Here is a 57,671-nt window from a genome sequence, read left to right as displayed (position 1 = left end):
CGGGTATTCTGAAGTAATAAAACTTCGCCATCCTTTAATTCGGCAGCAACCTTCTGTGTCTCCGGTCCTGTTACCTTCGGATCATCCACGAATTTTACTTCTACGCCAAGTCTCTCGCTCAGTGCCGGAGCTACCGGAGCTAAGGACAGCTCTGGAAGCGGCTCTCCCTTCGGCTTTCCTAAATGAGAGCAAAGGATCACTTTTGCACCCTGATCGAGTAATTTCTTAATGGTTGGAATCGCACCGTCGATACGGTTGTAGTTCTGAATCACACCTTCCTTTAACGGAACGTTAAAGTCACATCTTACGAGCACTTTCTTTCCCTGTAATCCGGTTAAATCATCAACTGTTTTCTTGTTAAGCATATTTTCATGCTCCTTTCCATATTTTCGCTACTTGATGCTGTATTCATAACGAAATGGTTATGGATACAGAATACGAACCTGTTTTATAAGAGAAAGGACACGCCGGAGCGCCCCTTCCTTTGAACGATAAAAGGGTCCGGTCCAAACGACCGGACCCTCCATGGATCTTTAATAATTAGCCTAATTCAGCGAAGTACTTAATTGTACGAACCATCTGGCTTGTATAGGAGTTCTCGTTGTCATACCAGGAAACAACCTGTACCTGATATAAGTCATCACCAAGGCTGGAAACCATGGTCTGAGTAGCATCAAACAGAGAACCGAATCTCATGCCGATAACGTCAGAAGAAACGATCGGATCTTCTTCGTAGCCGAAGGACTCGGAAGCTGCTGCCTTCATAGCTGCGTTGATACCTTCTTTTGTAACGTCTTTGCCCTTAACTACAGCAACTAAGATTGTTGTGGAACCTGTCGGAACCGGAACACGCTGAGCGGAACCGATTAACTTGCCGTTTAATTCCGGAATAACAAGGCCGATTGCTTTTGCAGCGCCTGTGGAGTTCGGAACGATGTTGGCAGCGCCAGCTCTTGCTCTTCTTAAATCGCCTTTTCTGTGCGGTCCGTCAAGGATCATCTGATCGCCTGTGTAAGCGTGGATTGTGCTCATGATACCGGACTGGATTGGAGCGTAATCGTTCAGAGCCTTAGCCATAGGAGCTAAGCAGTTTGTTGTACAGGAAGCTGCGGAGATGATGGTGTCATCTGCAGTTAATTCCTTCTCGTTTACGCTGTAAACGATGGTTGGCAGATCGCTGCCTGCTGGTGCGGAGATAACAACTTTCTTAGCGCCTGCATTGATGTGTGCCTGAGATTTATCTTTAGAGCAGTAGAAGCCTGTACACTCTAATACTACATCTACGCCAATTTCTCCCCAAGGAAGATTAGCAGCATCTTTTTCTGCGTAAATCTTGATGGTCTTGCCGTCTACAGTAATGGAGTCCTCTCCAGCTTCTACTGTGTGAAGGCCTTCACCGATACGTCCTGTGTATCCACCCTGAGCGGTGTCATATTTTAATAAATGAGCTAACATCTTCGGATCTGTTAAATCGTTGATAGCTACTACATCATAACCTTCTGCACCAAACATCTGTCTGAATGCAAGACGACCGATACGACCAAAACCGTTAATCGCTACTTTTACTGCCATAATTCAATTCCTCCTAAGAATAAAATTAATTTGATTGTACCTTTTAATTCACATATCCACCATCTGTAATGAAGAGTGGATTTCTTGTGATTTTGTTAAAATAAAATCAACTACCCATTATTTTACCTAATAATCCATTAAATAGCAAGTCCTTTTTTTCATTTTTGGGATTTTGTTACTTTTTTAACATTTTCTACATCTCGTCCTTCACGTAACCGGCAAGATTGTATGCGTGATCAGAAATACGTTCCAGATTGCTGATAAGATCCAGGAATACCACCCCTGCCGAAGGGTCACATTTACCGGCAGACAGCCGCTCGATGTGCTTCTCCCTCAGCTCTTCCTCCAGCGTATCCACCTCATCCTCGTACTGGCTTACCTTTCTGACGTCGTCCATGTCCCCCTTCTGCCGGGCGTTGATGGAGTGCTTGAACGAGTTAAAAGCGGTCTCACAAATAACATGAAGGTCCGACTCTCCTGTTTCTGAAAAACTGATATTATGCTGAACCATGTATTCCGCCTGCTCGGCCAGGTTTTCTGCGTGGTCTCCCACACGCTCAATGTCATTGATGCTGTAGAACAAGTCATTCACAACCAGCTTCTGTCTTTCCGTCAGCGACAGGTTGTTGACCTTGACGAGATATTCGGTCAGCATCTTCTCCATATTATTGATGGTCTGCTCCGTTTTATACACGTCTTCGACTTCATTTGCATTCTTAGTCAGAACTGCGTCCATGGCCCGTCTGACATTCTCCATGGTGATCTGTCCCATATGAACCACTTCCATGGCCGCCGTCTCCACGGCAAATGCAGGAGATTCGAATATTCTCTCATCCAGATGCTTCATCGTCTCGGACTCTTCGTCAGTGACGGCCGGTTCCTTCTTATCCTCCGGAACGAAGACTCCGGAGAGTTTCACCAGCTGATTGGCAAACGGAAACAGAAGCGCCGTGTTCGTCAGGTTAAAGATCGTATGGAAAATCGATATCTGCACAGATGTAATGTTATGGGCCGCAAGGACCGGATGAAGGGAAAACAGGATAAACGAAATCACTCCGAATATCACAGCGCCCATCACATTAAATGTCAGGTGGATGACGGCCGCTCTCTTTGCGGTTCTGGACCCGCCGATACTGGATATCATGGCGGTCACACAGGAACCGATATTCTGGCCCAGCGTGATGAAAATCGCCGCGTTCGTCGTTACCACACCGTTCATCGCCAGAGTCTGTAAGATACCGACTGAGGCGGAGGAGCTCTGAAGAAGAGCCGTAACCAGAGCACCGATGATCATTCCCAGCAATGGATTGCTTCCCAGCAGGCGGAATGCCTCAGAGAAAACAGGCGCGTCGGTGTATGGCGATATGGAACTCGACATAAAATCAAGACCAATGAACAGAAGACCAAGGCCGACCAGAATCTCTCCCGCCGTTTTCATCCTCTGTTTTTTACCAAATAACATGAAAATCGCTCCGATCCCGATCAACAGCGGAGCAAAAAATGCCGGCTGGAATACGGCAAACGCATCTCCCAGCTGGTTCATAGATACAATCCAGGCCGTAATCGTCGTACCGATATTGGCACCCATGATCACGCCTACCGCCTGTGTCAGATTCAGGACCCCGGCACTTACAAAACCGACTACCATAACCGTCGTAGCACCGCTGCTCTGAATAATTGCCGTGATCAGCGCACCCAAAAGGACCGCCATCAGACGATTGTTCGTTAACATTCCCAAAAACTGGCTCATCTTACTTCCGGCGGTCTTCTGCATACCGTCGGCCATGATGTTCATGCCATACAGGAACATCCCCAGTCCACCGATAAAACTGAACAGACTTGATATGTCATTGACAGACATAGTTACCTCCTTGTAACCCCTTTTTCAACTGCATTCATTTTCTTTTTTAAGCGCCGGCTTCATACCCGCATGGATTCCCTCCGCCGCGCGCATCTCTAATGATATCATAGACCGGAATGTCTTTTCAACGCTTTTTATGAATTCTGTAAACTTTTGGTAAAAAGTGTGTAAAGCTGACGAATCCTGCGTTGCTTTTCCCAACGATATTGATTATAATGGTTCTAGTACTGCGTTGCGTAATTAACTGTGATAAAACACCCGCTATCTACGCCAGAACCGCGCCTACAAAGCTAGTCGTAGGGTCCACTACGCCGTCGCTTTGCAGACACGCCTCTGACGTAGATATCAGGCATTTTATTCACAATTAATTACGCAATGCAGTACTAGCTTTCATTCAGAGAGAGAGGAGACAGTCATGCTGCCAGATTACCATCTGCACACGGATTTTTCCGGCGATTCCACGACGCCCCCCAGGGCGCAGATCGAGCGTGCCATACAACTGGGAATGGATTCGCTGTGCATCACGGACCACCACGACTATGACGTGGAATCCATCATCGACTTCAACCTGGATTTGGACCCCTACATGAGTTCTCTCACCAGGCTTCAGGAAGAATATAAAGACCGGATCGATGTGAGGATCGGCATTGAACTGGGACTGCAGGTCCATTTAAAGGAGTATTTTAAGGAACTGACCCGCAGATATCCCTTTGATTTCGTCATCGGTTCCACCCATTTCATAGACAGAAAAGATCCCGCCTACCCGGAGTTTTTCGAGGAGAGGGGGGAGGCCAATGCCTACCTCCAGTATTTTGAGACTACGCTGGATAATGTCAGCCATTTGGACGATTACGACGTGGCGGGCCACATCGACTACATCGTCCGATACGGTCCCAACAAGGCCGCCTTCTACAGCTATGAGGCGTACAGGGACATCCTCGACAGGATTCTTAAGGCTGTCATCGAACACGGCAAGGGGATTGAATGCAACACGGCCGGACTGCGGAAGGGCATCAGCCAGCCCAACCCGGCAGCAGATGTGCTGAAACGCTACCGGGAGCTAGGCGGAGAAATCCTGACGATTGGCTCGGACGCCCATATACCTGAAGATTTAGGGGCTGATTTCGAGCGGACAAGAGAACTGCTGAAGGAATGCGGGTTCTCGTATTATACGGTGTTCCGCCAGCGGAAAGCGCAGTTTCTTCCGTTGTAGTGAATTCCATACACTGTAGTAAAGTCCATACACTGAAGAGTAAAGGGTGCGGAGCACCTTCCTACTACACAAAACAGCCATCGACTGGAAGGGCCAGGCCCGCCTCCAATCGATGGCTGTTCAGCGGTTATACCGTATCCCGCCGTCAGTCTTTGATATACCGGTTGATGGTCGCTTTCTGCTCCTCATTCGCCCGGTAGTAAATCCTTAAATTTCCGACTTCATCCAGTTCAAATCTGGATTCCTCCAGGAGACCGTTGGCCTCGTCCGTCATCAGGGTCTCGATCACAGACTTAAGGGTCAATCCCCTGAACTTACCGTAATCTCCCTTTAAGGCGTCGATTACATCTTCCGCACAGGCCTCGGGGACCTCCGTAAAGTGTTTGATAATCGCGTAACTCAGTGGTTTCATCTGCCTAGTCCTCCTTTTTCTTAAATAAATCCAGCGGATTCATGGCGATCATAAGGATACCGAATATCATCAGAATCGCTGCTGCCCAGACGATTGGCGGAAGTGACCAGCCGTCGATCCCGCAGATGACACCGAGGATAATCCAGCAGAAGAACGGTCCCCAGAAGGAAAACGCTCCGTTACACGCCATACCGAGAGCCGCGCCGCACATGCTGTTTCCTTTATACCACAGACTGTATGCAAACAGGGCGAAGAATCCGCTTATCACGAAAAAGATCATGGCCGGACCGCTGGTAAATGCCTGAACCGTTAAATGAGGAGCAATGCCGATGTTGCCGGCAATAATGCCAAAAATCGGAACCAGAATAAACAGGTTGGAAAGTCCGGAGGTACACTGGCGAATGGTAATACCGATCTCATAGTCGATCAGGGTCGTACCATAACCGGCTACGCATCCTTCTATCCCCCAGCCCAGAGCCGCGATAAACGCGATACAGATTCCCAGGAGACGACCTTCCGGAGCATCGCCGCCCAGGCTGGTGCTTCCGATCATAAAGCTGGAAAGAACGCAGATACCGATACCGGCAACCATGCGCTTATTCAGTTCCTGCTTGTAGAGCACTCTTCCTAAGATTGCACCGATTGCAGGGCAGAGAGCCGAAATCGGAATAACGATGGAACCAGCCATCTGAAGTCCAACCACATAGGCCGCACTGGAGATGGGGCCGCCCACCAGAGCGGCAGCGATCATGATCCAGCCTGGTTTCGTCTTTAAACAGCGGAAAAAGTCGCCCAGCTTTCCCTTTGCTCCGGCAATCAGCAGAGCCCATACCGCACTGCACGTATCGTTGATCGCACTTCCCAGTGAGCCTAGCAGATACGTAATGACAAAAGCAGACAAAGCCGCCGTATTAGGACCATACCAGTCCGCCCATATCCCCTTTGTCATTCCCAGTGTCATAAACGCGGAATACAGCCCGTAACAGATACCGGACATGATTGCAACAAATACACCCTTCTTAAAAAACTGGGCAGATAATTTTTTCTTCGCAGCAACAGCTGCTGCGCCTGCACCTTCATTCATTCTTATAAGCCCTCCTTATTGGTTAAGGAGCACTCTCCGAAACGAGAGCACTCCCTGACTGATTACTCTTCTCTTGCAGCTGCCGGAAGAATGGTCTCCACCTCTGCGTGAGGACGCGGAATCACATGAACGGATACAAGCTCGCCTACTCTCTGAGCTGCTGCCGCGCCGGCGTCAGTCGCTGCCTTTACTGCACCGACATCGCCTCTTACCATGACGGTAACGAGACCGCCGCCTACGAATTCCTTGCCGATTAATGTAACATTTGCAGCCTTAACCATGGCATCTGCTGCCTCGATAGATCCAACTAAACCTTTTGTCTCAATCATTCCTAATGCATCGTATTTCATTGTGAAATCCTCCTGAATTTTATTTTAATTTTAAATGCTATACTTTTTATAAACAGACTTTTTACTTTACCAGAGTGACAGCCGCGGAACAACCGATTCCCATGGCGTTGGCTTCCTCTGTATCCACATGACACTCCAGTGCGGATTCCGGCGTTACACGGATTAACACATTGCGGTAAACGCCTCCGCGTAATCCATCTGTCTCAATAGAAACAGACTGGCCGTCATGAACGCCAAACCTGGCCGCATCATCCGGATGCATATGGATATGGCGCTGCGCCACCATCAGACCTTCTTTCGTCTGTACGGATCCCTTCGGTCCCACAAGAGTGATTCCCGGCGTACCGTCCAGATCACCGGACAGCCTCGGTTCCGCCTTGGCGCCCAGTTTAAAGCAGTCACCGGCGAGAATCTCCACCTGTGTCCGGCTCCTTACAGGTCCCAGAATTCTAACCTTTTCAATGGCCCCCTTCGGTCCGCAGACCGTTACGGTCTCTTTGCACGCAAACTGGCCCGGCTGGGATAAGTCTTTCGTCTTCGTCAATTCGTACCCGCGGCCGAACAGGGTATCTAAATCGGCCTGGGATAAATGTACGTGCCGGTTGGATACGCCGACCGGCACCGCATTTGCCGGGGTGTTCGCGGAAGCGTTATCCGCCGCTGTGCCGTCCTCATTTTTTACTGCTTCCAAAAGAAGCTTGATCATTGCCTCATACTGATCCATGGGTTTCCTCCTTCTGCCGCTTTACTGGTTCTTCATGGCGATAACCAGTTCTCTTACGAGTGCCGCCAGCTTATCACTGCCGCAGTCTGCGGAAACCGCAGTGTCAGCCTTCGCCGTACCGGAGGCAGAGTGTTTTTCCTCAAAGGAGGCAACGAAATCAGCCGGGCTGGAAGCCGTACCGCAGGTTCCCTGACAGCAGGACTGTGAAGCCAGTTCCGGATGACGGAATGATTTATCTTCCTGCACCAGTGTAGCACAATTTTTCACACCGAACGCAACTTTTTTAATATTAATTAAATGCTTCGGGCTTACATTTTCAGAAACAGAGCTTCCGCCGCACGTTCCGCAGCCTAAGGTAAAGGAGGTTGCCAATCCCGTGCTGATTCCGGTACCGCCCATGCTTCCTCCGGTGTTGACCAGAATACGGGAAGCCGGCTTCGCCGCAAATCTTCTCACCATCTCCCTGTCTTCCGTGTGGATGCTCATGGTGTGGCCGATACCGTTCTGCAGCAGGCGGATGCTGAGTTCACAGGCTTCCTGCCAGTCCCTTACCGTATAGAAGGCAAGCACGGTTGTCAGTTTTTCATAGGATAACGGGTATCCCTCACCAACGCCGCCCTGCTCTCCGATCAGAACTCTCGTTCCTGCCGGAATGGTTATCTTCGCCGCTTCCGCAATGACCTGCGGGCTTCTTCCTACGAATTTGGCATTCATGTTATGGCTTCCGCTCTTGAAAAGCAGGGCACACACCTTCTCGGTCTCCTCTGGAGTCATAAAATAGGCTCCCTGTCTCTTTAACTCTGCGACAACCGCGTCCTTATTGCATTCTTCCACAACGATCGACTGCTCGGAAGCGCAGATCGTTCCGTAATCGAAGGTCTTGCTGGCCATGATGTTGCTTACGGCCTGTTTGATATCGGCGGTCCGCTCTATGTATGCCGGGGAGTTGCCCGCGCCTACGCCCAGAGCCGGTTTTCCGGCGCTGTACGCTGCTTTCACCATGCCGGGGCCTCCGGTAGCGATAATTAAGTTTACCTCTTTGCATTTCATCAGTTCATTGGTGGCTCCCATGGTCGGCATGGTGACACAGCCGATAATGTCCTCCGGCGCCCCCGCCTCCACCGCTGCATCCCGCATCAGTTCTGCTGCTTTCAGTGTACATTTCGCCGCAGATGGATGGGGGGAAAAGACGATGGCATTTCCTGATTTCACCGCAATAATGGATTTAAAGATTGTGGTGGAAGTCGGGTTGGTAGATGGAACGATTCCCATAACCAGGCCGACAGGCGCCGCCACATCCATCGTATGTTTTACCGGGTCCTCGTCGATGATTCCCACGGTCTTCATATCTTTTATCTCTTCATATAACAGAGTGGACGCTGCGTGATTCTTATAGGCTTTATCCTCCGCCTTACCGAACCCGGTTTCCTCTGCTGCCATTTTACCCAGGCAGACCGCGTGTTCCTCTGCTGCTCTTACCATATTCTGTAATATAACCTCTATCTGCTCCTGGGAGTAGGTAGCCATCTTTTTCGCCGCGATTTCTCCTTTTCTGGCTAAATCTCTGGCTTCCTGGATGGAACGTAAATCAAAATCAAAGTTTTCCATTGTCAGGATCTCCTTTTCTATTATTTTGTTCCCGCGAAAAACCGCGTCAATCATTTCGAGCTTCGTAATAGCTCTTTAATTCCTCCAGCAGCAGTTGTTTATTGGCTTTGGACACTTCCCTGCCGGAAATCTTCAATTCTCCGTATTCGCGGGCCAGTGTCCTTAACGCTGTTACTTTCAGTCCGTCCGCCATCGCCATACCTTCGGCAATGCCGTATTTTTCAATGATGGAATCTAAGGTCTGCCGGTCCAGCTTCTCCGGGAGGGCAGGGTGGGGGGATTCTTTCGCTTTTGTTTCTGGCTGAATCGCTTCTGGCTGATTCATTTCTGATTCTTCAGCGTTTGAATTTATGGCAGCTTTTATAGTTTTCGGCTCTTCAGCTACTAACTCTTCCGCGTCCGTCTTCCCGCCAGGCCCCTTCGGTGTAAACAGGATTTCCAGTTCCTCATGAGGCCGTGGAATGACCAGTTTTGCCGCCAGGCTGGAGGCCGCGATCCGTTCCACTGCTGCCACACCGGCGTCCACAGCCGCCTGTACCGCGGCCACATCACCGGTCACCGTGATGGTCACCAGGCCGCCGCCGACTCGTGTTTTCTCAACCAGTGTGACATCCGCGGCTTTTACCATGGCATCTGCGGCTTCCACCGCCGCCAGAGTGCCCTTTGTCTCTATCAGTCCAAGTGCCTTCATGGCTTACCTCCTTACAGCAAATCTGCCCAGTTGGCCGGATAAGTGGCATAGAACACTCTCGCCCTGTCTGGAGATCCCCATACGACTTTGGAATTCGATGGTACGAACAGCACGTCTCCGGCGTGAGCGGTATACGTCTTTCCGTCGATGGTGATCGTCAGTGTGCCTTCGATGACGTAATCGATCTCTTCATAGGTCAGTTCCCAGTCAAATTTCGAGTTTTCAATAATCAGAAACCCGGCGCTGATATGGGATTCATCCTTGCTTACCAGTTCCTGGAAATACGCCGTCGCATCCGGGTTTCCGGTGTCAAACACATCCATTTTCACCGTTCTGCCCCGAACTACCTTTAAGCCATTTCCATGGCGCTCCTCTTCATAAGGCTTAGACGGCGCCTGTAAACCCCCCTGCTCCAGTATGGTCTTTAACAGCTGGCAGAGTCCGGCCGCATCCATCTTATCCATTCCCGCAAACGCATTGGCACACACCGCTTCCGGCTGGCTTATACGATCCGTAAACCGGATCCCGCACGCCTCGGCCGCGTCCTTTGCGGAAGGTGTGATAATTGTATCGCCGTCCACGCAGTACTCGGTCTTTCCCTGTTTGCTGCACTCTTCAATATCCCTGGCGCAAACTAACTTTTTCATGAAACCACATCCCTTCTTCTCTGCGAATCTATCCATTTGGAAACACAAGTGCCGGGCGGCACTGGTGCAGCGCTGCACCGGTTTCTTCTATATAAATTCACAATCTTCATCAATAATTCCTACTACCACGGCGTCCACCGGAATCCCGTCGTCACCCAGCATGCGGCGCGCGGAAGAACCGGTCGTGACGATCACCCGGTCACCGATTCCGGCGCTGATTGTGTCCACCACGATCATTCGTTCCCCCGTCCTCGTCCCGCTGATGATCTCCGCCATCATAAACTTAAATCCGTTTAAGGATTCCGCTTTTCTGGTCGCCCAGACATTGCCGATCAGCTTTGCAGTTACCATTCCGGTGTCCCCTCTTTCTCTTTCCGCTTAATTTCCTCAAGGGCCGCTTCCACGGAGGCGGTATCCCCGAAAATAGCCAGCAGCACCATATTCTGAGGACAGTTGCCCCGAATGTCTTCCACGGTGACGCCGACAGCCTTTTCCGCCACATCGGCGGCGCACACCATCTCAATCATCCGGCCCTGAACCAGCCCGACCGCATCCACCGACTCGATGGGTGTCGATGCTCCCGATCCCTTTCTTCTTAACAGGATATCGAGGGTGCCGTGCGCCGGTGATTTTATGATTCTGATTTCCATGTCACATTACCTCATCTCATTCACTGGCTTCCTGGGTACAGCTTCGTGCAATCCCCAGTGGGGTTACAAACATGGGATTATCCGGTTTATACGTCGGAATTCCCGTCCTCTTTTCAATAATATCCTCAATCCCTGCCAGGCAGCAGGTTCCGCCCACCAGGTAGATGCCTTCCACCTGATGGCCTTCTAAATGGCGGTTGATGATAGAAGATATCTTTTCCACCACCGGCTTTAAGACCGGCAGCAGCTCCTTATGGTGTGAGGGGTCCCGCTTATAGCGTTCCGCCTCCCCGAAGGGAAGCCCATACGCCCCGGAAATAACGAGTGAAAAATGCGTTCCGCCGGTAGCCTCATCCGCCACATAAACCACCTTTCCGTCTTTTAAGATGGAGATTCCAGTGGTTCCGCCTCCGATATCCACGACCGCGCCGTTCTTAATCTTTAACACGGCGTTGGCTGCGGTTGGCTCATCGAGAAGAGCCGTGATCTCAAAGCCCGCGCCCTGAACCACATTTTTAATGGCTCCCGAATCCAGCTCGTCGGTCCCGGGAGGAATGGCGGCGGCCGCATATAAAAGCTCACAGCCCAGCTTTTCCTCCAGTTCCTCCTTCATCTCCCGGACGATCCGGATGGCACCGATATAATCCACTACCATACCGTCCCGCACCACGTCGGCATACCGGTAAGCGCCGGCAGCAGGCTTAAAGTTTTCATCCAGAACCGCCACTACGACACAGGCCGTTCCCAAATCCACTCCGGTGTAATAGACGGAAGAACCGTTTGTTACCGGGTTTTTAACGACTCGCTCAAACTCCTTTACCAGGCTGTCGCATTCCTCAAATGTTATTCCTTCTTTTGACATGTATTTCCTCCAAATAACTGGCATATTAACTGGGATAAACCATTAATCACCTGATGAAGCTCCCGGCTTTTGCCTGCTCCCAGCTCCTGCTCCACAGAAAGGCCCAGCTCCCGCAGAAGGCAGCGCAGCCGGTGAAGCCGGATTAAGTCCATTCCCCGGTCTGACTGGACGTGGAAGGAGGTAATCTCGAAGCAGTCCTCCATATCCTCGGAAAAATTATCCGGGCAGATTCCAGTACACGCCTGGCACGGCAGCAGGCACATTTCCTCCTCTGCGGCCAGCCCCGCAAGGCAGCGCTCCATGACGAAGATTCGCTGGGCCAGAAGCACGTCGTGCTCCTTAAACTGAAGCCCCGTTTCCAAAAATAAGGCCTGCGCCGATTTCAGGCGGTTTAAGAGCGCCATTTTTTCCGGAGTGATATTCAAATCCTCCGGACATCGCTCCTCACCTTCCAGGCTGTCCGTCGCTGCTGCGTTTTCTTCTGCATCTGCACCAATACGGTCCGTATCATGCCCCGCCTTATTTTCCTCCTGTCTCCAGAAGTACAGCGGCTTCTTTCCTCCGGTTCCACTGTCCCCGAACCGCTTTGCGGAAGGTATCTCATCCGGAACCCTGATTCCGCGGTCCCCCAGGAACTGCCTCGCTCCCGGCGTCAGCCGTGTCCCCGGTTCCGTTTCATACGTTGTAAAAGGGGTGGTGCGGTATAAATTTCTCAAATCCGCTTCGGTTATGTATTTCATCAATATCCCCCTTTGCACAGACACCGGTATAGGTTCTCCAGCTCTTCTTTCGACGGCTTCCTGGGATTCGTCACCGTGCAGTTGTCATCCAAAGCAAGCTGTGCCATACCGTCTGCGGCCTCCAGGAATTCCTCCCTGTCCACACCGCATTCCGTTATATACTGGGGAATATGGATCTGGTTCATCAGAATCCTGATCTGACGGATCAGTCCGTGTACGGTCGCCTTGTCGGTTCCTGCCGAGATTCCCAGCATATTGGCCACTTCCACGTACCGCTTCAGGGCCGCCGTCTCACCCGGAGTATCCAGTCCCGCGTTGTAAGCGATCACATGGCAGAGCAGCATCGCATTGCTTCTTCCATGCGGAATATGAAATCTTCCGCCAAGCGCGTGAGCCAGGCTGTGACAGATTCCCAGGGATGCCCCGTTAAATGCCACGCCGGCCAGGCACGACGCATTATGCATCTTCTCCCTGGCTTCCATGCTGCTTCCGTCTTCCACCGCAGTTTTTAAGTAGCGCCATACCAGCCGGATCGCCTTCTCCGCACAGGCATCCGTAAAGTCACCGGCGTCGGTGGAAACGTACGCTTCCAGCGCATGTGTCAGCACATCCATGCCGGTATCCGCCGTAATATGGGGTGGTACCGAAACGGTAAAACGCGGGTCCAACAGCGCCGTATCCGGCACCATGGAATCGTCCACCAGGGGATATTTCGCCTGTTTTTCCGGGTCCGAGATCACAGCAAAGGAGGTAACCTCGCTTCCCGTTCCGCTCGTGGTCGGAATTGCGATCAGTTCCGGACGCTCCGACTGGCTCATGCCGGAATAAAGCAGGCCTGCCGCCTTTGCCGTATCGATGGCTGAGCCGCCGCCCAGCGCAATCACGGCGTCCGGCCTGCATACCAGCATCTGCTCGATGGCCTTAGTCACCACCGCAATGGTGGGATCCGGTACAACCTCAGCAAAAACAGAAAATTCCGCTCCCGCTTCCTCCAGCAGATCCGTCACCATATCCACTTTATGAGAACTCTTCATAAACGGATCGCAGATCACGAACGCCTTTTTTATCCCCATATCCCGAAGAGTTTCCAGAGAAGCTTCCCCGAGATACACTTTTGTTTTCATAATAAACTGTTCCATTTTATTTCCGCCTCCTTTCTCCTGAATTTTAGTCATTGCTCAGCCGTTTTTCCAGTTCACGTAGCCCCTCCCCGGAAGGAAATACCACCCGGTAAAACGGAGGCTGAACCCCGGCCTTTATAAGCTCCTTTTCACACCGGGCCAGCTGCTCCCGGCTCTTTCCTTCCTTCGTTATGACTCCGATGACCGGAGCACGGAAGGCCAGGGCAAAACCGGGGGAATATACCTCCCTCGTCTTTGTCTGATCCACCAGCATCAGAACATGAGACGCATTCTGGGCCTCCGCGATCAGGTGCTGTACCATCCAGGGAGATTCTAAGTAGGCGGCGGGAGCATCGATCGTCCGTGCTCCGTAGACCAGACAGGGCGTCCGCTTTACCGGAGAGTGATCCCCATTCAGTGCATGGGCCAGAGTCGTTTTTCCGCTCCCGCCAGCCCCTATTACCATAATTCTCTTTGTTCTCATGTTCTCGTCACCGGTGTCACGGCAAAGCCAAGCACGGTCTCCAGCGTCCTGCAGACGGAGGCAAGAGCCGTCTCCACGCTCTGGACATCTCCGGCTATGACCACCGATCCCGTGAAGCGGTCTAAAAATCCAACCTCCACATCGGCCGCCTTAGCCGCAATATCCGCCGCGATGATGGCCGTCTCAAACGGGGAGAGCGTCAGGATACCGATGGCTCCCGCCGCGTCGATTCCAAGGCACTCGTACACCTCCGGCACCGGTGATGCGATTACATGGGCGATCGTAACCTGTTTGCCGGGTACGGATTCCTCGATCACCCGGCTTACACTGGTAAGTTCCTTTTCCGCCATGGCTCTCCTTTCCTGCTATGTACCGGCCCGGCTAATGTCTTACCACAGTGACAGGGAACTGATACTCCTTCAGCCAGCCCTCGATCCTCGATAAGTCCTCGTCGCTTAAGCTGGGATCTCCGTCGATGGGATAGGGCCGGTCCAGCTGATTGTATTTATTTACCCCCATCTTGTGGTATGGGAGCAGATCAATTCCCTTGAAATTCTTATAATCACGAAACGGCATCAAAAACTGGATTACCCGGTCGATCTCTTCCCTGCTGTCGTTGATCCCCTTTAGCATGGGCATTCTCACCTTGACGTTGTAACGGCGGTGAAGAAGTTCCTTTAAATTTTCCAGGATCAGCTCATTGTTTACACCGACCAGCTCGTTGTGGCGTTCCGGGTCCATATGCTTGATATCGAACAGAAATAAGTCCACATACTCCGCGATTTTTAAAATAGTTTCCGTTTTCGTGAAGCCGCACGTCTCGATCGCCGTGTTATAGCCTTCCTGCTTACAGGCCATCAGAAGGTTTAAGGCTGCCTCCGGCTGCGCGGTCACTTCTCCGCCGCCCAGTGTCACGCCCCCTCCCGACTGTTCGTAGAAGGCCTCATCCTCGGAAATAATCTTTAACAGCTCCGAGATGGTCTTACATTCACCTGAGATCGTCAGCGCTTCCTGGGGACACACCTCCATGCATTTTCTGCATCCGGTGCAGTCTCTGTCTCTTCGGATTTCGTGTTTTCCAGTCTCCGGGGAGATCACGTGAATCCCCGCAGGGCAGGCATTTACACATGCCCCGCAGTCCACGCAGGAACGTTTCTTAAACATGACCTGAAAGCTCCGGTCCATTCCCTCCGGATTGGAACACCATTTGCAGCGCAGCGGACAGCCCTTGAAAAACACAATGGTGCGGATGCCCGGTCCGTCGTACATGTTATATTTCTGAACATTGAATATCAGTGCCTTGCGCTCAATGGAACCTGCATGTGTCTGATTCATCGTTATTCATCTCCAATTTACGGTTCTTTATAAATGGGTCAGCATGGTTCTGCTGATAATCTCATCCTGAACATCCTTGCAAAGTTCTACGAAGAAGGCGCTGTATCCGGCTACACGGACGATTAAGTCGCGGTATTTCTCCGGGTGCTTCTGCGCTTCTAAGAGCGTGTTGTTATCCAGATAGTTAAACTGCATCTCGCCGTTTCCGAAGATACTGGCGGTCCGAAGCAGGGTGATCAGGCTCTCCTCTCCTTCCGGAGTGTCTAAGAGTCCCGCCATGATCTTAAAGTTATGTACCAGGCCGATATTCATGCTGTCATTAGCCATCTTGGACACGGACTTGATGATCGCAGTCGGTCCCTTGTAGTCGGCTCCCTGGGTTGGGCTGATGCCATCGGATAACGGCAGCCAAGCGCCGCGGCCGTTAGCGGAAGCGCCTGTCATCTGTCCGAACGGAGTATTGTTGGAAATGGACAGGGTACCGTGGCTTAAGTTGGAGTACAGAGTCTTATATTTTTTGTGCTCCTTCTCTGTGAAATCAACTAAATCAGCCGCGATATTATCCGCATAATCATCGTCGTTGCCGTACTTCGGTGCGCCCAGGCAGTCGGCCTTGATCTGGTCGTAACCAACGAAATCAGCCTTTAACGCCTCATTTAACTGCTCTAATGTATATTTCTTATCATCGAATACCAGTTTCCTGATCGCTGCCATGGAATCGGCGTAGGTTGCAAGGCCGGACCAGATTACGCCAGGTCCGTAATTGTACATCGCGCCGCCGGAGGAAACGTCTTTTCCCTTTTCCATACAGCCCTCGTACATGATGGACATAAGAGGCTTAGGAGCAAGGTCTCTGTGGACCCTCTGGGAAATAACCGTGGCCACGTCCGTCCATTTTGTCACGTATTTGATCTCTTCCTTTACAGCCGCGTCAAATTCCTCAAAAGTCTTGAACCGGCTCAAATCCCCCATATCCGGGCAGACCTGCTTGCCGTACCAGAGCGGAACGCCATGGTTTAACACCAGCTCAATGCAGACCGGCCACTGAGTATAGGCGGTGGAGGTCCACTGGTAGAGACGGCCTGATTTCTGCGGCTCCACGCAGCCCATCAGACAGTAGTCTCTGGCGTCCTCGATGCTTACGCCCTTTGCCAGCATCATCTTAATGTGGGCGTCGTCGAAGTGGCAGGCCGGGAAGCCCATGCCGGAACGGATCACGTCCACGATCTTTTTCATATATTTCTTAGGAGACTTGTTGTGGATACGGCAGGCCAGGGAAGGCTGGTAAATCTTCACGTGGCGGACAGCATCCATCAGCAGATACGTCAGTTCATTGGTTGCGTCACGGCCGTCTCTCGTCACGCCGCCCACACACATATTGACGAATGGCTGGTAACCGGCGAAGAACTTGGAACCGCCCTCGCTGGTGATCCACATCATCTCCGACATCTTAATCAGCATACAGCCGGCAAGCTCGAAGGCCTGGAAATCATTTAACCGTCCGGATTCGATATCGCCCTTATAGTACGGATACATATACTGGTCCACACGTCCGATGGACATACCGGTCTGGTTCTCTTCCACGACCAGCAGGGACTCGATGGTCCATACCGCCTGGACTGCTTCCCAGAAGGTTTCCGGCTTATGGGCCGGTACACGGGCGTTGACCTCGGAAATCTTTAAGAGCTCTGCTTTCCTCTTCGGATTCGTCTCCTTTGCCGCCAGCTCCGCCGCGTAATCAGACAGACGCTTTGCGTAAATCATAACGCCCTCGGTGGTATCGATGATGGATTTATAGAAATAGATCTTTTCGATATCGTCCGGGTTCTCATAATCCAGATGCTCCAAATGCTCTTTCGCTTCTCTCTGGATATCCAGCATTCCTTTTTTCATCAGGATTACGTCGTATCCGGGGTTGGAATCTCCGCCGCCGTTTAACGCGTGGTAAGAACAGTCTGATACGAAGGACTCGCCTGAGAGCTCCCATACGCCGGCTTCCCGGTACTGGTCTTCGCAGTACTCATCGACAGATTTGCCCTTCCAGAACGGGAACAGCTCCTCTCTCATGATCTTCTTGTCTTCGTCGGAAATGTAGAATGGATCCTGGGCACGCGTCCCGATGGTGTCGATCTCGTCCTCCATCCATCTCCAGGCGATATCCGGTGAAAATGCTCCGGCTCTCGGTGCTCCGCATGGTGCTCCGACGATCAGCTCGTGGTCCTGAATCACCAGTGGCGCCGTCTCACAGCAGTAACGGAAGCATTTTGCACGCAGAAGAATCTTCGGCATGCCCGGATTCTCTTTCGCGATCTTTGTAATGGCTCTTGCACGGTAAGTCGTGATGGAAGGAACCTGCTTTAAATAGTTATCCTTCAGAAGCTGAAGACGCTGGGTGATCCCATCGGGAATCTCTGTGCCCTCGCCGCTGCATACTCCCGTTTTCTCCGGAGCGCCCTTTGGCAGATCGCCGGAAACGGATTCCAGCATCTTCACCAGCGCCTCCCGCTGTTCCGGCGACATGTTTCTGGTCGCATCTGCAAATTTATCTGTAAACTCACGAATATCCAATTTGTATTACCCCTCTTTCCTGCTTATTCTTCTTCGGCCATCCACTCCAGGAGCTTCTTCATGGCCCGCTCCAGCTCGTCATCCAGGCTGTCATCCCTGCCTTCCGGGACCGCCGTCTGTCGGGTTGTGTTTAAAACCGCGGCATCGGCGCGGCCGGTCCTCTGCTCTGCGTCTTCAACCATCCGGTCTTCGATCTCCCGTACTCCGTATCCCACATTTCTGACGTAAATCAGGTTCATGGGGGAAACGCTGTCCGAGGTGATTCCGACCCCGGCGGTAATGCTTCCAAGCGTCATGGCCGGAAACAGATTCGTCGTCACGCCCATACTTCCGAATACAGCCGGGGTGTTCACCAGCATCCTGGCGACCGGTTTCTTCAGTGCGAACTGGCGAATGACCTCTTCATCCTTCGAATGAATCACAAGTGTGTGTCCATGGCTTTCATTTGCCAGCAGTTCGATGCATTTCTCACAGGCGTGAACCCAGTCATTTTCTATGTAATACACCAGAACCGGACACAGCAGCGCCCTGGCGTATGGATTTCTGTCTGAAATATACTTCTGTTCGGAGACCAGTACCTTTACCGTATCCGGAACGGAGAATCCCGCCCTCCTGGCCAGCTCCCGCGCCGGTTTACCCACCAGCTCAGGGTCCTGACTGCCATTTTCGGGACAAAGCAGCCCGATCAGCTGTTTTTCCTCGTCCCGCGACATGAAGTAGGCGCCGTTTCTCTCAAATTCCCGTTTCGCCTCACCGGCGATGCAGCTGTCTGCAACGATATACTGTTCCGCCGCCGGCACGATTCCGTAATCAAAATTCCGGCTGGCCACGATGGCCTTTACCGCCCTCGGTATGTCCGCCGTCCTCTCGATAAACGCGGGGGAACCTACGGTTCCTCCATAGATGAACGGTTTTCCCGCGGCCTTCGCGGCCTCTGTCATCTCCGGAACGCCGGTGCCGATCACCAGCGATACGGCCGGATGGCCGATCAGCTCTTCCGTTCCCTGACGCGTCACGGTGCCTAAGCAGGAGAGCGCGCCATCCGGAAGTCCCGCCTCAGCAGCCGCTTCCATCAGAATATCCAGCGCTCTGCCTGTGGTCTTCGCGGCCCGCTCATGGGGAGCGAAGACGATGGCATTGCCTGATTTCACCGCGATGAGCGCCTGATAGATGGCCGTGGATACCGGATTGGCAGACGGTGTCAGCGCTGCGATAATTCCTAACGGTACGCCGACCTTCATCATTTTCTCTTCCCGGTCCTCCGAGATGATTCCCACAAAACGCATGGTCTTAAGCTTCTCGGGCAGGTATTCGCAGATATACCGGTTTTTCCTGTATTTATCCTGCCAGTTTCCGTATTCCGTCTCCTCGCAGGACATGACCGCCAGCTCCCTGGCGTGTTTTGCCGCCGCCTGCGCCATATGTACCACAATGCGGTCCAGCCTTTCCTGTTCAAAACCAGCCAGCACTTTTCTCGCCTCTCCGGCATTTTCCATCAGGATTCTGGCTTCCTGGACAGAAAGCAAGTCTTTATCAACAAAACGCATTGCCTACGCTTCCTTTCCTTACTCCGCCGGAAGAAGATTCTTTAAGGAGTAACGTGTGATGATCTTCTCCAGATCAGGATGAGGCCTCGGGATTACGACAGAGCTGTAAACCTCGGCTCCCATAGCTTCCACTGCCTTTACTCCGGCATCTACCGCCGTCTTACATGCTCCCACATCACCGCGCACCAGCACGGAAATGTATCCGGAAGCCACATTCTCATATCCAATCAGTTCCACATCGGCCGCCTTGCACATCGCATCCGCGGCTTCCAGAACGAATACCAGGCCAAATGTTTCAATGGAACCAATGGCTTCATATCTTTCCATAAAATTTTTCCTTCCTGCCGTTTATCTGTTCTTACGCATCAACATCGTGTACGGATACAATATCGCCTACTCCCTGAATCGGTCTCGCCATTACATTCTTAGCCGTCAGCTTTCCGATGGCCGCCGCTGCCGCCGCTCCGGCCTCCACAGAGGACCGTACCGCTGCCACATCTCCCTTGACCATGATGGTCACAAGGGTGGAACCTACGTTTTCGTAGGATATGAGTTCCACGTCCGCTGCCTTTAACATCTTATCCGCCGCTTCCAGCGCGGGTGTCAGGCCGATGGTCTCCACCAGGCCCAGTGCCTCTTCTCCGTAATATCTCACCTGCGCGACCTCCTCCTATTCCGGTTTTCTGCAGACCGGAAGTATGCACTCCACTTCTGCATGAGGACGTGGGATTACATGAACGGATACCAGCTCGCCTACGCGCTGTGCTGCTGCCGCTCCTGCATCCGTCGCAGCCTTTACAGCTCCGACATCGCCTCTCACCATAACGGTAACGAGACCGCCGCCTACGTGTTCCTTGCCGATTAAGGTGACATTCGCCGCCTTTACCATGGCGTCCGCCGCTTCGATCGATCCTACCAGTCCTTTTGTTTCAATCATTCCCAATGCATCGTACTTCATGAAATATCCTCCTTCTGGATTTGAAAATTAGATACATTATCTAATTTTTATCTTCAATCCATCTTTTTTATATGCATTTAGTATAGTCCTTCCCCCTATGTGGAATGTCAAGCCTCATTTTTTACGCTATTTTTCTAAAATATTTTTATATTATTCTTACTTTTATTTCATTTTCTAAATATTTTTTAGTATAATACAGGTAAATCTGCATAATGCACCTTCCCCTTAGGGTAATGTTAAAACAATAACAATGCCGTCAAACCATGATACAGCGTAATTTTGCATAAAAAAAGACAACCATCTCCCTGCGAAGCTATGGTTGTCTCCTCCAAACCTTCCCCTTGAGGGGAAGGTTTGGGCATCATATTATTCAATTTACACAAATTATCTGCACTCTTCCATCCGGGTAACCGGCACCAGTATCTCCGTCACAAACTCCGACGGCACCCGCGTCGTCCAGTAATCCACCACATACCGTTCAAACGATTCCTCGCCGCAGACATATCCTTTTCTCGACGCCCATTCCTCAATCTTCCCGTACTCCCGTCCGATTGTATCCAGGGATCCCACGTGATAGACCGAAGCCATCATGGTTCCGCCCAGCGTCTTCAGTTCCGCATCCTTTACCAGCGGGCGGAGCGGCATCTGCATAATCCTGGCCCGCTTACACGTCCCATCCCGCTTCTCACGAAACGATGGGAAATTCAAGATAACCGGCCCTGTGATCTCGTTATGTATGCTTTCCAGATAATTCACCCACGGAATATTGATGATCGATTCCATGTAATTGTATGAAAAATCCTGTTCTTTACTGCAGTACACCGTAGAATTCACATATTTTATCGTCACATCGTGTTCTTTGCGCTGAGAAACAAGCTCAGCCTCACGGACGAGCTCATACCAGTCCTTCACGGCGGTATAGCGGTATAACAGCTCCTGCCGTTCGGTCTGCAGTTCCTCACTCTTGCTTAAAAAGCTTCGCTCCAGGCATTGATACGTACTGCCTTCCACCAGACTCTGCATCTGTTCCAGACTGAACCCCATCTGTTTATAATACTTAACGACCGGAACCAGAAGCAGTGTCTCCTCGCTGTAATAGCGGTAATTGTTCTCTTCGCTTACCATATCCGGAGAGATCACTCCGATCTGGTCGTAAAAGCGAAGTGCCTTTTTCGACACATTGCAGATACGGCTTACTTCACCGATAGAATATAATTTTTTAGCGTTTTGCCTTTCCCCCATAGCAAACCAGACAGCCTCCTCTGATCAGATTTTGTTTACCTTTCCGTATAAATCATCTAATATACTTTAGTATAAACCTTCCCCTATAGAGGAATGCAATAGTTTTTCTGAGGAATTTTCCAGAATATGGATTTTACTTTTCCAGCCTCTCTCTGCACGCTTCTATCACTTTCTTCATCGCATCCTGTCCCGGGGCGCCGATGGTCATACGCTTTTTCACACACGTCTGCATGCTGATGGCGTCGTAAATGTCTTCCTCAAACACGGGGCTGATCGCCTGGAACTCTTCCAGGGACATATCGTCCAGTGCAATTCCCTTCTCAATACAGTATAATACCAGCTGTCCCACGATTCCATGGGCGTCACGGAACGCCACACCGTGGTTCACCAGATAATCCGCGGCATCCGTCGCATTGGTAAAGCCGTTCTTCGCACTCGCTTCCATGGCATCCTTCTTGAAGGTCATGGAGGAAATCATGCCGGTGAAGAGCGCAAGGCAGCCTTTTACCGTATCGATGGCGTCAAAGGTCAGCTCCTTGTCCTCCTGCATGTCCTTGTTATAGGCCAGCGGAATCCCCTTCATGGTCGTCAGAATGGAGACGAGAGCGCCATAGACCCGGCCTGTCTTTCCACGGATCAGCTCCGCGATATCAGGGTTCTTTTTCTGAGGCATGATGCTGCTTCCGGTGCTGTAGGAATCATCGATCTCCACGAACTGATACTCGTTCGTATTCCAGATGATAATCTCCTCGCAGAAGCGGCTCAAATGCATGGCAATCGTCGACAGCGCGCTGAGCAGCTCGATGACGTAATCACGATCCGCCACGGAATCCATGCTGTTTAACGTCGGTCCGTCAAATCCCAGAAGCTCCGCCGTATACTCCCGGTCCAGGGGATAGGTGGTGCCTGCAAGCGCGCCGGATCCCAGCGGACAGTAGTTCATCCGTTTTCTGATATCGGAAAGGCGGGAACGGTCGCGGTCAAACATCTCAAAGTAGGCCCCCATATGGTGAGCCAGCGTGATGGGCTGAGCCTTCTGCAAATGAGTAAAGCCCGGCATATATGTGTCCAGATTCTCCTCCATCAGCTTTAACAGCTCTTCCAGAAGAGATTTGACCAGACCGTCCAGCTCATCGATCTCGTCTCTCGTATACAGCTTCATATCCAGGGCCACCTGGTCGTTGCGGCTTCTGCCTGTGTGAAGGCGTTTTCCAGCCTCACCGATGCGCTCCGTTAAAACTGCTTCCACGAAGGAATGAATATCCTCGTGCTCCGCCGTAAATGTAAGCGCTCCGCTCTCTAAATCCCTGCGGATTCCTTCCAGCCCCTCTATGATCGCATCTCTGTCTTCTGTCGTCAGAATCCCCTGCTTTGCCAGCATTTTTACATGGGCAATGCTGCCTTCGATGTCCTGATGGTAAAACTTCTGGTCAAAGGAAAGGGAAGCATTGAAATTGTGTACCAGTTGGTTCGTCTCTTTTGTGAAGCGTCCGCCCCATAATTTCATATTTCATTTCTCCTTAGCATTTTATTCTTCTGCGCATGACCGGTTTCTTTCTGCGGCCTGCGGTAATTCCTGCAATGAGAAGCAGCATAGCGATGCTGCCCGCCGTGATCATTCCACCCGTCTTTAAGCCCTGCGGCATATAGCGCAGCTCCACGATATGCGTTCCGGCCGTGAGCCGCACACTTAAGAAGGTGTCGAACAGCTTATACGGCTCCGTCTCTTCTCCATCCACCAATATGGACCATCCCTTGTCATAAGGAATGCTCAAATAGAGGAGACCTGCCTTTTCGGCGTCGATTCTTCCGGAGATTTCCGTATCTGTCTTCTTCGTCAGCTCCATGGAATTTCTGTTTAACACATTGTATACCGATTCCAGGCCTTCCGGAATGAACCGATAAGCCATACCAACCAGATCCTGCTCGTTGTCATCGTTGCGGAGCGTCACTTCCTCGCCCGCTGAAATCCATCCCAGCTCCAGCATGTATCCTCGGTTAATGTTGTCGAAGCTCTTCGTATTTTCCCCCATCAGGGCGCTTACCTTTTCCACCTTCTTGTTGCTCACATAGACGTAATAATCGCCCGACACCTCCGGTGTAAAGGTGAAGCTGGTTCCGAGGATCTCGCTCGGCACCTCCTCCAGAACAGGGCTGGCTCCCAGCACCACGGCAAGATCGTTCTGCACATCCGCCGGGTTGGTGATGTCTAACTGCCAGTTGTCCTCAAGATCGTAAGGGACCATGACTCCGAGCGGCAGCGTAAATTCATTGCGGTAGAGATACGTATGGTCCTCCACCTCCATCGGAGTGAGGAGACCGGTGTCGGCCGGTGTCTCTGAATACAGCGCGTATTTTACGGAAAACAGCGAATCCACCAGCGGCGTGCTGCCGGTGATGCTGTAAGCGTTGGTGGAACTCTCGCATCCCAGCTTTTTGAAGAACTTTGATAAGTCCGCGTTGGCTGTGGACGAGAACAGGGATACGGACGGGAAATTCATCCACGCGCCGTCATTTTTCGTCTTCCTGGTGACCTTTTCCACCCGGTAAAAGGAAGGATCGCTGATCCCTTCCGTCAGCCGCACGCTGGCGTCATTATCCTTTACGTAGCTGGTCCGGCTGGTCGTGGTAACGCTCGTCACCGTCGTATTGACCGCCGCTTCCACCGAAACGACTCCCAGCGCCAGCAGGATGACGAGATTCCGGTTGACCCCCTTCTGATACAGACAGATCAGCCCCGCATAGGCGGAAAGGAATAGAATCGCCACATAAAACACAGAAAAATGGTACGCTTCATCCGTGATCAGCTTCTGAGCCATCAGCACAAATACGATCGCTGCAAAGAACGCCAGCACCACATGCTTCCATGGCGTCTCCTTCAAATGACTGTACGCCTGATAACACATCAGAAGCATCAGGAAAATATAGATGAAGGACTGGCGGCACGGAAGGCTGTTGGGATAATGGAACCCGTGCCAGATAAAGTTAAGTACATTGAACGAAAAGCTGGCAAAAAAGAACAGCAGCAGACCGCAGTACACCACTTTTTCCCGCCGTTTGATCTTCCGGTTCACAAGATACAGCAAAAACAGCATAAGGACCGCCACGCCGCAGTAGATATTCGGCCAGTGATCCAGTCCGATCTCCGTCTCCACATCCGGCAAGTGTCTCGCCAGCATATCAAAGATCGGAAAATAGGAGGTCACCGTCTTTGGAAAGTTAAAATCTCCGGACGCGGTCATCTGCAGCGCGTAGATCTCCGGAAGGAGCACTGCCGCGGCCAGACCGCCCGCCAGAAGGGAAAACACCGCAAAGGAACTGATATTTACCATGTAATCCTTCCACGATTTCTTTCCATCCATCACAAGCAGGGCGATGAAGTACAGCACCATAAAAATACATATCATAATGGATATGTAATAGTTTGATAGAATAGATAACCCCAGAGTAATACAATAAAGAAAACATTTCTTTTTCCGTACGAGGCGCTCCAGCCCCAGCATGATCAAAGGGAACAAAAGGATGCAGTCCAGCCACATGATATTCCAGCTGTAAGCCGCCATATAACCGGAAAGCGCATAAAAAATGCCGAAAAATGCGATCCCGAAATCCGAGGTTCTGCAGTGCTTCCGCAGATAGTAGGCGAAGCTTAACCCGCTGAGACCGATCTTGAACACGATCATATAGGTCATGAACTCGATGATATACGCCTTGGGGCAGAGCACCAGAAGCCAGTTTAAGGGGCTGGCCAGATAGTAGGCGTAGAGGGCCGCGAAATTCACGCCCATTCCCACATCCCAGCTGTACAGAAAGCTGCCGCCATGGGTCAGCTTGTGCTGAAATTCGGAGAAGAACGGCGCATACTGGTGGTACATATCCGTTCTTAAGAAGCTCTCCTCCCCAAACGGAAAGATTCCGCGCTGGGCAAAGATAATGATCATAATAATAATCGGCACAAAAAATGCAGCCACAAGTCCATCCGACGGCCGTATCAGGCTGATGCTCTCTCTGCCATCCCGTCTCCGTTTCCGGGTACGGTCACCACGGACCGGATTTTCCTGATCCGGATACAGGCCCTCATCACGGACTGCATACCCGGCGTCTTCCCGATCCGGAAATTCTGCGTCTTCATCGTATTCGTATTCTTCCTCTTCCACGGGTTCCAGAAAAAGCTCCAGAGAATCCTCGTATTCCTCTTCAGCCGCCGTCTGACCGCCCAGCAGGTCAAAGGAATCCAGGCTGTCACCGGGATCCGCGCACAGTTCCGGCGAATCCGTTCTATCTCCCGAATCCGTTCTGTCTCCCGAATCCGTTCTGTCTCCCAAATCTGTCCTGTCTACCGAATCCGTCCCGTCTACCGCACCGGCCTTCACTTCCGCCTCCCCATGTTCAACGGCAGACGCGTCCGCGGCAGAATCCGACGACACCGTATAGCCATCGCCCAGGTCCAGTATAAGTGAAAAATCCTCCAGGGAAGCGGACGGTTCTTTTTCGTCCGCCCCATTCTCCGAAGGTATCAAATTTTTCTTCTCCGTCTCAGTTTCCCCACTGCTCCGTATTTTCTCTGATGTCATTCTTAGTATGTCCTCTAGTTCTTTAGAAATCTTTTCAATCTCGTCATCGCGTTCCATATGCAGTTACCTGGCCGTACTTCGGCCAACCTTTCACAGGGATTTTTCTTCGCTCTTCCTGAATATAAAAAGTTTACTGAATACGTAGTTTACAATTACAACAATCACAGAAACTGCAATCTTGCTGATATACTCGTCCATATGAATCCATGATACCATGACAATCATAAAGACCATCTCCATTACACCCGACACGGCTCTGCACGCCACAAACGACGTGATCTCCTTCATGACAAAGGCCGGGCGCATATTATAGCTCTGAAATACGAAAATCTTATTCACAATAAACGCAAACAAGACAGATACGGCCCATGCCACCGCTGTCGCTATGCGGTAATCGATATGAACCTTTACCATGGCCGCATAGACCACCCAGTTCACCAGTGTGGTCAGTACCCCGAAGATCAGATAAGAAATGACCTCCCGGTTCATAACCTTGTCCCATATTTTTTTAATCATAACACTGCTCCTGTCAAAATTACATTTCTTCTATTGTAGTATAGTGCCGGAAAAATGTAAAGCAAATCCCCATGAATAAAGGAATCCTTAAGATTCTTTATCCAGGAACTGCTTTGCTCCCTCCGAGTATACAATCTCATAGTCATCGGTGATAAACACACCGTAGGCGCCGTCGATGGAATCGAGCAGGTCCTTTCCCTTCTCCAGTCCCATGGAAAAGCAGGTCGTGGAAAGGCCGTCCCCATCCACGGACAGATCGGAGATGATGGTTACCGATATGAGTCCGTTCTGATACGGATACCCGTCTCTGGGATTTAATATATGGTGGTAATTCACCCCATCCTTTTCAAAATGGCGTTCATAGACACCGGATGAAACGACAGACATTCCGTCGATGTTCAGCGTCGCAATCGTCTCATTCCGGTCCGCATAAGGTTTCTGAAGGCCGACCTTAAACGGCGTTCCATCGGGCCTTTTTCCGATACAGAGTACATTGCCGCCCAGATTGATCACGGCGCTCTTCACTCCCTTTTCGACAAGATAGTCCTTCATGCGGTCCGCAATATAGCCCTTGGCTATGGCCCCCAAATCAATGGCCGTATCCGGCGAGTCAAACGTAAGGGTATTCCCAGCCAGCTCCAGATTCTTCCAGTTCACCTTGTCCCTGGCTTCCCTGATCTCGGTATCCGAAGGAACTATATGTTCATCCGACGAAAAATCCCACAGGGAGCTGAGCGGCTCGACAGTAATATCAAAATCCCCCTCCGAGACTTCACTGTAATGAATACCCTTTTCCAGCAGAGCTGCCACATCGTCTGAAACGGTCACGGTCTGCTCATCCGCAGAACGGTGGTTCAGCTTGTAAATCTCGCTTCCCTCGATGGTTCTGCTGAATATATTCTCATAGGAACGGCACAGTTCCAGGCTGCCGTTTAACAGGTCCGGATCATCCGTATCATACAGAGTCACGGTTACAAACGTATTCAGCATAAAACTGGACTTTGTAATTGGTTCGATCTTTCTGGCGCATCCCGACAGCAGCCAGATGGAAGCGGCAGCCGCAAGACAAACCGCGGCAGCCGCCATTCTCTTTCTTTTTTGCATATTACCTGTCCTTTTCCTTATATAACGAATAGTGTCATTCTAGCAAAGCGCTATTTTAAAGTCAAGGACCGCACCGCCATTTTCGCGTGATCTACAAACATTCTGCGGATCCCTTCCAACTCTCCCAGCCCCTTCAGCCGGCACACTACCTCATATCCGTCCGCCTGAAATACGCTCTTCCACGAGTCCTCTTCGTCGCCTGCCATATCGTTGTTGGCATGGTCTCCCGCCACGATCATCAGCGGCTGAAGCACCACCCGGCGCGCACCTGACTGATCCGTCTCGCGCTTCATATCTTCCAGCGAGGGCGTCGCCTCCACAGTCCCGACATGGTACCGGATGTATCCCTGTTTCTTAAATTCCGCGGCAAGGCGCACATAGACCTCATTCGCCGCATGTTCTGTCCCGTGGCCCATGAGAATGATCTCCGTTCCTTCCTGATCAAATTCCTTCGTATCCTCTGCCAGAATGCGGACGAGCCGCTCATAGTCTTCATCTGAAGTGAGCAGCGGGGCGCCTACGGCCACTGCCTCAAAGGAAGCCTCATAGGGACTCATCTCCTCCATCATGGCGTTGAATTCTTCGCCGTTCATGACGTGGGTGGGCTGGATCAGAACCCTTTTTATGCCCTGATTTAAAAGTCTTTCCATCGCTTCCGACACTCCGTCGATCGAAATGGAATCCCGTTTTTTCAAAATATTAATAATCACCCGGCTGGTAAACGCCCGGTGGAACTCGTAACCATGAAAATGTCCGGCGATCGTCTTCTCAATCTCCTCAATGGTCTTCTTACGGCTATCATTATAACTGGTTCCAAAACTGACCACCAGCACTGCATCCTCTTTTTTCATCCGCCAGTCCTGTCCCTTCTTTTTTGGTTCCCTGATACCTTAACACAGATAAAAAGCGCTGTCAAACAGCTTTTTCGGTTTCAGTTCACAGCCCTGTCGATCTCTGCTTCCCGATCTGCCCCGGCTGGCTTATGCGTGGTTTCCAGTGACTTTGCAGGGGATTAGCAATTCTTAACGCGCAGGATTTTTTGTTCAGGGGAAATTCCCACCTGTCTGAGCGCAGCGAGTTTGGGAATTTTCCCTGGTTTTTAGAAAAATTCTGCACGTTTAGAAGTGCTTATCCCCGAAACCGGAACTGGAAACCACGCATAAGCCAGCCGGGGCAGATCGGGAAGCAGAGATCGACAGGGCTGTGAACTGAAGCCTTTTTCACGCACCAGAGGCGCAGGACCATACGATCCTGCGCCCCCGGCACACATTGCATTGCTAAATAAAAGGTTAAAAATCAACTTCTTTATCATAGTAACAACAGGTTAACAGCTTCTCCATTTCGGCCGGTGTAATCGGTCTCGGATTGGACCCGGTGCATGCATCACCGACTGCCAGCTCTGCTACTGACGGTAATTTTTCATTGAATTCTTTCTCGTCGATGATTCCGCCTTCGTACTCTTTGATGCAGGTTGGAATATTCAGCTTCTCATTCATCACGCGGAGTTCTGTGATCAGCGCATCCACAAGCTCCTCATCGGTGGAACCCTTGAGGTCAATGAAACGTGCAATCTCAGCGTAACGCTTTGCCGCTTCCGGTTCTTTTGCGTTAAACCTGATTACTTTAGGAAGATACATGGCATTGGCACATCCATGTACGATGTGGCCGCCCGAATATGCGGCACCCGTCTTATGGGCCATGGAATGAACTATGCCCAGAAGCGCGTTGGAGAATGCCATTCCTGCCAGGCACTGTGCATTATGCATGCGGTCACGGGCAGCCATGTCTCCATTATAGGAATCGATTAAATCGTTATGTATCATCTTGATGGCATGAAGCGCCAGCGGATCGGTATAATCACAGTGGAGCGTGGACACATACGCTTCGATAGCGTGTGTCATGGCATCCATACCGGTAAACGCGGTCAGCTTGGCCGGCATCGTCTCAGCCAGATCCGGATCAACAATCGCAACGTCCGGAGTGATGTTGAAATCAGCCAGCGGATATTTAATACCCTTGTTGTAATCCGTAATTACGCTGAATGCCGTTACCTCGGTAGCAGTACCGGAGGTTGACGGAATCGCACAGAATCTTGCCTTTGTACGGAGTGTCGGGAAGTTAAACGGAATGCACAGATCTTCGAATGTGGTATCCGGATATTCATAGAATGCCCACATCGCCTTGGCCGCATCAATCGGAGAACCTCCGCCGATCGCCACGATCCAGTCCGGACCGAACTCACGCATCATCTCAGCGCCCTTCATAACGGTATCCACGCTGGGATCCGGTTCCACACCTTCAAATAATTTCACTTCCAGGCCTGCTTCTTTTAAATAGTCGATTACTCTATCGAGAAAGCCAAAACGCTTCATAGAGCCGCCGCCTACTACCACGATTGCCTTATTTCCCTTTAAATTCTTAAGCTCTTCAAGGGCTCCTTTTCCATGATACAGATCTCTTGGTAATGTGAATCTTGCCATAGTAAAATCCTCCTCGCCATATTTTTATGCTGATCTTATTGTAGACTCAGGGAGGAAAAAATACAAATGTAAATTCGCATATATCAGTATATAAATATCGATATATAGATACTGATTAAAATTCACCCATCAGGTCTGCCTTTACCTGCTCCAGTTCTTCCAGAAACAGCCGTTCCCATTTCCCCATCTTATAACCATTTCTGTAGACGAGGACATCGCGGTACCGGTGATTTCCGTCTGCACACGGCTTCTCGGTCAGTCCGTGCTGCCTTAAGACAGACGGCGGCATGGGGGATACCCACATATAGGTGTCGCTGTTCTCATGGAGAAGCCCCATCTGGGTTCCCCTCTCGAAGATATAGATCCTGTTGGCCGGCGGGCTGTCCGCGGCCTTCAATTCCCGATGGCCGGAAGTGCTGCCGTCTCCATGGGTGATCTCGATGTAGGGCAGCAGATCGCCTGGCTCTATGTGGCCGGCTAAGGCCAGGGGATGGGCCTGCGACATCAGGAGGCGTTCATCGTATTCCAGCAGAAGCTCCGTCTTCAGCCCGCATTCCGCGGCCTGCTTGGCGTAATATGCCTCTGCGGACGGTTTATAGCGGATGATCCCCAGCTTATACTCCCCACGGTCCACATCACGCAGAGTGTCGGCGGAATTCGTCTCCCGAAGCCACAGATTCATGCCTTCCTTCCGGTCAATCCGCTTCACGAACAGGGAAAATGCATAGCTGATATAGCTGGCCCGGGGCATGGACAGGGCGAACTCCACACCGCCTGCCTTCGCAGGCTTATAAAGCGCCTCCATCTCCTCTAACTGAGCCAGCACATTTCTCGCATATTCCAGAAAGATCCTGCCTCTGGCCGTAGGGACGACCCCCTTGGGCGTCCGCTTGAAAATGGGTGCTCCCAGGCTTTCCTCCAGCGTCTTTATGGCCTTGCTCAAATTCGGCTGGTCCATGTAAAGGTTTCCGGCCGCCTGAGTGATGGAACCGGTCTTTTCAACCTCCACGGCATATTGCAGCAATACGGTATTCAAACACCATTCCCCCTCACTGCATCCTTATCCGTCTCATAGAGATATTTTGACAGCGCCGCCAGAGACACGGCCATATTCTCATTCTGAACCAGTACGTGATCCGGAACGTTCAGATGAATCGGCGCGAAATTCCAGATGGCTCTCACACCTCCGTCCACCAGCCTGTCACACACCTCCTGCGCGGAATCCGCCGGAACTGTGATAATGCCAATATGGATATTCATTCTCCGGCAGAGATTTTCCAGTTTCTCCATGGGAAGAATCATCTTTTCCCCAACCTTCTGCTCCGCCTTTTTGGCGTCTCCGTCAAAAGCCATGACGATCTCCACGCCGTACTGCTCAAACCCGCGGTACGATAAAAGCGCCTTTCCAAGGGAACCTGCGCCCACCAGGACGGCCTGATTCGTATTATGGTACCCCAGAAATTCCTCAATGTCATCGATCAAATCCTTAACTACGTAACCCGTCTTCGGCTTCCCCGCCGAACGCGCCACCATAGCGATATCCTTTCGGACCTGAACCTCATTCAGCTGCAGATCCAGTGCAATCACCGGCGCGGAGATATTGACAAGCCCCTCGGAATCTCTGCGCTCCAGGTAATGATGATACACAGGAAGGCGTTCCAGCGTCTTTCTGGAAATCCCCCCAACCAGATGTTTTTTTTCTTCCATGACTGACCCCTTTGCTAATCCAGCTAACCGCCTGTTCCCTAAAACATCAGACTGCGGCAGCGATTGATACAGGCAAATATCTCCTGACGCCTCGGCATGCATAAATTAACCGGCAGATATCCGTCTTCCGCCAGTGCCGCAAGGCCCTCCGCCGCAACCTTCTTTTCCAGCAGGTCCACGATCTGAATCAGATTCCGCCTGCCATCTATAAAATGCGTTCCCGCATATTTTAACAAATATCCCAGAGCCGCAATCTGCTCCGTATCCGCAATCTGTTCCACAAAACGAAGCTCCACCACATCCCGGTCAAACTGCAGGCTGTCACGGCCCAGAACCTTCATCTTAAACCGTTCGTCCCTGCCTCCGGACTTAAACCTCTTCGGTACCCGTTCAAAGGAAACCGTCGTTAATTTAAGCGACTGGACGCCTTCTCCGAACCCGGCAGCGGCCTCCTTCGCCTCTTTGGTCACTTCCTTCGGCACATAGCAGTCCATCTGTATGACACGGTCCGCCACATGGAAATAGGCGCCCGAGCTTCCGGCTACCAGAATCGTGGAGATTCCCTGCTCGTCATAAAGCGCCCGGACCCGCTCCACAAATGGTGTGATCGGTTCCTGATCCCGGTGCACCACCATCTGCATCAGCTCGTCCCGTATCATGAAATTCGTCGCGCTGGTATCCTCATCCACCAGAAATGTCTTTGCTCCGCTCTCCATCGCTTCCACCACACCGGCCGCCTGCGACGTACTCCCGCTGGCATCCTCGGTGCAGAACCGTTTCGTATCCCTCCGATCCGGAAGATTCTTTATGAACAGGGAGATATCCACATTCTTGACGCTCCGTCCATCCTCTGCGCGCAGCTTCACCGCCGACGCTTCCGTGACGACGTACTCCCTGCCATCTCCGGCGATATGATTGTACACGCCCGACTCGAGGGCTGAGAGAAGCGTGGATTTGCCGTGGTAGCCTCCGCCCACGATCAGAGTTACACCCCTGGGGATGCCCATCCCCTTAATCGCCCCTGCATGAGGAAGCTTCATCACCACTTCCATCGAAGATGGGGACGTAAATGGAACCGCCTTCGCCATCGGCCGGTCCGATACCCCGGATTCCCTCGGCAAAATGGATCCGTTCGCCACAAACGCGGTGAGTCCCATGGCAGAAAGCAGCCTTCTCGCTTCCTCCTGGTCCTCCGCCAGTTCAGAGACTTTTTTCACCTTCTCCCTCTCTGCAGCCGGATAGGTTTTATAAAAACACGTTCCCGCCACGCACTCCGGCAGAAATTCAAACAGAATCTTAATCAGTTCCCCGGAATTAATCGTCCTTCCGTTCGCCGGAAATCCGACTTCCATACGGATCAAAATGTCTCCATCCTCCGGATCTGCAACACACGCGGTTCTCTCCAGAATCTCCTGGCCGCACCGGCTGACTGCGATCAGCCCGCTCTTTCCCGAACCTCTCGCCTTAAAATTGTACCGTTCCACCTTGGCGGCGAATTTACGAAGCAGCAGGTCCTGCAGCGCCACCCTCTTATGACTCAGGTGATAGGACTCTGCCGGAAAACATGCTTTCTTTCCCTCCACCCGGATGCTGACCCTGGACGGCGACGCAAACGGGTCGCCCTGCACATGGTCGATGCTTAAGGTAAAGTCTGGAAACTGGTAAACACCCTTTGCTCCCTTGTAGGCAGGATATCCCTTCCGGTCAACGGAGCGGAGAAATTGTCTCAAATCTTCTGCTGATTTCATTTTTCCGTCCTTTCCCCAGCCTCGTTACCGACCTGATCTCCATCACCGGCCTGATCTCCATCACCGTTCTGCTCTCCAACATCGGGAACCGCTCCCTCGTGAAGATCGGTGATAAACATGGCATCTCCAAAACTAAAGAAACGATAGCGCTCTCTGATGGCTTCCTCATATGCGTTTAACACGTGCTCTCTGCCTGCCAGAGCCGAAACCAGCATGACGAGTGTGGATTCCGGAAGGTGAAAATTGGTTATCAGGCAGTCCAGCGTCTTAAAACGGTATCCCGGATAGATAAAGATCTCTGTCCATCCGCTCCCCGCCTTCAGCACGCCGTCGTCCGTGGAAGCAGACTCGACAGTACGGCAGCTGGTGGTTCCTACGCAGACAATCCGCCCTCCGTTCTTCTTCGTATCGTTCACCTTCTTCGCTTCCGCCTCGTCCACAATATAGAATTCGGAATGCATGTGGTGCTCCTCGATCTCATCCACTTTGACCGGCCGGAATGTGCCGAGCCCTACATGAAGCGTTACATGGGCGATCGCGACTCCCATAGCCTCGATCTCCGCCAGCAGGTCCTTTGTGAAGTGGAGTCCCGCCGTGGGGGCCGCTGCCGATCCCTCATGCTTTGCGTAAACGGTCTGATAGCGGGTCTGGTCCTTAAGCTGGTGAGTGATATACGGCGGAAGCGGCATCTGGCCCAGCCTGTCGAGAATCTCCTCGAAAATCCCCTCGTAGGAAAACTGTATCAGCCGGTTTCCTTCCTCTACAATATCTACCACCGTACCCGTCAGCAGCCCGTCGCCGAAGGTAATCACCGTGCCGATCTTCGCCTTTTTTCCAGGCTTCACCAGCGTCTCCCATATGTCATTCTCCCGTCTTTTTAAGAGCAGGATCTCGATCTTCGCCTCGGTTCCTTCCTTCACGCCGAACAGTCTGGCCGGGATGACTTTCGTGTCGTTGATGACAAGGCAGTCTCCCTTCCTCAAATAAGAGAGGATATCGCGGAACGTCCGGTGTTCAATTTCTCCCGTCTTTTTATCGAGAACCAGAAGCCGGGAAGACGAACGGTCCTCCAGCGGGTCCTGCGCAATCAGCTCCTGCGGCAGTTCAAAATCAAAATCTTTTACATTCATGTCTCTTCTCCTTAATCTCAAAATGCTTCCCTGCACGGTGCCACGCAGAGAAGCATCTGTTGTTATGTATGTTTTGTCATTCGTTTCCGGACGTTTAGTCTCCGTTTACCGTCACTTCATTTCCGGAAGCTTCTACTTCGTCTCCGCCGTCGGTGCCTTCGCTCTGAACGGATTCTCCGGATTCTCCGTTTTCTCCGCTCTCACCGTTTTCCCCGACGCCTTCTGCCCCTTCACCGCTTTCTGCCTCTTCACCGCTCATCAGTGCCTGATAGACAGCCAGAAGGTTGGAATCCGTTTCCAGTGCGGTACGCAGGCCGACATTGACTTCTTCCGCCATACTCTGCACGGCCTCCGACTCGTTTACTTTGGCCATGTACGCCCCTTCCTCCGGAGTGACTTCCGCCATCATATGCCAGCTTCCGTCCGCTCCCCGCTTCACAAAGCAGGCAAACAGGCTCGGAGCCATGGTATCCGACTGACGGAACTTGATCTGAAACCTGGTATAGACCACCAGGGTATTTTCCTCAGGGCCGTTCACGCTGTAGCAGGCAATATCGTTATAACTCTGATAGTATTTTACTTCTTCCTCCATACGAAGGCCTTCTTCTCTCAGTTCCTCCGGTGAAGCGCTGTCTCCGTATACCTCTGCAAGACCATTGATATCGCAGGTCCTTCTCGCCTTAAAATAAGCCTCCATCAGGCTGCGGATCTCTTCCCCTGCCTCTTCCAGATGATATGCGGTGTCCTCTGTGTCCCCTGTCTTCTCTTCTTCTGTCGCTTCCGCCGTTCCGATTTCGATCTGTGAAACAGCTTCCGTCGATTCTCCCTCTTCCCCCTGCGGCCTGTCCGCCATAACGATCACAATAATCAGGATAATCACAACAAGCGGAATCACCATAAACTTTAAATATCGGATGGTTTCTTCATCTGCAAGACGTTTTTTTAAGTTTTCTAACAAGTCCTTCATACGGGCCTTAACCTCCTGGAGATTCAATCTCCGTTTTATTCTAACAAACTATGATATAAAAATCAATAAAAATAGTCTTGCAATTCATAAGAAAATATAGTAGAATATGAAAGATGCATCTGTAGCTCAGTGGATAGAGCAGTGGCCTCCGGAGCTGCGTGCGTAGGTTCGATTCCTATCAGGTGCATTCCTGTTAATTACGGAAAAGCAGGCCAGATACCTTGATTTTACTTGGTATCCGGCCTGTTTTTTTATTCTCTTAGCCAATCTGGTCACTTATTTTCGGTAGGTATCCGCATTCGCTGCATCAACCGCATCCCACATCCTGTCAGGAAAACCATTTCTGAGCCATGGCCACCAGTTATCACGGCCATCCGCTTCCGGCGCGATCCAGTCAGGATAACGGCCATCACTGCCATATTCAAAGTGATACCCCTTGTTCAGTCCATTCCACGTTGCATGCATATCGTCAGCATTTGTCAGCCAGCCGCGCTCTATTCCTTCCACCCATGGCCACATGGAATGTGCAACCCAGTAATCATGGCCGAAATTATAGTCTTTAAATTTCTCGTAAAAATCATCCGTCTGCGGGAATGCATACCCGGCTGCCGGTTTTAATCCATTCGCTCTCGCCTCCGTGGGAGTCATCTGCACACCGCGAAGATCATTGCCGTCCCAGCCAGTTAAAACGATTTTGTTAAAAATAACATTTTCCCCATTAACCGTCTTTGTCTCCGTTCTGTAAGTCATGGATCCGTCTTCATGTTCAATTGCAGATGTCGTATCATAGATAACCGCCTGATTCCAGAGACGGATATTTAAATCCTGTGCGCCTGCTGCGTCATATAAGGCGGCGGCATCTTCCGAATCAACAAGGCTTCCTCCATTTTCCTCCGAATAATACGCCCTGGTTCCATCTTCATGTTCAATATAAAGCGCATACTCAAAGCCATGCATCAGCTGCCTCCAGTCTGTAAGCGTATCTTCCTCAAAGCCGTAAAACTGGTAAACGAGCACCGCTCCGTTGGGATTCAGTCCGCCATGCTGCACCTGGTAGACATATACCGACGCAATGTCATAGCTCTGCGTAAACGCTTCTTCTGCTGCGCCATCTGCGCCGGAAACCGCATCCCGATTCACGGTAATAACCATATTGGTATAAACTGGCGTAAATGCCATCTGAACATAGGGAACCGCGATTTGTGTCTCCGTCCCTTTACTGTAAACATAATAATCCGAGTCTGGCGTCAGCCTTAGTTCATCCCCGTATTGGCTGTACAGCGTCACGGCAGCATCAGAAGCCGTCAGCGCCGACGCATCTACGCCTTCCGGCCATGTAATATAAAAATCGTCCTGCTTCGTATCACATAAGACCGGTTTTCCTTCATAATCGGCTCCGATCCACGTCCATACCGGCCCGTTCTCTGCCCCGGCTTTCCGGCCGGCCTCATTCCCTAAAACGGCGTTTTGCCCCCTTTCATTCAGAGTACGCTTTTCGGCTCCCGTATCTTCATAATCATAAACATTGATATAGTCAGCCAGGGTGATGCGTGCCTTATCGGAAGCGTCTCTTCCGTAAACGTAATAACATACGCGAAATGTGGAATCAGGAACCGGAAGACCACGATAAGTCAGTCCGCTTACGGTCAGATTAAAGTAATACTGCCCGTTTCCATTTCCACCAAATGCAGTCCAGTCGGGGCCGCCCTCGCTGAACACCTCCGATTCGCTGCCTCTTACCTTCGCACGCGAAAACAATTTTTCTACTTCTGCTTCGTCAAAATGGTACTCATACCGTCCCTCCGACCACGCTGCTGCGTCAAGGCTGATGACCGGATCTGTAAATTCATCCACGCAGTAGCCATCTCCGTCTGTCATTGCCAGCTTAGCAGCCTCGGTATTCACATCATCGAGTCTGGTTCCTTCAGGCATTGCAAGGGTAAAATACGCAGCTGCGCCGGTCACTGCAGCCATTCCGGAGGTATTTGCCGCCACCACTCCTTCAGAGGCGTCAAGGGTGATATCCAGTTCCGGAATCGTATAACTCCCCACGTTTACCTTAGCCGTCTGCTCCTCTGGCTGAACATACACAGCAGCCGTACCGCCAGCGGTAAATCCATGAATCGCGGAAGTATCTAATGTAATTTCCATTGATGTCCCATTATCGCTTACGGATTCCGCTGTGGCCACTCCACTGTTCGTAAAGACTGCATTTCCATCCTGTGTGACAAACCAGCCCGTCACATCCTCTCCACTGGCGGCGGCGAACGCACCCTCTGTCGCTTTCAGTGCGACTGTCAATCTCTCATCTCCGCTCGTCAGCTTCACAGAATCCCCCGATAGTTCAAATACCAGTTCAGAGGAGTCCGTCCCACGGTTCCCCGCTGCAGTTTCGGCCGCCGAATCGGTTGATGCCGCTTCCTTCTTCCCATCATCAGAGGAAGCGCCGCACGCCGTCGCTGCCAGGATCAGAGCACCGGCAATAACAGCCATTGTATTCACTCCAAAAATCTTCTTCTCCACTGTATTTTCCGTCCTTTTTATTGTTGTCCGCAGATTGTGTCAATCCATGCGAATAATTCCTGCAAATCATAATCTCCGCTGTGAGGAATTCCCCAGGGCAGGAAAAAATCCACATCATACCCATTATTTTCAAGTAAAAGGGCTAAGATAACCGGAATTGCGAACGATGTATCCCGGTCAAATGATCCGTGACGGATTCGCCAGTGTTTTGCCGTATCCGCATTTCCAATGTACTGCGTGGGATTCAGCATACGAATGAGCTGCGCGGGAGCCATCTCTGCCTCGGTCTCCGTGTGCTCCATGGAAAATTCAGAAAAATGCCTGGCTTCCATTTCCATAGAGCCAAATTCCTCATTTTCAGGACTCTTAAGATCTGTAGCGTCAAAAGCTGGGGCCGGTTTCATCCGGGTAATCGCTTTCATATATGCCTTCCAGTCCAGCCCGACCGCACTTTCTCCCAGAATCGTCAGAGCCGGAAATGTATCCACAGCGCTGCCAGGCGCTGCCAACCTTGATAAATGACTGGCAGCGCCATGAAATGCCAGTTCCCTGCTGGCTGATTTTAGGATCTGTCCCTTTATATATTCCAGAAAACTTCCCTCACCATTATTATCCAGCTTCAGGCTGTTTCCATTTTCATCTTTCAGATTCAGGCTGTTTAAGTATGCCGGAAATCGGTTTTGTAATTCCTGTGACAGCTCCATCTGTCTGTCCGTCATCGTGCCTTCTTCCGGGATCCGGATTATCCCATTTTCAGTCTTCTGATGCCGGGTACGGTAGTAATCACGGATACCTCCAAACTGCCATTCATAAGCCGCGTCGGCATTTTCCAGATTATGAATTGGGCAGTAGCAGTTTGCAGCGAAAACATCGTCACGTTCGTCTGCCGCCCCGATTTCCTTCAGGTAAGGAACGTAATCCTGACTGTTTCCGGCAGCGCCGGCCAGCGCAGACAGCGCACCTCCCGCACTGGTCCCGCTGGTGATGATCCGTTCGGTATCTCCGGGAATCAGACTTCGATTATGGCGTATATACCGGATAACCGCCTTCATATCAACAATCAAAGCCGGCGCTTTGCCCACCATTTTCCCATCATACTGTCCGGTATCATCGGTCTTTCCCCCCTCAAAAAACTCTGAATTTCTCTTTCCCGAGGTTCTTCCACGCACACCACCGGAGACAACTACACAGCCATGCTCCAGTGCCGTAAAGATCGAATTGGGCATTCCGGTTCTTATATTCAGCCCCGGCTCATCCGCCGGCCCCGGCAGATAACCGCCTACCGTATTCGGTATAAAGATTGGAGCGGTATCCTTCGTGTATCCGCAGACCGTTCCCCCCTGGCCGTACGCCTCGGGAACAAATATATTCAGCTTCTGGACAGGGTCGGCCGGCCGTTCACAGTATACAATTCCAAGATAAGCTCTGCAGGTGATTTTTTTACCAGCCGCTTCATACGTTCTGGTCTCACCTCTCTCTGCATCAAATTTTAAGTTGTCATTCATTTTTATTTTCTCTTCATATTCTTTATAGTCCTGCTTCATTACAGAAGCTTCTTCGCCTTGTCGTTATTATAGATCACCAGTTCCGCAGCAAATGCAAAGATACAGCCTGCTGCTACACCGATACAGTACTTGATCAAATCCGTTGTACCGCTCGCTGCGCTTACGAAGTTGGGGAAGGAAAACAGCCCGCTGCCGCCAAACATATAGATCCTGGTTCCCAGCAGCCCCAATACGGCGCCGCCTACGCAGCCTGATAAAATATTTAAGTATAATTCTTTTTTCAGCGGAATTAATACCGAATACATCAAAGGCTCTCCCACTCCGCAAATCTGGGACAGAGTTCCCGGAAGTGCCAGATCCATGACCTTCTGATTCTTATGACGAGCTGCCGCTATACAGATTGCAATTCCCTGTGCCATACCGATCATCGGTCCGATGCTGCCGCATGCCAGCATATAATCAAAGCCCTGAACAGCAATCGTGGAAAGCCCCAGAGAGATAATAACCCAGTGCAGTCCAAACATAACGAGAATACCAAAACCCCCGCCGATCAGCGCGCCTGCAACAATTCCGCCGATCACTGGAATATTGTAAAGGAATGTAACAAACATTGCAATCACACCACAGATCCCCATGGAGACAGGTCCAATTACCAGGTATGTAAACACTACCGTGACCAGAAGAACAATAACCGGAGTCAGGATTCCCCTGATAGCCGCCGGCAGACTCTTTTTCAGCGCCTTCTCAAGCTTTGCCGCCACATATACTGCAATAATGATCGGAATAACGCTGGAGGTGTATCCGCTTCCAGGCATGACGATGGGAATTCCCAGAAATGTGTTATAATAGCTCATTTCAAATGCAGTTCCAGCAAAAACAGTTCCGGAAACCGCCAGATTGGAAGCAATATTGACCATACTGGGATAAACCAGAGTCGCACCGATGGCAGCGCCCAGAATTTCATTCATTTTAAATTTACGCGCCGCCGTAAATCCAAGTATAATTGGCAGGAAGTAGTAGAAACCATCACCGATCGAATACAAAAGCATATACAGACCGCTTGTGTCACTGACCCACCCCAGCGTAAGCGTAAGGGCAATCAGTCCCTTGATTATACCGGCTGCCGCCAACACGTGTAAGGTCGGCGCCAGAACACCGGATATCGTATCCATCAGCCGGTTGATTATTCCTGATTTCTTCTCTGATCCCACAGCTTTATCCTCTGATGTAGCATCTTCAACCATTCCACCGCCTGGACCCCCCGTCTGTTCCATAATGGCTTCATAGACTGACTCGACTTTATTGCCGATAACGACCTGGTACTGGCTTCCTGAATTGATGACTTTCAGAACACCAGCCGTTTTTGAGAGCACGTCGGTATTGGCCTTACTGTAGTCCGCCAGATCAAAGCGCAGTCTCGTCATACAGTGCGTAAGCCCCTTAATGTTTTGTTTTCCCCCAACCAGCCGGACAATATCTCCGGGCAAAGTTTCATAGTTTGCTGCCATTCCATCTTCCTCCTCGTTTTCTGAATATTATATTTATTTTTGTTGCATCTCATAAATATATTATACATCATCGTCCCTATTTTTAAATACCTGTTTTGCATAAATATTTTATTTATTTTTGTGTATATTTACTAAATTATTTATTTATAGTTGTTGTAAAACTTTGGTTTACAGAAGTGATTTTTATTTTATAATATGGTAATATAATTGTATCACTTAAATTAAATGGATGAAAAATGATTTGAACTAACGGAAAGGAATGATAAACTTCATGAATGTCATTCAGATTATGGAACAGAAAAAAACAGAATTTACCCCCAATGACCAGCTCATTTATCAGAAGATCTCCAAAGATCCCGGCAAAATTGTTCAGATGACTACCAGCGCGCTGTCCGACGCCTGTGGTGTCTCCCAGCCCGCGCTCACAAGATTCGTAAAAGGACTTGGTTACACACGGTATCAGGATTTCCGTGCAGATCTTATCGCATGGCTTGCCGAGCAGAGGACACAGCAGATGCCGGACTGTGATCACCTGGAATATTTCTCAGTTATGAACCAGCTTCTGAGAGAAGCGGAAAAAATCCTTACAGATTCTTATATTCGCGACCTTGTCTGCTATATCAATCAATTCAGCAGGGTATTTACCACTGGCGTTTCCAAGAGTTTTCAGCCCGCTTCTCTTCTGGAAACACTCATGATTAAAACAGGACGTTTCTTTCACGCGGTTCCCAATGATAATATCTCTGAGCTTAGCGATTCAATGAATGAAAATGATCTTCTTATCGTCTTCTCCGTGAGTGCCAAGCACTCTCTTCTGAAATCGTTGTCCGGTTCCGCGGGGAAAATCATGCTCGTTACCGTGACCAGTTCCCATCCCTATCAGGAGCTGATTGACCGCCAGGTATTACTGCCGTATATTCCTCCAACACCAGAAGAAAGTGCAGTGTCACCGGTTTTATTCGATATGTTCGTCGAGATACTCTGCAGATATCTGACGCACTGAAAAACGTAAAAAAGCCTTCTAACCCAAAAACGATCCTCAGGTTAGTAAGGCTTTTTCATTTTCTTTTTGCTTCAGGATGCTATTTCTTAAAAAATCCCGTTACCGTATCCCATATCTTCACAAACACATTTACAATTCTCTGCCACAGCCCAACATTCTGCGGAACCGGTTCAATATCAACCGCATTCGTATTCACATCTTCTTCGCTGATCTCCTCTGTGCGCAGAATAATCTGAATGCTGGCCGGAGACGGATTCTTATCCGAGGTGAAGGAAATCATGGACTGAGACGGGTCCATTTCCAGCAGATTCGTGTCATCCTCGATCTTATCCAGCTCATCCTTTACGCTGGCTCTCAAGTCCTCGTTGGCATCCTTTAATTTGTCGCTGGTGCCCTTCGTATCCGCGGCCTTTTCCAGAATATCAATCAGGCCGTCAAGGGTCTGCTTCGTACCATTTTCCACCGCGCTCCGGTTGGTCCTGGCCGTGTTCTGCACACTTCTTAAGAGCGCGATCACCTGGCTTGTGCCGGAACTCATCTGATCGAGGGAGGCGGCCATGTCATCAAGCATCAGGTCAAAACCGGCTTTATCTTCATTGACAGTCCTGTTTAAATCATTGACGTCGCCGATCAAGGTCTCGATCCGGCCCATGATGGAGCTGATCTCCCCGGCCGCGTCCTGGCCGCTCTCAAGGCCGTCATCCAGGCGAATTCCAGACAGTGTGCGCTCCAGATCGCTCACCATGCCCTGAAGACCGTTAACCACAGGGAGAAGTGCCCTGGCCGCTGCCGCCAGCTTCGTAAGGCTGGCCGCATCTCCCAATCCGTTACCGTTAATCGCATCCAGCTGGCTGCGCAGGCGGTCCACGGCATCGGAGCCGACAACGGACTCCATGTCATCCAGAATTCCGTACGTCTCCTCCAGCAAATCGCTTAGCGTCTCCTGCTGCTCCGCCAGATCTTCCTCATCCAGTTCCGCCGGGATACCTCCGGCCGTCTGTATGATATTCTGAAGCACTTCATTGATCTGTTCCAGCTGGTCGTCTACAATCTGCAGATGATCCAGAATCTCGTCCCTGTTGGAATTATTCAAATCATCACGCAAATCCCCCAGAGAGTCCTCCAGATCGCTGAGTTTTCCTGCCAGATCGAAGAAGTCATTGCCTGAGCTTCTCAGAGTCTTCACGATGGCGTTGATTCTCGTGTTGATTTCATCCAGAGACTGCTTATTCGTATTGATATCCGGAGCCAGCTGACTGATTTTTTCATTGACAGCTTCCAGACTGTCCAGGCTGTTATCCGCGTTGGCTATGATTTCGTCCTTCGACGCGTCCAGACCCGATCTCGCCTTCTGCAAATCCTCCAGGCCCGCCTGTGCCACATTCATACCGCCGCTGATCCGGTCCAGGGTATCCAGGATTTCATTCATACCATCCAGCAGCTTATCGGTGGAATCCCCCATTGTGTCCTTTACCTCTTTGATATCGGTGATCTCGCTCATCTGGTCCAGCGTTCCGGGAATCATCATCATGATCAGGCCCATGGACTCGAAATTCGTCGTGCTGATCCCGATGTGAAAGGTCTTCTCCTCCCCTGGGACCGCGGCAAAAATCACAACCTTATACGTTCCTAATGCCTGTGTCTGAGAGCCTGGCGCCTCCACAGCGTTTACATCTTCCATATTAACCATGGTCGCCACCTGAAGAAGCATGTTGTTGCGGTAGTACTCCTTTGCATTTTCATTCGGAATGCAGTGGACATCCATTTCCACCAGTCCATTGGCATGGACCAGGTCTTTTGCTTCCTTTGGAATACCATTGAGTTTATAGGACACGTCAAAATTCCACGGGAGAACCACCTCGTCGTTGTTCAGCTGGCACTCGTAGTAAAACCGCTCCTTTGAGTCCTCCGGCAGCTGCCAGGTAACTCCGTCCCCGCTGATCACCGGTTCCGCGTAATTAGACATATTTGTTACATCTGTATAAGTTCCATAATCCGTAAATGTTCGAAGGCCGTTTAAGGAAACTCCCTTCACCACACTGCTGTCCACCTGATTTCCGTAATAATCCAGGTTTACATACAGCGCCTCATCCGTGGCAACCGCGGGCGGTCCCGCAAGGGCGCTGCCTGCCATGGACATGCCGAGCATCGAGCTGATCAATGCGGCGGCGGTAATTTTATATCTGATTTTTCTTCTATTTCTCATTTTCCTTCACCTCATCCTCAATATTCTTTGACGGCTGCTGCGCTTCCATTTTCTTATCTTGCTTCACCGGCCCCATCTGCTCCGCTTCCATTTTCTTCTTTGGCTGCCCCGGCATCATCTGCACCGTTTTTTGCTTCATCTGTTCCTTTAAATCCCGTTTTTTCTGCTTCATCGCCTGGCGCGTTTCCTCTATCTTAATTTTCTTAGCTTCTTCCTTCATCAGCAGCGGATCCGCCATGGTAAGGAGCACGGGCAGCAGAAACAGTACCATCAGGACGCTGATCAATGCCCCGCGTCCGATCAGATGACCCAGACCGCCAATTGCAGCCACAGAGGAGACGAAATACAGACCGTACCCTGCAATCGTCAGAATCGTTCCCGATGTCAGTATGGAAAGGGCGCTTCGCGATACCGTATGCTTGATTGCCCGTGCCTTTTCGGGATACGTTCTTCTCGCATCCATATAATTATTCGTCATCAGAATCGAGTAATCCACCGTAGCCCCCAGCTGCAGACAGCTGACGATAATATATCCCATATACAGCATGCTTTCTCCCGTAAAGTACGGAACTGCCATGTTGAAGAAGACTGCCACCTCGATAGGAATCAGGACGACAATCGGGATAATCAGTGATTTAAACGATATCAGAACCACCAAACCCACGCCGAGGATTGACAACAGGTTGACGAAATTGTAGTCCGCCGTAATAATTGATTTGATATCCTGTGTGGAAGGGATCACTCCCGTTATATAGGAGTCCTCCGGATAATAGCTCCGTACAATGGACGTGATCTCATTGGTACACTGGAAAGCAAAATCGCTCTCATCCGAGGTCTTTACATAGATCATAATTCGGCTGTAGTTGTCCGTGTGCAGCAGGCTCGTTGCGCTCTTTGGAATGATTTTTTCCGGAATTCCCTCCGGTATGGTGCCCGCCAGGGAAGTCACCGATTTCACGTAATACAGATCGTCCAGCGCATCCGTCAAATCCTTCTCTTTCACCATGCTGGTGTTCGGAACCACGGCCAGAATCAGATTGCTCTTGCCGAAGCGCCCGTTGATCTGCTGTTCATCCTCATATACCTTCGTTCCGGGGCTGGACCCGAGAGCGCTGTTTCCAAACGTAAATGAGTTCATATTCTGGGCTGTAAATGCAGGAACCACAAATAGAAGCACGACTCCCAGAACCACATACCGCACTCTGTAGACCACCTGTCCCAGACCATGGAAGGAAGGCATAAAGGACTTATGCTCCGTCCGTTTAATCCGGTCTCCCCAGCGAAGCAGGAGCGACGGCATAAGAAACAGCACGGTAATCAGACTGACCACGATTCCCTTCGCCAGAACGAAGCCCAGGTCTTTACCGATACTGAAACGCATCAGCATCAGTACGACGAACCCGATAATGGTGGTGGCGCCGCTTGCAAGAATAGAGGGCAGTGACTTATGTATCGCGTTGGTAATTGCGGTAACGGGATCATTTCCTTTGGCCCGCTCCTTTGTAAACATGTCGAGCAGGAACACCGAGTAATCCATGGCGACGGCCAGCTGCAGAATCGAGGCCACGCTGAAGGTCAGAAATGATATGGTCCCCAGAATCAGATTCGTTCCCATATTGATGATAATGGCAATTCCCATGACCATCAAAAACATGACCGGCTCAAACCACGAAGTGGTCGTGAGGCATAAAATAACCGCGATCATCACCACACCGAGAGCCATGGCAATGCTGATTTCCCGCATCAGCGTCTCATTTAAGGACTTATTCTGTACCGCGGAGCCCATGAAATAGCCCTTGTCTCCTGTGAGGGTCTGCATCTCATTGATGGCAGATTTCGTCAAACTGCTGGAATCGCCTTCCTCAAAAATGATATCCATCACCGCATAGCCGTCTTTATAGTAATCCTGGATATCGTCGTAGTTAATAAAGATATTGGCATTGTACACATCTGTCGTCGTATCCGCCCACATAACCATGTCCACGCCGTCAATCTCCGCGATCCGGTCCTTATAGGCCTTGGCTTCATACAGCGTCACCGGCCCCACCATCACCCGGGCGGTTCCCGGATAGCCGAACTCCTCTTCCATCCGGTTTAAGCCTTCCTTGGCAGGCGCCCAGTCAGGCAGGTATTCGCTCAAATCGTAATTCACATGCACAAAACAGGCAGATATCACCGAAAGAATCACCGCAATGGCAAAAATTTTCTCGATCCATCTGCCTTTCTGTACAATCACATCAACCATACTAAAACGCTTTTTCTGTTTTTTCTCTCTTATTTTTCTCGTCTTCACAGCCATCACCCTTTTCAAATCTTTACGACCTTAACAATAATACCATTTTGACTTTTTGTAATTATACAATTTATTTAAGTTGGATGGTTTTTAGACAAAAACAGAAATATGTCTAAAAATAGATAAACCGGTCGTACAAATGCTCAAAAGCCTCTTGACTCTATCACAATGTCATGGTTTAAGATCAGGATAACACGATAAACAGAATCACGAAAAGCGAGGTGTACTATGAAACAAATCATTGAACTGAAACACCACTCCCACGACTATGAGTGCATGTGGAATGGAATCGAAGATCTCTATATAAATGAAACAGGAGAGTCTCTCCCGGATGGATTTTTCTTTCTGCTCTCCGGCTTTGGCTCCTTCTGCTACCGAAAAACAGACAAATCAGACTTGAAACGCATGGTAGCCCTCGGCGACGGCCGGACAAAACACATGTATGCATTTCTGGCACCGATCGCAGGGTTCACCTACGCCCACCATTCCTACAGCACCTTTGAACGGGCGCTGAAAAAGGCGAAAGAGGAAATCGACGCAGGTCATCCCGTCGTATTGGGGGCACTCGATATGTACTATCTCTCCTATTATCCAAAGCTTTACCATAAGGAGCACATTCCCTTTCATTACGTACTGATGACAGGATACGACGACGATCAGCGCCTCATCTGCCTCTATGACTGCGGCCGGACGCAGCTTCTCACCCTGGGATACGACGAACTGAAAAACAGTATGAACTGCAGTTATCCAGGATTAAGCAGTGAAAATACGATCTGTACGGTCAGAATGACGGAAAAAAGGAGCAAGAACCAGATTGCCTCCGAAGCTCTGGCGCTTCAAAAAGATCATTTTCTGAATCCGCCCGCTTCCTTCCTGGGATACAAAGGCCTTGAAAAGATGATCCGCGAGCTTCCCGACTGGAAAAAACAGCTGACAAAAGAAGAGTATGACAAAATCCTGCTGAATATGGTCACATTTTTTGGTACCGTTCCCACAGTTCCCAATGCGCTGAAGGGAATCGCGGAGCCGGATGAAATACGTTACCGGGGAACATTCGACAAAATGGCCCAAATGCTTGTCGAAATCGGAACGGATTGGTTGGTAGAAAACGGTATGGTACAGTCGGAGGGAGGCGGTATGGTGCGGTCGGAGGAAAGCGGTATGGTGCGGTTGAAGGAAGGCGGTATGGTACGGCAGGCAGGCTGGGTTGAAGCAGCGGATTGTTTCCACAGATGTGCCGATTATATTGAGGAGATATCCACCATCATCATCCGTTATCTGAGTGGAAACGGTGATGAAACGGACCATTTTCCGTCCCTTTTCACCTCTCTGCTGGAACAGTTAAAGAAGGGTTACTCGCTGCTTTAATCCGGCTTTTGCCATTTCCTGTTCCTGATTAGATCCTAATTTTTTTCATACCTGTATAGAAAAACGCCCGAACAACCTTACCGTTCGGGCGTTACAAATAATTTTTATTGGAAATTAAAAGAGTAAGCTTCCAATCTGGAACACGATCACCGCGGCTCCCCATGCGGTCAATAGCTGAAACAGAACCATTCCCAGAGTCCATCTTGTAGAACCGGTCTCTTTTCGTATGGTTGCCACCGCAGCAATACACGGAGAATACAGCAGGCAGAAAATCATCAGCGCATAAGCATTGACCCCGCTAAAACCAATGGAGGACAGAACTCCGGACAGCTGGTTCATGCCTCCGGCCGAATTAATGTTTCCAATTCCAAACAGAACGGAGAAGCTGGATACCACGACCTCCTTAGCCGACAGGCCGGATATCAGCGCCACCGCGATTCTCCAGTCCCCAAGGCCGGCAGGATTCAGAACCGGCACCAGAACCCGTCCGATCATAGCGGCAAAGCTATTGGAAACATCCTCCACAAATCCGGACGGTCCGCTGTTCAACACAAACCACAGGACAATAGAAGCCAGGAATATGGTGGTTCCCGCCTTGCTCAAGTAATCCTTTACCTTATCCCATACATAGATGGCCACTGTTCGCATATTCGGCGTCTTATACTCGGGAAGCTCAATCAACAGAGTATCCTCTTCCCCTCCCTTTGACATCCGGTGCGTCACATGGGCCACCGCTATGGCTACAATGAGTCCGATCAGATACAGGGAATAGGCCACGATCAGCGCATGCCGCGGGAAAAACATCTCCGCAAACAGAACGTAAATGGGAAGTCTGGCTGAACACGACATAAACGGTGTGATCAGAATGGTTCTTCTTCTGTCCTTTTCACTCGGCAGAGCCCTGGCCGCCATGACGGCAGGCACAGTACATCCAAAGCCTAACAGCATGGGTAAAAATGCCTTGCCGGAAAGCCCTACCCGCCCCATTGTCTCATTCATGACATAGGCAACTCTGGCCATATAGCCGCTGTCCTCCAGAAAGGCCAGCGCCAGAAACAGGATAAAAATATTCGGCAAAAATGTCAGAATTCCGCCAACACCGGCCACAATGCCATCCACAACCAGGGATGTGATCCATTCCGAAGCATGAATATTCTGAAGGAAATACAGCGTACTGCCCGAGAGCCAGTCGAGACCGACTTCAAAAAATCCCTTTAAGAAATCACCGACAGTGAACGTCAGAAAGAATACCATTGCCATGATCCCTAAGAAAATAGGAATTCCCCAGATTGGATGCGTTAAAAACTCATCAATCTTATCGGTCGACGCGGCCTTTGATTCCTTATTGACCAGACACTCCTTTATAATCTCTTCTATGTAATCGTATTTCTGATTGATAATCTCTTTCTCGTAATTATGATCAATGATGTTATTTAAATCTACCGGATGATCATTCCATACGGTCTCATCGTATTCCATAAACTTGATGGCATGCCACCGTAGATTGTCCATCTCCCCATAGTGGGCCTTAAGCACCGTCTCCACCTTGGAAATCTTGTTTTCGATCCGGGGGGTATACCCCACTACCGTGCCCTGAGGACCTTCCTCGTAGTGGTGAACCACGGCGTGCATCAGCACATCCAGGCCGGTACGTTTTCTGGCCGATACCGGTACGACAGGAATGGAACCCAGCATCTCAGGAAGGCGGTGCAGATCGATTTCCATCCCACGGTCCTCCACGATATCCATCATATTCAAAGCCAGGATTACCGGTTTCTTCAGTTCCAGAAGCTGAAGGGTCAGGTAGAGATTGCGTTCCAGTGAAGAGGCATCCACTACATTGATGATGACGTCGACTTCCCCATCCTCGATGCATTTTCTTGTGACTTTCTCCTCGATGGTATAGGAAGTCAGGCTGTAGATTCCTGGCGTATCAATGACACGGATCGGCCGTCCTTTATAGCTGGTCTCACCTTCCACCCGCTCCACCGTAACTCCGGGCCAGTTTGCCACCTTTAATTTTGCTCCTGTGAAGGCGTTGAACAGCGTTGTCTTACCACAGTTCGGATTTCCGACGAAGCCTACGTTAATCACCCTATTTTCATCACTCATGGTCTGCGGCCTCCCTGATCTCAATTCCCTCTGATATTCTGCGCCCTAACGCCAGACGAGTACCCCTTACCTTTATAATCACGGTCCCGCTGCCTTTTTTATTCATCAGGGTTACCGGCGTCATCTCGTTGACGCCGAGGGCTTCCAGCCGCCTCGTAATCGTGTCAGCCACCATTACGCTGTAGACAATATATGTCTTACCTATTTCGCCTTCGTGCAATTTCATTCTGTTCTCCTCCGGACTGCCGTTTCAAATGCATTTCCCCTATTTTATAAAATGGAAAACCCAGGCCTCACAATCGCTAGTACAGCATTGCATAAATAGCTGAGTAATCGTGCCTGATATCTGCGTCAGGTGTACGTCTGCGAAGCGACGGCGTAGTGGACCCTACGGCTAGCTTCGCAGGCGTGCTCCTGGCGTAGATAGCGGGTGCGATTACTTAGGAATTTATACAATGCTGTACTAGCCTGGGCACCTCATATATTCCGGCGTCCATAGAAATTCTACACTTATTGAGAATTATTGTCAATATCAAATGCTACTGACTTTCTATGTTTTACGGATAGTTTTCTGGTTTTATTTACTCGTCCAGTTCCTGGAGCATCTTTTTCACTTCCACCATACGGTCACGCAGCCTTGCGGCCTCCTCGAAGTTCAGCTCTGCTGCCGCCTGATGCATCTTCTTCGTCAGCTCCTTCGCCAGTTTCTCCAGTTCCTTTTGGTCCATGGATTCCGGATCCTTTTCAAAGGACTTCTTGTCCTCAATCGCCGCCTTCGAGATAGCGATTAAATCACGGACAGACTTCTTGATGGTCGTCGGCGTGATGCCGTGTTCTTCGTTGTACTGCTGCTGAATCGCGCGCCTTCGGTTCGTCTCTTCGATCGCCACCCGCATGGAATCCGTGATAGAATCCGCGTACATGATTACGTGGCCCTCAGAGTTACGCGCCGCACGCCCGACCGTCTGGATCAGAGACGTCTCCGAACGGAGGAAGCCCTCTTTATCCGCATCGAGAATCGCTACCAGCGTAATTTCCGGAATATCAAGACCCTCACGCAGAAGGTTGATTCCGACGAGTACATCGAATACATCGAGACGCATATCACGGATAATCTCCGAACGCTCCAGCGTATCAATATCGGAATGAAGATACTTCACCCGGATTCCAATCTCCCTCATGTAATCCGTCAGGTCCTCGGCCATACGTTTTGTCAGCGTTGTGATCAGAATCTTGTGCTTATTCGCGACCTCCTTGTTGACCTCCGAGACGAGATCATCGATCTGGCCTTCCACCGGACGCACCTCGATCTCCGGATCCAAAAGTCCCGTGGGCCGGATAATCTGCTCCACCCGCATCATCTCATGGTTCGCCTCATAGACAGAAGGCGTGGCCGACACAAACATCATCTGGTCGATCTTCGACTCAAATTCCTCAAAATTCAGTGGTCTGTTGTCCAGAGCAGAAGGCAGACGGAATCCATAGTTGACCAGGGTCGTCTTCCTGGACCGGTCTCCCGCGAACATACCGCGGACCTGAGGCAGAGTAATATGGGACTCATCCACAATAATCAGGAATTCCTCGGGAAAATAGTCGATCAGCGTGCAGGGTGGTTCTCCCGCCCTGGATGCAGTTAAATGCCTGGAGTAGTTCTCTATACCGGAACAGAACCCGGTTTCCCGCATCATCTCCACATCAAAATTCGTCCGCTCAGAAATTCTCTGCGCTTCCAGCAGCTTATCCTCGCTCTTAAAATAAGCCACCTGTTCCTTAAGCTCTGCAAGTATCGTCTGAGTCGCAAGCTCCAACTTCTCCTTTGAAACCACGTAATGGGAAGCCGGGAAGATCGCAATGTGTCCCAGCTCCGTCTTCCCTTCTCCGGTAAGCGAATCGATCTCCGTAATCCGCTCCACCTCGTCCCCGAAGAACTCCACCCGATAAGCGTCTCCGCCCGAGTAAGCCGGATAAATCTCCAGCACATCACCTCTTACACGGAAACTGCCTCGCTTAAAATCCATATCATTCCGCGTATACTGGATATCGATAAGCTTGTGAATCACCTCGTCCCTGTCTTTTTCCATCCCAGGCCGCAGGGAAATTACCATCTCCTTATAATCGATGGGGCTTCCCAGACCATAAATACACGACACGGACGCCACAATGATTACATCCTCCCGCTCAGACAACGCAGCCGTGGCGGAATGGCGTAGCTTGTCAATCTCGTCATTGATGGCAGAGTCCTTTTCAATGTATGTGTCCGTTGAAGGGACGTAGGCTTCCGGCTGGTAGTAGTCGTAGTAGGATACAAAGTATTCCACCGCGTTGTTGGGGAAAAATTCTTTAAATTCGCTGTAGAGCTGGGCGGCCAGCGTCTTGTTATGGGCAATAATCAGCGTTGGCTTATTCAGCGCCTGGATGACATTGGCCATAGTAAAGGTCTTACCGGAGCCGGTGACACCCAGCAGAGTCTGAAACTGATTCCCTTCCTGGAAACCTTTGACCAGCTTGGCAATGGCCTGGGGCTGATCGCCGGTTGGTTTATATTCTGATACTAATTCAAATTGATCCACTGAGGTTCCTCCTTTATAATTCCATACTTTTAAAAACACATTCATCTTAAACCATACTTTTACAGTGCACTTTTCCGAATAATCCAACTAATACACAACCCATTTACCATTCCGACTAAATCCAACAAACTCAGCCACATGCTCTTCACTCATTACAGCCAATTCCTTCTTCAACACATACATTGAAACACCCAGAATTTCTGTCATTTTCTTTTTGGATATTGATGAATTCTTCGTTATAAGTACCAATATCTGTTCTCTCAATGGCAATCCCATCAAATCCACTGTTAATGAAGACAATGGGGTTGAATTTGGGGTTGAATTTGGGGTTGAATTTGGGGTTGAATTTGGGGTTGACGCATTCTCAGTTCCATGTTTTTCTTCTATAAATCCTTCATGAACAAACAATCTTGTAATAAAATAGCTGCGCGCTTCATCCGTTTCAAACTCTGGTTTCGGTGATCCATTTGCTTCTAATGCGTCAAGAATCTTCTTAAATCCTGTATTTCTTCCCTCAGTCAAATGCAATTCTTTCAGGAAATCCCCTATCCTACGGTTCCGATATCGCCGATTTGATACACGATAAGATTTTAATCCTTCCATCGTTACAGAACGATCCGGTCCCGGAAAACTTAATATCTCTATCCAGTCATTCTCTATTCGAACTTCAATCGGCTCTCTTTCATCATATGCACGATGATACACCGCATTTGATAATGCCTCCTCAATTGCAGCATATGGATAATTGAAAAAACGATCTGCTTCCGCACGATCAGGATGTTTTACAACTTTTTCGGTAATGATCGTGTTGCTAATATACTGCAATGCATCTCTTAACTGTTGCTGAATCGGTCCTTTAAAAGTCTGCTCAATAATATAATTACCGCCTAAGCCTTCCGGAAACTGAACAACATCTATCTGTGTGTATGGAAAAAATCTGTCAGGTTCCATACTGAAAAACATCAATCCCACATTCTTTGGTTTTGTATATTCCGGAAGATTACTGATAATATTCATATTACTACATACTTCAACAAAGTCTCCCGTTTTTGATTTCTCATACAATGAACTCTTAACTTCCTTCAAGTAATTCTGAATAAGTGTAATATTTAAATCTGACATCTCCGCCTGATGATTTACACGATCATCGAATGGAATTCGATTTGCTAAATTAAACAAATCCTTTTCTTCGTCATCAGATGGTTCTACCGTACTAGACATTTTTCGAATGTAGTGAATACGCTCTTTGTTATCTTTTGCCATGGTTTTAGGAGATGAATATGGTCTGCTATCTCCACCAGGACACCAAAGAACAATGAAATTCTTATTTTCATAATCCACAATTTCCACTATTGGCATATATGCAGGCCTGATTAACTTACATTTAGACAAAATATTCTTTTGATAAGCATCAATTTTATCCACAGGCACACCTTTAAGAGGATAAACAGGTTGTCCTTCATTTTCCGCTACGCCAATAACAATATATCCGCCGCCCCAGTTATCCAGATCATTTGCAAATGCACATACTGATTTCAAAGAGGCTTCTGCATTCCACGTTTCCTTAAATTCAATCCTTGCCCATTCAACAACATCTCCTGATAACAATGTCTTTATGTTTGTTGGTATTGCCATATGATTCCCTCCCTTTCATCACACGATATCATGCCGATACACTTTTTCATTTGAATTTGCTTCTGCTCTATATCTACAAGTTATATTTTTCTCATGCATGAATATGTCTATACCCCATTTTAATCATTATGCCATTGTTTTGTACTGCAGCAAGAATAGCTTTTTGCAGCATAGATATTATAATTTTGGCAACAACCTCTTCACTAATCCTTCTTTACGAATGTTGGCCACTAAAACTAACACTGCTCATTATATGTCAGATCAATTTTCACTTGTCCCAAATAATTTGTTCTTCGCAAATACCTCCCCGATACCAAAGACCATAAAAATTATACCATATCCCCCACCAAAAGTATAGGCATGCCGCGAACATTTGTTCTTCTTTATTTTTCCACTGTCTCCCCCCAATCCATCATCGCTGCCCTGCCTATACCATCATTTCTCTCTCCGCACACGCCTTCAGTTCCCGCCATTTATCAATCAGAAGTTCATAGCATTCCTCGCCGCTCTTCACCTTCAGCAGCTCCTGTTTTGTGAAGCAGAGAATAAACTGCTGATTCACCGCGGCTCTTAATATTTCTCTTTTTCCGTCCCTGGTTACCCCATTTGCCGCAAACAGAAGTGTTGTCTTGTTTCCCTTCATATTAGAACTGTAAGACAGTCCGCGAATCACCTGGATTCCCACTTTATCTGCCCAGTTTTTGCATTCTGTCAGAAGATAGGCGCCCATTTCCCATAAATTACTGTCCAGAGACGTGTTTACAATGCTCAAATCTATCTCCTGGACTCCCACGTTAATGCGTCGGCCGCTGACCTTCAAGCCCTTTATATGGCTGATAAAATACTCTGCAGCTGCTTCCCACTGCACACCCTTTTGAAACGAATCCCCGTTTTCCCCCAGTTCAATGATCTGCCTCAACTTCTCCGGTGAAAATACCTGGAGCCCGCAGTTCGCAACCACTTCCTCCATTTTAATTCCCATTGAATTCATCAGCTCGTACAGATAAGGCAAGTACGCATATCTGCTGTTTAAAAGCAGAAGAAAGTCTTTCGATACAGCCACTTCCTCCTCCCCTTTTAAATACCCTCTGATCTCATCGATATGCCCAATCATGACACTCCAATACATCTTCTTTTCTAAAAGAGCTTTTGCCTCCCATACCTCACTTATATTTTCCTCCAGAAATGCAAGGAACCTCTCATACACCGGGACGAAGGATGCTTCCTCCCACACCTGTTCTGCCAAAGCCGCAGTAAACAGAAATGCCTTATGCCATTCCTCGCACAGTTCCTGAGGCTGGTAGGCCCTGCCATACGCGTATACCGGATTGCTGGTAATCCGGTCAATCTCTGACACAGTGAATAATCCGATATCCCGTACTCCAATCAGCTCTCTGAGGTACGGTATTTCCCTGTTCAGATACAGCTTCATTCCTCCCTCGATTAACAGATACCAGCCTTCCTCTGCAAAACCGTGGATCGCTCCTATCACTTTTCTTCCGGTTAAATCGCTCAGTTCAAAGGTCTGTATCATCATCTGCTTTCCGAATAGAAACGGCTTTTCAGCCTCTGTCCACATAGCAGCTGTCTCTTCCAGCCACAGATGTCCATCATCCTCCGAATTCATTCCACCCCACAGACAGTACATATCATAGCCTTCCATTTCCATGCGGCACTTTCTGGGAAACAACATTTTATCTTCCTGAAATATATACTCCTGTATCAGTCTCTCAAATTCCGCCTCCACCCAATCCGGGAGTGCATGATTCTTATCTGTCTTCTCCTCCATTTCCCCCATCTTCTGTTCTTTCCAGATTTCCAAAGTCCTCTCTTTCATACTTCCTTCCACAAACGCTTCGATCGCGTCGACCTTCTCAGGTACTCCCAGAACGCAGAAGAGTTCCAGCTCCGCCTTATCAGAAACGTCTTCCCGTAGTTCACTCACCTGCTCGTAAAAATCCAATGGATGGCTGTAACTGTCTGTTTTATAAATGCATGTTACGCTGCCATCGGTAACCTCACCCGCCAAATACAAAAACAGCATTCCTGCGCTGCTGACCATCTGATTGCCCATTCCGCTTCATCCTCTTTCGATATTTCCCGTCCTCTGTATTTCAAAATTATATCACTCCCCACACTTTCCAGTAAATAGCCTCACCTCCACTTTTCCTCTCCCACCTTGCAATTCCCCCTCATTTGGTATATGATTAGTCTCAGACTATCAGATACAGGGAGGACTGTTTATGTACAGTTTTAACAACGATTACAGTGAAGGCGCTCATCCAAAGATCCTGGAAGCGATGATGAACTGCAACTTAGCACAGAACGGCGGATACGGACTCGATACTCACTGCGAAAATGCGCGCCGCTTAATAAAAGAAGAGATTGGACGAAACGACGCGGATGTCCATTTTATTACCGGCGGAACCCAGACGAACTTAATCACCATCGCCGCCGCGCTTCGCCCGTGGCAGGCTGTTATCGCCACAGACAAGGGCCATATCAATGTCCACGAAACAGGGGCCATCGAGGCTACCGGCCATAAAGTTCTGGCCATGCCGTCTAAGGATGGCAAATTAACCCCGGCAGACGTTTTAAAGGCGCTGGATGCGCATACCGATGAGCACATGGTTCAGCCTAAGATGGTCTATATCTCCAACTCCACGGAGATTGGAACCCAGTATTCAAAAGCCGATTTAGAGGCCCTGCACCATATCTGCCGCCAGAATGATCTCTACCTTTTCCTGGATGGAGCCCGCATGGGAGCGGCACTCACAAGCCCGGTCAATGATCTGACGCTTCGTGATATTGCAGAGCTGGTGGATGTGTTTTACATAGGCGGCACCAAGGCCGGCGCACTGTTCGGCGAGGCGCTCATCATCTGCAGAGATGAATTAAAGCCGGATTACCGCTTCATGATCAAACAGCGCGGCGCCATGATGGCGAAAGGATGGCTTCTGGGAATCCAGTTCGAAGAGCTGTTTCAGAACCATTTATTCTACGATATGGCGGCACATTCCAACGATATGGCATCCATCTTAAGAAAAGGGATT

Annotated in this window: 49 protein-coding genes and 1 tRNA gene (2 of these 50 cut by a window edge); 5 read left to right on the top strand and 45 right to left on the bottom strand. The window is 50.1% G+C overall.

Translation table 11 applies throughout. The annotated features are described in order from the left end of the window. The 3 genes from DFR60_RS17410 to DFR60_RS17400 all read right to left on the bottom strand — a co-directional run. Positions 1-365, bottom strand: the beginning of a protein-coding gene (locus DFR60_RS17410; RefSeq protein WP_025530551.1) for a phosphoglycerate kinase. Its footprint begins 847 nt before the window's first position; 365 of the gene's 1,212 nt are visible here — the first part of the coding sequence; it begins with the start codon at positions 363-365; its stop codon lies beyond the left edge, outside the window. 175 nt (positions 366-540) lie between these two features. Further along, the gene (gene gap, locus DFR60_RS17405) at positions 541-1,572 is read right to left on the bottom strand and encodes a type I glyceraldehyde-3-phosphate dehydrogenase (RefSeq protein ID WP_025530550.1); all 1,032 of its coding nucleotides are present in this window, start codon (positions 1,570-1,572) and stop codon (positions 541-543) included. A 193-nt stretch (positions 1,573-1,765) separates the two neighbouring features. Then, entirely contained in the window at positions 1,766-3,433 is a 1,668-nt protein-coding gene (locus tag DFR60_RS17400; RefSeq protein WP_002602441.1) for a Na/Pi cotransporter family protein, read from the bottom strand. A 415-nt stretch (positions 3,434-3,848) separates the two neighbouring features. On the opposite strand from DFR60_RS17400, the gene DFR60_RS17395 reads away from it, so the two are divergent. Further along, a complete protein-coding gene (locus DFR60_RS17395) occupies positions 3,849-4,646 on the top strand; it encodes a histidinol-phosphatase HisJ family protein (protein ID WP_002602440.1) in 798 nt (265 codons plus the stop codon). 145 nt (positions 4,647-4,791) lie between these two features. On the opposite strand, the gene DFR60_RS17390 is transcribed toward DFR60_RS17395, so the two are convergent. The 32 genes from DFR60_RS17390 to DFR60_RS17235 all read right to left on the bottom strand — a co-directional run bounded on the left by DFR60_RS17390 (position 4,792) and on the right by DFR60_RS17235 (position 35,895). Beyond that, the gene (locus DFR60_RS17390) at positions 4,792-5,058 is read right to left on the bottom strand and encodes a hypothetical protein (RefSeq protein ID WP_002602439.1); all 267 of its coding nucleotides are present in this window, start codon (positions 5,056-5,058) and stop codon (positions 4,792-4,794) included. Between the two features lie 4 nt (positions 5,059-5,062). After that, complete coding sequence (locus tag DFR60_RS17385; RefSeq protein WP_002602438.1) at positions 5,063-6,142, bottom strand: hypothetical protein; 1,080 nt, start codon at positions 6,140-6,142, stop codon at positions 5,063-5,065. A 62-nt stretch (positions 6,143-6,204) separates the two neighbouring features. Further along, positions 6,205-6,492 (bottom strand): ethanolamine utilization microcompartment protein EutM, encoded by a 288-nt coding sequence (gene eutM, locus DFR60_RS17380; RefSeq protein ID WP_002602437.1) that lies wholly within the window; start codon positions 6,490-6,492, stop codon positions 6,205-6,207. A 61-nt stretch (positions 6,493-6,553) separates the two neighbouring features. Next, on the bottom strand, positions 6,554-7,216 hold the full coding sequence (locus tag DFR60_RS17375) for a phosphate propanoyltransferase (protein WP_110324033.1): 663 nt from the start codon (positions 7,214-7,216) through the stop codon (positions 6,554-6,556). Positions 7,217-7,237: 21 nt separating this feature from the next. Further along, positions 7,238-8,824, bottom strand: coding sequence for an acetaldehyde dehydrogenase (acetylating) (locus DFR60_RS17370; protein WP_110324144.1), 1,587 nt, complete (start codon positions 8,822-8,824; stop codon positions 7,238-7,240). Between the two features lie 46 nt (positions 8,825-8,870). Then, positions 8,871-9,515: a BMC domain-containing protein gene (locus DFR60_RS17365; RefSeq protein ID WP_110324032.1), complete on the bottom strand. Its 645-nt coding sequence runs from the start codon at positions 9,513-9,515 to the stop codon at positions 8,871-8,873. A gap of 11 nt (positions 9,516-9,526) precedes the next feature. Next, positions 9,527-10,162 carry a cupin domain-containing protein gene (locus DFR60_RS17360; protein WP_110324031.1) on the bottom strand — a complete coding sequence of 212 codons (636 nt, stop codon included), beginning with the start codon at positions 10,160-10,162 and terminating at the stop codon, positions 9,527-9,529. A gap of 87 nt (positions 10,163-10,249) precedes the next feature. After that, positions 10,250-10,513, bottom strand: a complete 264-nt coding sequence (locus DFR60_RS17355) for a EutN/CcmL family microcompartment protein (protein WP_002602432.1) — start codon at positions 10,511-10,513, stop codon at positions 10,250-10,252. Continuing rightward, the gene (locus DFR60_RS17350) at positions 10,507-10,812 is read right to left on the bottom strand and encodes a BMC domain-containing protein (RefSeq protein WP_002602431.1); all 306 of its coding nucleotides are present in this window, start codon (positions 10,810-10,812) and stop codon (positions 10,507-10,509) included. Before DFR60_RS17350 ends, DFR60_RS17355 begins: the two co-directional genes overlap by 7 nt. 16 nt (positions 10,813-10,828) lie before the next feature. Next, a complete protein-coding gene (eutJ, locus tag DFR60_RS17345; protein ID WP_002602430.1) occupies positions 10,829-11,674 on the bottom strand; it encodes an ethanolamine utilization protein EutJ in 846 nt (281 codons plus the stop codon). Continuing rightward, a complete protein-coding gene (locus tag DFR60_RS17340; RefSeq protein WP_110324030.1) occupies positions 11,656-12,414 on the bottom strand; it encodes a hypothetical protein in 759 nt (252 codons plus the stop codon). Before DFR60_RS17340 ends, eutJ begins: the two co-directional genes overlap by 19 nt. After that, the gene (locus DFR60_RS17335; RefSeq protein ID WP_110324143.1) at positions 12,414-13,553 is read right to left on the bottom strand and encodes a 1-propanol dehydrogenase PduQ; all 1,140 of its coding nucleotides are present in this window, start codon (positions 13,551-13,553) and stop codon (positions 12,414-12,416) included. Before DFR60_RS17335 ends, DFR60_RS17340 begins: the two co-directional genes overlap by 1 nt. 28 nt (positions 13,554-13,581) lie before the next feature. Then, positions 13,582-14,019: a EutP/PduV family microcompartment system protein gene (locus DFR60_RS17330; protein WP_110324029.1), complete on the bottom strand. Its 438-nt coding sequence runs from the start codon at positions 14,017-14,019 to the stop codon at positions 13,582-13,584. Continuing rightward, on the bottom strand, positions 14,016-14,369 hold the full coding sequence (locus tag DFR60_RS17325; protein WP_110324028.1) for a BMC domain-containing protein: 354 nt from the start codon (positions 14,367-14,369) through the stop codon (positions 14,016-14,018). The genes DFR60_RS17330 and DFR60_RS17325 overlap by 4 nt, the downstream gene beginning before the upstream one ends. A gap of 31 nt (positions 14,370-14,400) precedes the next feature. Next, a complete protein-coding gene (cutD, locus tag DFR60_RS17320; protein WP_110324027.1) occupies positions 14,401-15,354 on the bottom strand; it encodes a choline TMA-lyase-activating enzyme in 954 nt (317 codons plus the stop codon). A gap of 27 nt (positions 15,355-15,381) precedes the next feature. Beyond that, positions 15,382-17,922: a choline trimethylamine-lyase gene (gene cutC, locus DFR60_RS17315; RefSeq protein ID WP_110324026.1), complete on the bottom strand. Its 2,541-nt coding sequence runs from the start codon at positions 17,920-17,922 to the stop codon at positions 15,382-15,384. A 23-nt stretch (positions 17,923-17,945) separates the two neighbouring features. After that, complete coding sequence (locus DFR60_RS17310; protein WP_110324025.1) at positions 17,946-19,469, bottom strand: aldehyde dehydrogenase family protein; 1,524 nt, start codon at positions 19,467-19,469, stop codon at positions 17,946-17,948. Between the two features lie 18 nt (positions 19,470-19,487). Next, positions 19,488-19,796, bottom strand: coding sequence for a BMC domain-containing protein (locus DFR60_RS17305; RefSeq protein WP_002602422.1), 309 nt, complete (start codon positions 19,794-19,796; stop codon positions 19,488-19,490). Positions 19,797-19,827: 31 nt separating this feature from the next. Continuing rightward, complete coding sequence (locus DFR60_RS17300; RefSeq protein WP_002602421.1) at positions 19,828-20,124, bottom strand: BMC domain-containing protein; 297 nt, start codon at positions 20,122-20,124, stop codon at positions 19,828-19,830. Positions 20,125-20,139: 15 nt separating this feature from the next. Further along, complete coding sequence (eutM, locus tag DFR60_RS17295; protein ID WP_002602420.1) at positions 20,140-20,427, bottom strand: ethanolamine utilization microcompartment protein EutM; 288 nt, start codon at positions 20,425-20,427, stop codon at positions 20,140-20,142. Positions 20,428-20,811: 384 nt separating this feature from the next. Further along, complete coding sequence (locus DFR60_RS17290; RefSeq protein ID WP_110324024.1) at positions 20,812-21,669, bottom strand: MerR family transcriptional regulator; 858 nt, start codon at positions 21,667-21,669, stop codon at positions 20,812-20,814. A gap of 133 nt (positions 21,670-21,802) precedes the next feature. After that, positions 21,803-23,176 carry an argininosuccinate lyase gene (gene argH, locus DFR60_RS17285; protein WP_110324023.1) on the bottom strand — a complete coding sequence of 458 codons (1,374 nt, stop codon included), beginning with the start codon at positions 23,174-23,176 and terminating at the stop codon, positions 21,803-21,805. 13 nt (positions 23,177-23,189) lie between these two features. Next, positions 23,190-26,243, bottom strand: coding sequence for a YfhO family protein (locus tag DFR60_RS17280; protein ID WP_243005110.1), 3,054 nt, complete (start codon positions 26,241-26,243; stop codon positions 23,190-23,192). A 90-nt stretch (positions 26,244-26,333) separates the two neighbouring features. Continuing rightward, the gene (locus DFR60_RS17275; RefSeq protein WP_002602416.1) at positions 26,334-26,759 is read right to left on the bottom strand and encodes a GtrA family protein; all 426 of its coding nucleotides are present in this window, start codon (positions 26,757-26,759) and stop codon (positions 26,334-26,336) included. Between the two features lie 87 nt (positions 26,760-26,846). Then, complete coding sequence (locus DFR60_RS17270; protein ID WP_432764119.1) at positions 26,847-27,845, bottom strand: FAD:protein FMN transferase; 999 nt, start codon at positions 27,843-27,845, stop codon at positions 26,847-26,849. Positions 27,846-27,913: 68 nt separating this feature from the next. Further along, positions 27,914-28,714, bottom strand: a complete 801-nt coding sequence (locus DFR60_RS17265; RefSeq protein ID WP_110324020.1) for a sirohydrochlorin cobaltochelatase — start codon at positions 28,712-28,714, stop codon at positions 27,914-27,916. Between the two features lie 438 nt (positions 28,715-29,152). Further along, complete coding sequence (locus DFR60_RS17260) at positions 29,153-30,343, bottom strand: iron-containing alcohol dehydrogenase (protein WP_110324019.1); 1,191 nt, start codon at positions 30,341-30,343, stop codon at positions 29,153-29,155. Positions 30,344-30,458: 115 nt separating this feature from the next. Then, a complete protein-coding gene (locus DFR60_RS17255; RefSeq protein WP_110324018.1) occupies positions 30,459-31,379 on the bottom strand; it encodes a LysR family transcriptional regulator in 921 nt (306 codons plus the stop codon). Next, positions 31,376-32,050, bottom strand: a complete 675-nt coding sequence (locus DFR60_RS17250) for a redox-sensing transcriptional repressor Rex (RefSeq protein WP_002602411.1) — start codon at positions 32,048-32,050, stop codon at positions 31,376-31,378. Before DFR60_RS17250 ends, DFR60_RS17255 begins: the two co-directional genes overlap by 4 nt. 38 nt (positions 32,051-32,088) lie before the next feature. After that, the gene (locus DFR60_RS17245; protein WP_110324017.1) at positions 32,089-33,798 is read right to left on the bottom strand and encodes an ABC-ATPase domain-containing protein; all 1,710 of its coding nucleotides are present in this window, start codon (positions 33,796-33,798) and stop codon (positions 32,089-32,091) included. Then, positions 33,795-34,928, bottom strand: a complete 1,134-nt coding sequence (gene queA / locus DFR60_RS17240; RefSeq protein ID WP_110324016.1) for a tRNA preQ1(34) S-adenosylmethionine ribosyltransferase-isomerase QueA — start codon at positions 34,926-34,928, stop codon at positions 33,795-33,797. Before queA ends, DFR60_RS17245 begins: the two co-directional genes overlap by 4 nt. 94 nt (positions 34,929-35,022) lie before the next feature. Continuing rightward, positions 35,023-35,895, bottom strand: a complete 873-nt coding sequence (locus tag DFR60_RS17235; protein WP_110324015.1) for a hypothetical protein — start codon at positions 35,893-35,895, stop codon at positions 35,023-35,025. Between the two features lie 115 nt (positions 35,896-36,010). Between DFR60_RS17235 and DFR60_RS17230 the strand changes: the two genes are divergently transcribed. Continuing rightward, positions 36,011-36,082, top strand: a tRNA-Arg gene (locus DFR60_RS17230). Positions 36,083-36,171: 89 nt separating this feature from the next. Here the strand turns inward: DFR60_RS17230 and DFR60_RS17225 are convergent. From DFR60_RS17225 to DFR60_RS17215, 3 genes are read right to left on the bottom strand one after another with little or no spacing between them, the layout of a single operon-like run. After that, positions 36,172-38,418, bottom strand: a complete 2,247-nt coding sequence (locus tag DFR60_RS17225) for a hypothetical protein (protein WP_243005109.1) — start codon at positions 38,416-38,418, stop codon at positions 36,172-36,174. A gap of 17 nt (positions 38,419-38,435) precedes the next feature. Next, a complete protein-coding gene (locus DFR60_RS17220) occupies positions 38,436-39,962 on the bottom strand; it encodes a subtype B tannase (protein WP_110324014.1) in 1,527 nt (508 codons plus the stop codon). Next, entirely contained in the window at positions 39,962-41,431 is a 1,470-nt protein-coding gene (locus DFR60_RS17215; RefSeq protein WP_110324013.1) for a PTS transporter subunit EIIC, read from the bottom strand. Before DFR60_RS17215 ends, DFR60_RS17220 begins: the two co-directional genes overlap by 1 nt. A gap of 271 nt (positions 41,432-41,702) precedes the next feature. On the opposite strand from DFR60_RS17215, the gene DFR60_RS17210 reads away from it, so the two are divergent. Continuing rightward, on the top strand, positions 41,703-42,434 hold the full coding sequence (locus tag DFR60_RS17210; RefSeq protein ID WP_243005108.1) for a MurR/RpiR family transcriptional regulator: 732 nt from the start codon (positions 41,703-41,705) through the stop codon (positions 42,432-42,434). Between the two features lie 79 nt (positions 42,435-42,513). Here DFR60_RS17210 and DFR60_RS17205 read toward each other — a convergent pair whose 3' ends face one another. Beyond that, the gene (locus DFR60_RS17205) at positions 42,514-44,640 is read right to left on the bottom strand and encodes a YhgE/Pip domain-containing protein (protein WP_110324011.1); all 2,127 of its coding nucleotides are present in this window, start codon (positions 44,638-44,640) and stop codon (positions 42,514-42,516) included. Beyond that, positions 44,630-46,939, bottom strand: coding sequence for an efflux RND transporter permease subunit (locus tag DFR60_RS17200; protein ID WP_110324010.1), 2,310 nt, complete (start codon positions 46,937-46,939; stop codon positions 44,630-44,632). Before DFR60_RS17200 ends, DFR60_RS17205 begins: the two co-directional genes overlap by 11 nt. A 222-nt stretch (positions 46,940-47,161) precedes the next feature. Here DFR60_RS17200 and DFR60_RS17195 point away from each other — a divergent pair, with 222 nt between their 5' ends. Then, positions 47,162-48,301, top strand: a complete 1,140-nt coding sequence (locus tag DFR60_RS17195) for a BtrH N-terminal domain-containing protein (RefSeq protein WP_110324009.1) — start codon at positions 47,162-47,164, stop codon at positions 48,299-48,301. Positions 48,302-48,415: 114 nt separating this feature from the next. Here the strand turns inward: DFR60_RS17195 and feoB are convergent, their stop codons facing one another. The 5 genes from feoB to DFR60_RS17165 all read right to left on the bottom strand — a co-directional run bounded on the left by feoB (position 48,416) and on the right by DFR60_RS17165 (position 56,692). Beyond that, on the bottom strand, positions 48,416-50,413 hold the full coding sequence (feoB, locus tag DFR60_RS17190) for a ferrous iron transport protein B (RefSeq protein ID WP_110324008.1): 1,998 nt from the start codon (positions 50,411-50,413) through the stop codon (positions 48,416-48,418). Beyond that, positions 50,406-50,639, bottom strand: coding sequence for a FeoA family protein (locus DFR60_RS17185; RefSeq protein WP_110324007.1), 234 nt, complete (start codon positions 50,637-50,639; stop codon positions 50,406-50,408). Before DFR60_RS17185 ends, feoB begins: the two co-directional genes overlap by 8 nt. A 355-nt stretch (positions 50,640-50,994) precedes the next feature. After that, entirely contained in the window at positions 50,995-52,983 is a 1,989-nt protein-coding gene (gene uvrB, locus DFR60_RS17175; RefSeq protein WP_110324006.1) for an excinuclease ABC subunit UvrB, read from the bottom strand. A gap of 87 nt (positions 52,984-53,070) precedes the next feature. Beyond that, positions 53,071-54,618, bottom strand: coding sequence for an RNA/DNA-binding domain-containing protein (locus DFR60_RS17170; protein ID WP_110324005.1), 1,548 nt, complete (start codon positions 54,616-54,618; stop codon positions 53,071-53,073). Between the two features lie 427 nt (positions 54,619-55,045). Further along, on the bottom strand, positions 55,046-56,692 hold the full coding sequence (locus tag DFR60_RS17165; RefSeq protein WP_110324004.1) for a hypothetical protein: 1,647 nt from the start codon (positions 56,690-56,692) through the stop codon (positions 55,046-55,048). A 169-nt stretch (positions 56,693-56,861) separates the two neighbouring features. Between DFR60_RS17165 and DFR60_RS17160 the strand changes: the two genes are divergently transcribed. Then, on the top strand, positions 56,862-57,671 hold the 5' portion of the coding sequence (locus DFR60_RS17160) for a threonine aldolase family protein (RefSeq protein ID WP_110324003.1). It continues 222 nt past the right edge of the window; 810 of the gene's 1,032 nt are visible here — the first part of the coding sequence; it begins with the start codon at positions 56,862-56,864; its stop codon lies off the right edge, out of view.

Origin of the sequence: Hungatella effluvii (genome assembly GCF_003201875.1) — a bacterium.
Taxonomy (GTDB): domain Bacteria; phylum Bacillota; class Clostridia; order Lachnospirales; family Lachnospiraceae; genus Hungatella; species Hungatella effluvii.
Note: the sequence above shows the minus strand (reverse complement) of the source record. Positions and strands in the feature narration are given on the sequence as shown.

What these genes read in the sequence shown, in the direction of transcription:
- gap (WP_025530550.1), bottom strand. Translation starts at nt 1,572, where the DNA reads ATGGCAGTAAAAGTAGCGATTAACGGTTTTGGTCGTATCGGTCGTCTT.
- DFR60_RS17400 (WP_002602441.1), bottom strand. Translation starts at nt 3,433, where the DNA reads ATGTCTGTCAATGACATATCAAGTCTGTTCAGTTTTATCGGTGGACTG.
- DFR60_RS17395 (WP_002602440.1), top strand. Translation starts at nt 3,849, where the DNA reads ATGCTGCCAGATTACCATCTGCACACGGATTTTTCCGGCGATTCCACG.
- DFR60_RS17390 (WP_002602439.1), bottom strand. Translation starts at nt 5,058, where the DNA reads ATGAAACCACTGAGTTACGCGATTATCAAACACTTTACGGAGGTCCCC.
- DFR60_RS17385 (WP_002602438.1), bottom strand. Translation starts at nt 6,142, where the DNA reads ATGAATGAAGGTGCAGGCGCAGCAGCTGTTGCTGCGAAGAAAAAATTA.
- eutM (WP_002602437.1), bottom strand. Translation starts at nt 6,492, where the DNA reads ATGAAATACGATGCATTAGGAATGATTGAGACAAAAGGTTTAGTTGGA.
- DFR60_RS17375 (WP_110324033.1), bottom strand. Translation starts at nt 7,216, where the DNA reads ATGGATCAGTATGAGGCAATGATCAAGCTTCTTTTGGAAGCAGTAAAA.
- DFR60_RS17370 (WP_110324144.1), bottom strand. Translation starts at nt 8,824, where the DNA reads ATGGAAAACTTTGATTTTGATTTACGTTCCATCCAGGAAGCCAGAGAT.
- DFR60_RS17365 (WP_110324032.1), bottom strand. Translation starts at nt 9,515, where the DNA reads ATGAAGGCACTTGGACTGATAGAGACAAAGGGCACTCTGGCGGCGGTG.
- DFR60_RS17360 (WP_110324031.1), bottom strand. Translation starts at nt 10,162, where the DNA reads ATGAAAAAGTTAGTTTGCGCCAGGGATATTGAAGAGTGCAGCAAACAG.
- DFR60_RS17355 (WP_002602432.1), bottom strand. Translation starts at nt 10,513, where the DNA reads ATGGTAACTGCAAAGCTGATCGGCAATGTCTGGGCGACCAGAAAAGCG.
- DFR60_RS17350 (WP_002602431.1), bottom strand. Translation starts at nt 10,812, where the DNA reads ATGGAAATCAGAATCATAAAATCACCGGCGCACGGCACCCTCGATATC.
- eutJ (WP_002602430.1), bottom strand. Translation starts at nt 11,674, where the DNA reads ATGTCAAAAGAAGGAATAACATTTGAGGAATGCGACAGCCTGGTAAAG.
- DFR60_RS17340 (WP_110324030.1), bottom strand. Translation starts at nt 12,414, where the DNA reads ATGAAATACATAACCGAAGCGGATTTGAGAAATTTATACCGCACCACC.
- DFR60_RS17335 (WP_110324143.1), bottom strand. Translation starts at nt 13,553, where the DNA reads ATGGAACAGTTTATTATGAAAACAAAAGTGTATCTCGGGGAAGCTTCT.
- DFR60_RS17330 (WP_110324029.1), bottom strand. Translation starts at nt 14,019, where the DNA reads ATGAGAACAAAGAGAATTATGGTAATAGGGGCTGGCGGGAGCGGAAAA.
- DFR60_RS17325 (WP_110324028.1), bottom strand. Translation starts at nt 14,369, where the DNA reads ATGGCGGAAAAGGAACTTACCAGTGTAAGCCGGGTGATCGAGGAATCC.
- cutD (WP_110324027.1), bottom strand. Translation starts at nt 15,354, where the DNA reads ATGAATCAGACACATGCAGGTTCCATTGAGCGCAAGGCACTGATATTC.
- DFR60_RS17310 (WP_110324025.1), bottom strand. Translation starts at nt 19,469, where the DNA reads ATGCGTTTTGTTGATAAAGACTTGCTTTCTGTCCAGGAAGCCAGAATC.
- DFR60_RS17305 (WP_002602422.1), bottom strand. Translation starts at nt 19,796, where the DNA reads ATGGAAAGATATGAAGCCATTGGTTCCATTGAAACATTTGGCCTGGTA.
- eutM (WP_002602420.1), bottom strand. Translation starts at nt 20,427, where the DNA reads ATGAAGTACGATGCATTGGGAATGATTGAAACAAAAGGACTGGTAGGA.
- DFR60_RS17290 (WP_110324024.1), bottom strand. Translation starts at nt 21,669, where the DNA reads ATGGGGGAAAGGCAAAACGCTAAAAAATTATATTCTATCGGTGAAGTA.
- argH (WP_110324023.1), bottom strand. Translation starts at nt 23,176, where the DNA reads ATGAAATTATGGGGCGGACGCTTCACAAAAGAGACGAACCAACTGGTA.
- DFR60_RS17280 (WP_243005110.1), bottom strand. Translation starts at nt 26,243, where the DNA reads ATGACATCAGAGAAAATACGGAGCAGTGGGGAAACTGAGACGGAGAAG.
- DFR60_RS17275 (WP_002602416.1), bottom strand. Translation starts at nt 26,759, where the DNA reads ATGATTAAAAAAATATGGGACAAGGTTATGAACCGGGAGGTCATTTCT.
- DFR60_RS17270 (WP_432764119.1), bottom strand. Translation starts at nt 27,845, where the DNA reads ATGGCGGCTGCCGCGGTTTGTCTTGCGGCTGCCGCTTCCATCTGGCTG.
- DFR60_RS17265 (WP_110324020.1), bottom strand. Translation starts at nt 28,714, where the DNA reads ATGAAAAAAGAGGATGCAGTGCTGGTGGTCAGTTTTGGAACCAGTTAT.
- DFR60_RS17260 (WP_110324019.1), bottom strand. Translation starts at nt 30,343, where the DNA reads ATGGCAAGATTCACATTACCAAGAGATCTGTATCATGGAAAAGGAGCC.
- DFR60_RS17250 (WP_002602411.1), bottom strand. Translation starts at nt 32,050, where the DNA reads ATGGAAGAAAAAAAACATCTGGTTGGGGGGATTTCCAGAAAGACGCTG.
- DFR60_RS17245 (WP_110324017.1), bottom strand. Translation starts at nt 33,798, where the DNA reads ATGAAATCAGCAGAAGATTTGAGACAATTTCTCCGCTCCGTTGACCGG.
- queA (WP_110324016.1), bottom strand. Translation starts at nt 34,928, where the DNA reads ATGAATGTAAAAGATTTTGATTTTGAACTGCCGCAGGAGCTGATTGCG.
- DFR60_RS17235 (WP_110324015.1), bottom strand. Translation starts at nt 35,895, where the DNA reads ATGAAGGACTTGTTAGAAAACTTAAAAAAACGTCTTGCAGATGAAGAA.
- DFR60_RS17220 (WP_110324014.1), bottom strand. Translation starts at nt 39,962, where the DNA reads ATGAAGCAGGACTATAAAGAATATGAAGAGAAAATAAAAATGAATGAC.
- DFR60_RS17215 (WP_110324013.1), bottom strand. Translation starts at nt 41,431, where the DNA reads ATGGCAGCAAACTATGAAACTTTGCCCGGAGATATTGTCCGGCTGGTT.
- DFR60_RS17210 (WP_243005108.1), top strand. Translation starts at nt 41,703, where the DNA reads ATGAATGTCATTCAGATTATGGAACAGAAAAAAACAGAATTTACCCCC.
- DFR60_RS17205 (WP_110324011.1), bottom strand. Translation starts at nt 44,640, where the DNA reads ATGAGAAATAGAAGAAAAATCAGATATAAAATTACCGCCGCCGCATTG.
- DFR60_RS17200 (WP_110324010.1), bottom strand. Translation starts at nt 46,939, where the DNA reads ATGGCTGTGAAGACGAGAAAAATAAGAGAGAAAAAACAGAAAAAGCGT.
- DFR60_RS17195 (WP_110324009.1), top strand. Translation starts at nt 47,162, where the DNA reads ATGAAACAAATCATTGAACTGAAACACCACTCCCACGACTATGAGTGC.
- feoB (WP_110324008.1), bottom strand. Translation starts at nt 50,413, where the DNA reads ATGAGTGATGAAAATAGGGTGATTAACGTAGGCTTCGTCGGAAATCCG.
- DFR60_RS17185 (WP_110324007.1), bottom strand. Translation starts at nt 50,639, where the DNA reads ATGAAATTGCACGAAGGCGAAATAGGTAAGACATATATTGTCTACAGC.
- DFR60_RS17170 (WP_110324005.1), bottom strand. Translation starts at nt 54,618, where the DNA reads ATGGCAATACCAACAAACATAAAGACATTGTTATCAGGAGATGTTGTT.
- DFR60_RS17165 (WP_110324004.1), bottom strand. Translation starts at nt 56,692, where the DNA reads ATGGGCAATCAGATGGTCAGCAGCGCAGGAATGCTGTTTTTGTATTTG.